Raw genomic sequence first — 57,671 nt, 5'->3', positions numbered from 1 at the left:
GGACATCCGGCCGGCCTCGGCGTCGTCGAGGGCATCAAGCGGCTCGCCGCCTCGGGCGCGGTGTTCGTCAAGCTCGACGACGTGCAGACCCAGGCGAGCAACTGAGGCTAATCTAGGGGGCCCTCACCCCTACCCTCTCCCGCAGGCAGGAGAGGAAGCGCGCCGTCCAATCCCCGCGATCGATATGACGCCCCGCTATCGGCATGACGCCGGCCCGAAGCCCTCGCCCGCTTGCGGGAGAGGGTTGGGTGAGGGTCTTGCTTTCAGCTGAAGGCGGTATGGCTAAGCCATCCTGTACCAGCGCCGGGCTGTCCCGGCGAAGAGCGCTGCCTGTTCGTCGGCCGAGAAACCGCGCGTCGCGTCCTTGAAGACGTCGATCCATTCGGCGAAGCCGATATGCAGGCCCGCCACCGGGTAGTCAGTGGCGAACATCGCCCGCTCCGGCCCGAAGGCATCGATGCAGGCATGAATCACTTCGGTCAGGCTCTCGCGGCTCCATTGCGGATCATAGGCGACGGGATCGGAGATCTTGATCGCGACGTTCGGCGCCTCGGCCAGTTGAACGAGCCCTTCGCGCCAGCGCCGCATGCCTTCGGCATCGCGGTCGATCGGGCTGGCACAGTGGTTCAAGATGAAGGCGATGTCGGGAAAATCCGCCACCAGTCGCATCGTGCTCTCGAACTGATGCGGCGTGATCAACAGGTCGAAGCTGAAGCCGAGATCGCGGAAGCGGGCGAGACTGGCGCGCCAGCGCGGATCGTCCATGCGGTCATTGTCGGGCATCCGGCGCTTGGCCGGGTCGGGGTGCCAGCTCAGGATCTCGCGGATGCCGACGACGCGCGCGCTTTCCGCATGCTGCTCCAGCACGGCGGCTGCGCCGGGATCGAGCAGCGCCGCATGGGCGACATAGCGCGACGCGATGCCGGGCGATCGCTCCAGCGTGTCGAGCCAGCGGTTTTCGCCGGCCGGGTCGGCCGGATCCCAGTTGGCCTCGACATGCACGCTGGCGACGATGCCTTCCGGCAATGCCAGTGCCTCGTAGTCCCTGGCGAGATGGTTGCGGCGGAGCGGCGCCAGTTCGTCGTCGGGCTGGCCGCCCTCCAGCCAGCCATGCTTGCCGAGGCTCAAATCCCAGAAATGATGATGGGCGTCGATGATCGCCCCGCTGTAGCGCTGCCCCGTCATGTTCCTGTTCCCACGGGAAATGACTCGCGGCGCGACGTCAATTTCCACATATGATAATTGTTTTTGAAATAGGATAGCGCTCGGCAGATGCTGTCAAGGGCGCGATGATGTATCGGTGAGGAAACAAGCAGGCACGCACGGGGCTCGGAAATGGCGAAGAAGGCAGTGGCGGTGGACGTCGAACAGCAGGCCACGGCGGCGGTCGCCTACAAGGCCCCGGCGCTGGAAAAGGGGCTCGACATCCTCGAGCTGCTGGCCGGCCAGTCGGGCGGGCTGATCCTGTCGCAGATCGCCCATTCGCTCGGCCGGTCCGTGCAGGAAGTCTACCGCGTCGTCGTCTCGCTCGAGCGGCGCGGCTATGTCGAGCGCAAGCCGCCCGGCGAGGCGTTCCAGATTTCGATGAAGCTGTTCGATCTCGCCTGCGGTCACCCGCCGATCCGGCGGCTGCGCGAGGCGGCGCAGCCGATCCTGCAGAGCCTGGCGGCCGAGGTCGAGGAGGCGATCATCCTGTCGATCATCGACGGGCTCTCGGTCCGAGTCATCGCCGTTGCCGACAATCCCGCCCCGGTCGGTTTTCGCGTGCGTCTCGGCACCCAGACCAGGATGCTGTCGACGGCGTCCGGGCGCACGCTGATCGCCTTCCAGAACGAGCCGACCCGCGCCATGCTGATCGAGCGCGCCTCCGAGGAGCTGCTGTCGCGTGAGAAGGATCCGGAGCCGCTGATCCGCCGTGTCGAACAGATCCAGAAGCGCGGCTACGAGATGGTCGCGGACGAGACGCTGCGCGGCATCACCGACGTATCCTTCCCGATCTTCGACGCCAGCGGCATCGCCCAGGCGGCGATCACCATGCCGTTCCTGCTCTGGGTCACCAACCAGGTGCAGCTGGCGGACGCGTCGAAGCATCTCTACGAGGCTGCGGCCGAACTCTGCCGCCAGATCGGCGGCCACCTGCCGGAGCCGAAATTCCCGATCAAGGGCTGAACCGCCTCAGATCGTCGTCCGCACATGGGCGTCGCGGCCATAGAACGACACCAGCACGACGATGACGACGCCGAGGACCGCCTGCACCAGCGACGGCTGCAGGCCGATGCCGATCAAGAGCGTGTTGATCTCGGTCAGCACCAGCGCGCCGGCGACCGTGCCGAGATAGGAGCCGCGCCCGCCGACCAGCGCCGTGCCGCCGATGACGACGGCGGCGATGGTCTGGAACAGATAGGGCTGGCCGACCTCGCCATAGGCCGAGCCGGTGAAACCGAGCAGCAGGATGCCGGTGACGGCGGCGAAGGCGGCCGAGAGCGCGAACGTCGCCGTCCACATCGCCACCGGATTGATGAGCGCGAGCGGCGCGGCGCGCGGATTGCTGCCGAGGGCGAACAGGCGGCGACCATAGGCGGTGCGGGCGAGCGCCACGGTGACGATGGCCGCGAGCGCGACGAAGCACGGCACCAGCCAGGGTACGGGCAGGAAGCCGACCGAGCCGCCGATCGAGACGAATTCGGTGATCGATTCTGGCGCCGAGCCGGACGGAAAGCCGCCAGTCCAGAGCAGCACCGAGCCCTGCACGATCGTGCCGATGCCGAGCGTGACGATGAGGGGATGCAGCTTGAGGCTCGACGAGATCAGGCCGTTCAGCGCGCCGATCGCGCAGGCGAGGCCGACGACGATCGCGCACACCAGCGCGAAGTTCATGCCGCCGCCATAGAGCTGCGCCGTGACGACATTGGCGAAGCCGATGACGAAGGGAATCGAGAGGTCGATGCCGCCGATGATCACCACCAGCGTCTGGCCGATCGAGGCGATGGCGAGCAGCGAGCCGAGCACCAGCATCGCCCGCATGGAGAATTCGCTGCTGTAGCCCTCGATCAGCGCCGTGCCGGTCAGATGCAGGGCGACGGCGACGATGAGCGCGCCGAGGACGCGAGCCTGGTCACTGGTCAACCGCGCCATCTAGCTCACTCCCCGCATGCGTCCGAGCCAGCGGTCCTGCAAGGCCGTCAGCACGATGGCGATGACAAGGATCGCGCCATAGGCGATCTGCAGAACGAAGGTCGAGAAGTTGAAATAGGTCAGCGCGCTCTGCAGCAGGAAAATGTCGATCGCGCCGATGGCGGCGCCGAGCAGGCCGCCTCGCCCGCCGGCAAGGCTGACGCCACCAAGCGCCACGGCCGAGATGGCGATCAGCGTGTAGGTCGGGCCGATCGACGGGTCGGCCGAGCCGATCAGCGCCGTCATCATCAGCCCCGCGACGCCGGCGAAGACGCCGGTGATGACATAGGAGAGGAAGCGCACCAGCGTCACCGGGATGCCGGCCGTATAGGCGGCGCGGTCGTCGCTGCCGACCGCCATCAGGTGGTCGTAGTAAGGCAGGCGGCGGATGCCGATCCAGATCAGGAAGACGGCGCCGAGCGGCAGGATCGACAGCGGCCCGCCGAGCGATTTCAGCCAGGCCGGAACCGTGCCGGTCGGCGCCGGCAGGATGGTGAGCGTCGTGCCGACCAGCAGCAGATAGGTGCCGAGCGTCGCGACGATCGGCTGGATGCGCAGGATCGTCGCCAGGAAGCCGTTCAGCGCGCCAATGGCGGCGCCGATCAGGACGGCCGCCCCGACGACGATGAGGGGCGAGGTCAAGCCCAGCTTCTGCGCCAGCACCAGCACGACGATGGCGTTGACGAAGCCCATGATCGGGCCGACCGAGATGTCGATGCCGCCGCGGCCGCCGAGGATCGCCGGCGCCGAGGCGATCGCCGCGCCGACCAGCGGCGCCGCGAGGCCGATCAGCGTGCCCCAGGCGCCCGGCGCGAAGCGGGCCGGATTGATTACGATGTTGATCGCGAGCAGGATGACGAACAGGATCGGCGCGAAGCCGGTCTGCCGCCAGATCGCCTTCAGGGCCGAGGCCCGGCGGGTGGGTTGCGAGGTTGCGATCGCCGTCATGCTGCGCGCCCGAACATGGTGGAAATGATCCGCTCGGACGAGCGCCCTGCCCCTTCCAGCGAGGCGGCGAGCTCCTGCTCGCGGAAGACGAGGATGCGGTCGCAGAGCACCAGCGCCTCCTCGATCTCGGTCGAGAGGATCACCAGCGCCATGCCCTCCGCCGCCAGTTCGCGGAAGACGGCGTAGAGCACGCGCCGGGTGGCGATGTCGACGCCGCGCGTCGGGTCGTTCAGGAGCAGCACGTCCGGCTTGTGCGCCAGGGCGCGGGCGAGCAGCACTTTCTGCTGGTTACCGCCGGAAAGCGTGGTGATCAGGTGGCCGGGCTCGGGCGCGACGATCGACAGCCGGTCGCGATAATAGTCGTAGCGCTTGCGCCGCTCGACCGCGCTGATCAGGCCGAGCCGGCGATCGCGGCCGACAGTCGCGATGGCGAAATTGTCGAGGATCGACATCGACGGGAAAATGCCGGTGGCGCGACGGTCGCGCGGCAGATAGGCGATGCCGCTTCGAACCGCTTGGCGGAAGCTCCGTATCTCGCGCCCGCCGGCCAGGACCTCGCCGGCGGGCGGGCGCAGGCCGGCCAGCGTCTCGATGAAGGCATCCTGGCCATGGCCGTCGAGGCCGGCAAGGCCGACGATCTCGCCGCGCCGGATCGTCTGCTCGAACAGAACCGCGCCCGGCTTCAGCGACAGGCCGCGTACGGAAAGCGCGACGGCGGCGTCAGCCATGGTGCAACTCCCGCGCGGTATCCGGCGCCATCAGCGCGAGCAGCTCATCCGGCACGAGTTCGCCCTTCTCCAGAGTCTTCACCACCTGACCGCTGCGCAAGACCGTGACGCGGTCGGAAAGGCCGGTGACCTCGTCCATCCGGTGGGTGATGAACAGGATCAGGCAGCCATCCGCCGCCAGCCGCCGCATCAGCGCGAACACCGCCTCGCGATCAGCGAAATCGAGCGCGGCGGTGACCTCGTCGAGGATCAGCACGCGGGGTTTGCGAGTCAGCGCCCGGGCGAGCACGATCAGCTGTTGCGCCGCCAGCGGCACCTCGCCGGCCGGCTCGTCGAGCGGCACCCGGGTCACCGCGAATTCGGACAGGACGCTGCCGGCGAAGGCGCGACGCTCGCCGCGCGGCACGCGGCGGCGAAGAAGGCCGTCATAGCCGAGCAATATGTTGTCGGCGACGCTGCGGTCCGGCGCGATCAGCACTTCCTGGAAGACGGTAGCGAAGCCGGCGGCGCGGAAATCGGCGGGATCGCGACCGGCGATCCTGCGGCCCTCGAAGGTGATGCTGCCGCGATCCGGCGTGACGATGCCGGAGAGCAGCTTGACCAGCGTGCTCTTGCCCGAGCCGTTCTCGCCGAGAATGGTGTGAATGGTGCCGGGCGCAAAATCGATGGTGGCGCCGTCCAGCGCCACCGTCTCGCCATAGCGCTTGGAGAGATCGCGGATCTCCAGCATAGACCGTCATTCCCCCGATGCGCATTCAGGCGGGCGCCGGCCGTGGCCGCCCGCTCGTCAGAGAACCACGCCGATAGCCGGGTTTGAAGCGGCCACCGGCGTGTGTCGCCTGTCCGTGATCCTACTTGGAGCAGGGATCCGGCGTCTGGGCGTAATCGAACAGCTGCGTATGCGCCGGCTTGGCGAAATAGGCGTCCATCAGCTCTTCCGGCATCGGGTCCTGAGGCGCGACGGGGAAGATCGAGACGGCGTCCTTGGTCATGCACTCGCGATGCCATTTGCCGAGCTCGTCCGGCTTCACGGCCGGCACCGGGATCATCAGGATGTTCAGCTTCGGCTGCTGGCCTTCGAGCACGCGGACGCCGACGCGGAACAGGGTCTGCGCCGTCCAGGACGGCATCAGCGCGCCGCCGGTGAAGCGGAACGTGTCCTGGTTATCCTTCCAGAAGCCGAGCGCGTCGCCCGAGATCGAGCCGGAGACGACCGGGATCGGCCGGCCAGCCTGCTTGAACGCCTCGGCGACGATGCGCGACTCCGAACCCGAGGTCCAGACGCCCGCGATCGGCTGCGGCGTGGTGGCGAGCACCTGCAGCGTCACCGTCTTGGTGACGTTGGGCGACCAGTTACCGTTGACGTCGCGGATCACCTTGACGTCGGGCGCCTCGGCAAAGGCCTTGTCGGCGCCGGCGCGCTGCTGGGCGACCAGCGGGCTGCCGGCGATGCCCTCGATGCGCAGTACGTTGCCCTTGCCGCCAATGCCCTCGACGACGCCCTTGGCGACGTCATAGCCGAACTTCACATAGTTGGAATCGACGTTGATGGCATAGGGGCTGGTGACGGCGCCCGCGCCGGTGACGAAGGGAATGCCGGCCTTGAAGGCGGCCTCGATCACTTCGTTCAGCGCCGTCGAAGAGCCGGCGAAGGAGGTGATGATGCTGCACTTCTTGTCGATGAAGGCGCGGATCTGGGCGATCTGCTGGCCGGTGTCGCCGTTCGAATCCGACATCTCGAAATCGGAGACCCAGCCCTTCGCCTTGTAGAGATCGACCAGGCGCTCGAGCTCCTTGGTGACGGAGACCCGCCAGGGATTGCCCTGGTAGGATTCCGAGTGGCACCACTTCCACGGCTGCTTGACCGGGCCGAAATTGTCATAGGCCGACGGCTGGATCGTCTCCTCGACGCCGACATAGAGCGCCTGGATATCCGGCGGCAGCGTCGCGAAGGCCGGCGGCAGTTCGGCGGCCTTCGCCACGCCGGCCACGCTCATCAAGGCAGCGGCGCAGACCGCCACGCCGAGTTTCGTCCTAGCCCGTGTCATGATCCTGTCTCCCTCCCTCTTGGCCGGGGCGGATATCCGCTCACCGCGCCCTGTTCAGGCCCCGCCGCGCGGCGCGCGACGTCCCTCTGGCCCAAGCTTTCTCGTCGCACGTTCCGCACGCGAACTCTTATTCTCAAGAACACCCGGCTGGCGGCTCCCACGCCAACCTCCGCCCTCCAGCTTATTTTTCGCAGGTGAGAGCTTTCGTTCATATCAGATAGCAAGCCGCATTCCTGTCAACTGGTATTTGACCACGAATAACAGGTGAGCGCCTGGGACCGGACGAAGGTCTGGGAAAAGCCTGCTCCTCCAAAGCTCGACACCCGCCGGCGGGATCCACGCGAGCGGGCGTCGAGCCCAACTGGGCATTGAAGCCGGCCACGCGAAAGCGCGGCCGGCAGGAGACGCTACCAGCGGACCTGGAAGCCGGCATTGCCGCCATAGGTCTGGACGTTGTCGGCGAACTTGCCGTCAAAAGTGGCGAAGAACGAGGTGTCCGGGCCCCAGTTCATCCTGAAGCCGGCATTGACCGCCAGCGCATCCTCGGCCGCGGCCGCGCCCTGCACGACGAAGGGATAGCCCGGCGCCGCGAGGAAGCTCGGATTGACCGAGCGATCCGGATTGAACTCGTGCTGCCAGGCCGCCCGCGCCCAGGGCTGGATGGTCGTGTTCTCGCCGAGCCCCATCGTCGTGTCGAACTGCAGGCCGAGCATGGAAGGAAGCGACGTGATGGTGCGGCGGTCATAGTCGAGGCCGAGGACGTCGCCGTTCGGGGAGGTCTCCTGGAAGCCCTGCATGGTCAGCGAGGCAAACTGCAGGCCGGCGAAGCCGGTGACCGCGCCGAGGCCGGCGACGGGCTGGCGCCATCCGGTTTCGGCGCGGGCGCTGAAGCCGCCGCTCAGGAAATCGCCCTCCCAGCGTTCCGAGAAGCCAGGCACGGGATTGAGCGGTGCGTCGGAGCCAGGCACGGTCGCCTGGCGGCGGGTGCTGTTGTCGTAGATGTCCAACGCGAGCGCGCCATTGGCATAGAACTGGCCCCACTTCTTGGCGCCATAGGCGCCGAGATGGCCGCCGACCATGTTGCCGCTGGTCTCGCGATCCGGCACCGAGAACGAGCCGGCGGCGCCGCCGACGGCAAGACCCATCAGCGTGTCGGGATCGACCTGGTAATCGACGCCGGCCGCCAGGCTGCCGGCCTTGTAGGTCAGGTCGGCGCTGCCGACGATGGTCGGGTCGCCATTGACGTTGCCGGAATTGCCACCGACCGTCGCCCAGATCTTCCAGCGACGCTCCTCGGCCTGGTCGAGCGCGGCGAAGGCCGGGCTCTTTTCGGGCTCGTCCGCGTAGCCGAGCGCCTTCGGCGTATAGCTCTGGCTCGAGGGATCGAGGCCCATGCCGATGCGCCAGCTGTCCGCCTGGCCGGTCATCGCCGCCAGGAAAGTGCTGTTCATGTCGAACTCGGGCTGCTGGAAGCCGCTGACGCCCTCGCCCGAGATCGAATCGTAGATCGCGCCGAGGGCATCGATCGTCGGCACGTAGAACAGCGCCGCCGCGATCGGAGCGAAATCCGGCGAGGCAAGGTCCGTCTGGATCGCGTTGATCGCCGAACCGACCGCCGTCTGGTTCTCCGTCATGCCCCCACGGGCATAGTTGATATCGACATTGAGGACGACATCCTGGGGATCGACCGGATAGAGCAGTTTGTACTGCGCCACCGCGCTCTGCGCGGCGTCGAGCTCCAGGCCCTCGTCGGTGACGCCCTCTTCGGTGTGGATGATGACGTAGTCCGTGCTGCCGGTGCGCGCCGACGCGGGGTGCATGACGTTGATGGCGACGATGCCGTCCACCACCGCCGTGCCGCTGACATCGATGCGGTCGGTCGTGCCGGCGAGATCGAGGTCGAGCAGATAGGCGCCTTCCTCGGTCTGCTCGAGATTGCCGGTCAACGTCGTCCGCATCACCCGGTCCCAGTCGCCGGGCGACATGTACCCTTCGTTCAGATACTTGCCCGTCGCGCCGAGATCGACGGTGTCGCCAATGTAGTGGATGGCGTCGAAGCGGTTGTTGAAGGCGTTCTGTCCTTCGCCGAGCGCGACCGAGCCGATGGTCACATATTCGTTCTCGAAGGTGTCGTCGCCGCCGGTGGCGCGCATGGCGTAGCCGTCGATCAGGTCGACCGAGGTGACGATGCCCTTGTTGGTGAGCTTGTTGGTCTTGCCGTCCTTGAAGCCGACGCCGGCGCCCATTTCGGAACCGCCGATCACCTTCACCTTGTCCTCGATGGTGACGTCGATGTCGCCATTGCCGTCGCCGCCGACGCTCTGCGCCAGGATGGCGAAGGAGTTCTTGCCGGTGACCGCGACATCGACCTTCTGCGTCAGGCTGACCACGTCGCCATAGCCGTCGCCGCCGACAGAGCCCATGAAGCCGGCCGGCGTCGGTTCCGAGAACAGGCTGAAGGTCTGGGCGCTGGCGCCGGAGAAGCCGTCCAGGCCGAGATAGTTCCCGTCGAAGCCGCCGACGCCGCCGCCGCCACCCACCGACTGGGCGAAGACGCCGACCGAATTGTCGCCGGTGATGAGGATCCTGGTGTTGCCGGTGATCTTGACGATGCCGCCATTGCCGGTGCCGCCATTTGCGGTGGCCTCGACGATGCCATCGGTTCCCGCGGTGACGACACCGCCGCCGCCGCCGACCGACTGCGCGAAGATGCCGACGGAGCCGTTGCCCTTCAGCTCGATGACGCCGGTGCTGTCGACGATGACGTCGCCCCCCTTGCCGGTGACGCCGGCGCCGCCGATCACTGCCGTACCGCCGAGCGCCACAGCGGTCGCCGCGCCGCCGGCGCCGCCACCGCCGCCCACCGATTGGGCGAAGATCGCGACGGAGTTGTCGCCCTCGATCAGCATGTTGCCGTCATTGATGACCTTGACGATGCCGCCATCACCGCCGGCGCCGCCCGAGCCGCCGATCGCCAGCGCAATCGACGGCGTGTCGCCGGGACTGGTCACATAGGTGATGCCGCCCGTGCCGCCACCGCCGCCGACCGACTGCGCCAGGATACCGGTCGAGCCATATCCGGTCGTGTGGATCAGGCCGGTCACCTCATTGGTGACGGTGACGTCGCCGCCCTTGCCGCTTGCGCCGCCAGCGCCGCCGATGACGAAGTCGAAGGTAGAGCCGTCGGCCAGCGCCGTGCCGCCGGTCATGGCGCCATTGCCGCCACCGCCGCCGATCGACTGCGCGAAGATCGCGACCGCCGCGTCGCCCGTCGTGGTGATGGTGCCTTCATTGGTGACCTTGACGACGCCGCCGCCCCCGCCTCCGGCGCCGCCGACGCCGAGCGAGCCCGAGGTCAGGCTGGCCGCGAAGCCGCCACCGGCATTGCCGCCGCCACCGCCGACCGACTGCGCGAAGATGCCATGCGAGCCATAGCCTTCGACCAGGATGTTGCCCTGGCGCAGCAGCGTCCCACTCTCGTCCCCGGACAGGATTCGCTGGTTCTCGACCGTGACGTCGCCGCCATTGCCGGTCGAAGCGACATCGCCGCCGACCATGAGCAGGCCATAGGTCCTGCCGCCCGAGCCGCCGCCGCCGCCGATCGACTGCGCATTGATGCCGTCGGCGCCGTCGCCCAGCGTGTGCAGGCTGTTGGAGTTGGTGACCGTGACCGCGCCGCCATTGCCGGAGGAACCGCCGGCGCCGCCGATCAGCACCAGCGCCGGAACGCTGTCGGTGAACTTGCCGGAATTCTTGCCGCCACCGGAGCCGCCGCCGCCGCCGACCGACTGGGCGAAGATGGCATGCGAATCGAGACCATGGGTCTCGATCATCGCCGCGTTGGTGACGCCGACCGCTCCGCCGACGCCGGCGGAGCCGCCGGAACCGCCGACGCCGAGGATCGCCAAGCCGATCGAACCGCCGGCACCGCCGCCGCCACCGATCGACTGGGCGAAGATGCCCGCGGAATCATCAGCATGGGTGAGGATGCCGCCATAATTGTCGACGGTGACCGTGCCGCCATAGCCCGCCGCCTCGCCGGTGCCGCCAATGGCCAGCAGAGCGCCGGCGCCGCCGCCGGAACCGCCGCCGCCGCCGACCGACTGCGCGAAGATGCCGTTGGAGCGGCCGGTATCCGCATCCGGATTCGTTCGCTCGCCGTCCTCGTCGAGGACGATGCCGCCGAAGGTCTCGATCAGGGCGACATTCGCCTGCGAGAAGTCGTCCTTGCCATTGGTGACGGTGACCGCGCCGCCATTGCCGCTTGCGCCGCCGCTGCCGCCGAGGGCGATGGTGCCCAGCATGCCGGCATTGCCATCACCGCCATCGCCGCCGCCGCCGCCGACCGACTGCGCATGAATGCCGTCCGAGGTCTGGCCTTCGGTGGTGATGTGGCCGGTATTGGTGACAGTGACCGTGCCGCCATTGCCGCCGGTGCCGCCCGTGCCGCCGATGCCGACCGCCGCCGAGCGCTTGAAGCTGCCTGTGCTGACCGGCTTCAGGAAGGTGAGCGGATCGACCGGCACGCCCGGGATCGACACCAGGCCGCCGAGACCGACATAGGCGTCGCCGCCCGTACCGCCGCCGCCGCCGATCGACTGCGCCAGGATGCCGGCCGACTTGTCGCCATGGGTGGTTATGAAATCGAGATTGGTGACCTCGACGAGGCCGCCGATATTGCCGACGCCGCCCTCTCCGCCGACCGTCGCCTGCAGGTTCCAGTTCGGCGACTTCTTGACCTCGTCGCAATCCGCAGGCGGCTTGCAGGAGGGACCAAGCTGCAGCGAGATCGAGTTCGACCGCCCGCCGGTGCCGCCACCGCCGCCGATCGACTGGGCGAAAATGCCGGTCGCGCCGACGCCCGATGTCTCGATGCCGCCATCCTGGGTGACATGGACGTCGCCGCCGGTATTGCCGTCGCCACCGAGGCCACCGACGGCGACGCTGATATTGACCTGCGTGCCCTCGGTGTTGCCGCCGAGGCCGAGCACGCCGGTGACGGCGTTGCCGCCGGAACCGCCGCCACCACCGATCGACTGCGCGAAGATGCCATAGGCGCCGTCACCGGTCGTCGTCAGCAGGCCATCATTGTCGACCTTGACCAGGCCGCCAAGGCCGCCATCGCCACCGAAGCCGCCGACCGCGACACTGGCATTGACGTTGGTGCCCTCGTCGCCGAGCACGCCGATCGTGCCCGCGATCGCCATGCCGCCATTGCCGCCGCCGCCGCCGATCGACTGCGCCTGGATGGCGTGCGCCTCGACACCTCCGGTGGTGATCGAACCGGTATTGTCGACCGTGACCGTACCGCCATAGCTGCCTTCACCGCCGAAGCCGCCGAGCGAGGCCGACAGGCTCTTGGCGTTCTTGCCGGAGATCACGCCGGCGACAGACAGGCCGCCATTGCCGCCGCCGCCGCCGACCGACTGCGCGAAGATGCCGACCGACTGGTCCTTCTCGGTGATGATCGAGCCGTTGCGGGTCACGGTGACGGTGCCGCCATAGCCGCCATCCGCGCCGAAGCCGCCGACCGAGGCGCTGACCTGACGACCTTCCTCACCACCCGAGAGGCTCGCCGAAACGCTGAGGCCGCCATTGCCGCCGCCGCCGCCGATCGACTGCGCCAGCACGCCATAGGCCTTCTTGCCCTTGGTCTGGATGAGGCCGGTCGAATCCACCGTCACCGCGTCACCATTGCCGCCTGCCGCGCCAAAGCCGCCGAGCGAGGCGGAGATGGCCGTCTTGGTGCCGTCCTCGGCCTTGCCAAGCGAGCCCTGGATCGCCGCGACGAAGGAGAAGCCGCCATTGCCGCCGCCGCCACCGACCGATTGCGCGAAGATGCCGTTCGAGCCGTTGCCCTCTGTCAGGATGTTGTCGACCGAGTTGACGTTGACGGTCGAGCCGTTGCCGCCGCCGTCGCCGAAACCACCGATCGAGACGGCGACCGCCGTCTTGGCATTCTCGCCCGTGACCGAGATCGCGCCGGAGAAGCCGCCATTGCCGCCACCGCCGCCGACCGACTGCGCGAAGATGCCGTTGGAATCGCCGCCCTCGGTGTGGATCGTTGCCGCATTGCCGGAGAGTGTCGCACCGACATTGCTGTTGACGATGACCGCACCCGCGTTCTGTCCCTCGCCACCGCCACCACCAATGCTGACGCTGGCGCCGCCCATGCCGTCGACGGTCAGATTGCCCGCGACCGAGAAGCCGCCATTGCCGCCGCCGCCGGCAACCGATTGCGCCAGGATGCCGTTGGAGATGTCGCCCTTGGTCCAGATCGTGCCGGTATTGTTGACGGTGACGAGCTTCGAGATGCCGCCATCGCCGCCGCCACCGCCAAGCGAAACCGAGACGCTGCCCTTCTTGCCGGAGCCGCTCGCCGCGATGCTGGCGCCGCCATTGCCGCCGCCGCCGCCCACCGATTGCGCCAGGATGCCATCCGAGCCGTTGCCGAGCGTCCGGATGTTGCCGTTGCTGGTGACCGTGACGGCCTCGCCGATGCCGCCCGTGCCACCCGAGCCGCCGAGGCTGACGCCCGCCGCCCCGCCATCGGTCGAAATGGCGAGCACGCCAGAGAAGCCGCCATTGCCGCCGCCACCGCCAACCGACTGGGCCAGGATGCCGGCCGAATTGTCATAGCCAGTGGTGATGTTGCCTTCGCTGGAGACGGTGACGATATCGGCCTGGCCGCCGCCCTTGCCGCTGCCGCCGAGCGAGACGCTGACGCCGAGCGTCTTGCCGCCGCTGACCGCAGCCGAGAAGCCGCCATTGCCGCCGCCGCCGCCGACCGACTGCGCCAGAATGCCGGCAGCCCCCGAGCCTCCACCCTGGAACATTACGCCATGCTCGAAATCATAGCCGGTGGTGATGTTGCCCGTGGAGGTGACGGTCACGACGCCGCCGGCGCCGCCGATATCGCCATCGCCGCCGAGGCCGACCGCGATGCCGGCGTCCTGGCCGAGCGCCAGCGTGACGTTGGAGCCGCCATTGCCGCCGCCACCGCCGACGGACTGCGCGAGGATGCCGATCGACTGGTCGCCGCCCGTCGTCACGTTACCCGTCGAGGTAACCGCGACCTTGACGCCGGCGCCGCCGCCTTCGCCCGAGCCGCCGAGACCGACGCCGACGCTGCCGCCCTGCAGTGCAATGGAGCCTGCACCCGCGAAACCGCCATTGCCGCCACCGCCGCCGACCGACTGCGCGAAGATGCCGATCGACTGGTCGCCGCGGGTTTCGATGTTGCCGGTCGATCCGACCGTGACTTCGCCACCATTCTGGCCCGCGCCGCCACTGCCGCCGATGGCGACCGAGGCAGCGAGCGCGCCGGAGGTGAAGGTGCCGGCGATCGAGAAGCCGCCATTGCCGCCGCCGCCACCGATCGACTGCGCCAGGATGCCGTGCGCCTGCTGCCCGCCGGTGGCGATGTTGCCATAATTGGTGACGAAGACTTCCTTGCCGACGCCGCCGGTGGCGCCGCTGCCGCCGAGCGACACCGCCGCCGCACCGCCCGCGCCGCCATAGGAGCCGGATGCGCTCAGCGTCACGGCGAAGCCGCCATTGCCGCCACCGCCGCCGATCGACTGCGCCACGATGCCGGAGGAACCGTCGCCCATCGTCAGGATGTTGTTCTGGGTAACGACCGAGCCGACCTTCTTGCCGTTGTTGACGGTGACCTTGGCGGCGTCGCCGCCACCGCCGCCGGAGCCGCCCAGGCTGACGCCGATGCCGACCACGCCACCCGCCGCCAGGCTGCCGGCAAAGCCGCCATTGCCGCCGCCGCCGCCGACCGACTGGGCGAGGATGCCGACGGCATTGTCACCCTCGGTGACCATGTTCCAGGTGCGCCCATCCGTCGTGCTGATGGTGTGGCCGGCGCCATCGGCGTTGACGGTGACCTCGCCGGCCGAGCTGCCGGAACCGCCTTCGCCGCCAAGACCGACGCTGACCGCGCCACCGCCGATGGCGCCGGCGACCACGAAGCCGCCATTGCCGCCACCGCCGCCGACCGACTGGGCCAGAATACCGGTCGAATTGTTGCCCTTGGTCCAGATCGAGCCGGAACTGTCGACGTCGACATCCAGGCCGGCGCCGCCGCTGCTGCCGGCGCCACCAATGCCAACCGCTACGCCGAGACCGCCGATCGCGCCGCTGATCGCATAACCACCATTGCCGCCGCCGCCACCGACCGACTGCGCGACGATGCCCTGGGCGTTATCGCTCTTTGTCTTGATATCGCTCCAGCTCGAGACGTTGACCGCCTTGGCGTCACCGCCCTCGCCGCCGGTGCCGCCGATGCTGACGCCGGCTGCCACCGTTCCGCCGACCGCTACCGCAATCGCGCCGCCACCATTGCCGCCGCCGCCGCCGATCGACTGCGCGAAGATACCACGCGATCCCGCCCCCTCGGTCGTAATGGTGCCGGCCGTCTCGACGGTCACCTCGCCGCCATCGCCGCCCTTGCCGCCGTCGCCGCCAAAGGCAAGCGCCAGGTCGCCGACCGCGGCCGACACGGCAAAGCCGCCATTGCCGCCGCCGCCACCGATCGACTGAGCAAAGACGCCGTCCGACTGGTCGCCATGAGTGATGATCGAATAACGCGCATTGTCCTCGTCGCGCAGGACCTCGACCGTCTTGCCCTCGCCTCCGTCGCCGCCGGTGCCGCCGAGCGCGACGCTGACGCCGGCGCTGCCGGAGAAGGCGCCGCCGCCATTGCCGCCGCCGCCGCCGACCGACTGCGCGAAGATGCCGGCCGAATTGATGGAATCGGCGCCATAGATGCCGGTTTCGATATCGCCAGCATTGATGACGGTGACGCGGGAGCCATCGCCGCCCTTGCCGCCCGTTCCGCCTGCCGTGAACAGGCCGGCGCTGACGCCGCCATTACCGCCGCCGCCGCCGATCGACTGCGCCAGGATGCCGGCCGAATAGGCGTCATGCGTCTTGATCGAGCCGGCGCTGGTATTGGTGACCTCGACGATGCCGCCATCGCTGGTCGCACTGCCGTTGCCGCCCAGCGCGACGAGGCCGCCGGCCCGGCCGCCATTGCCGCCGCCGCCGCCGATCGACTGCGCCAGGATGCCGTTGGAGGAGACGCCATAGGTCTCGATCGCGCCGGAATTGGTGACGCCGACCGTCACCACATCGGCCGGTCCGCCATTGCCGCCCGGCGCGCCGGAACCGCTGCCGGCGAACAGGCCGAAATTCGAGCCGCCGTCGCCACCGCCACCACCGATGGTCTGGGCCAGGATACCCTGCGAGTAATCACCGGTGGTGGTGATCGAGCCGCCGTTCACGACGTGGACGATGCCGCCATTGCCGCCATTGCCGCCGCTGCCGCCCGAGGCCGAGAACAGGCCGAAGCCGCCGGCGCTGCCGCCACCCCCGCCGCCGATCGACTGCGCCACGATGCCGTGAGAATAGATTCCGGACGTGCTGATCGACGTGCCGGCGCTGGTCGTGACATTGGCGTTGCCGCCGCTGCCGGCCGCATTGCCGCCGCCCGGGTTGAAGACAAGGCCACCGCCGCCGCCGCCATTGCCGCCGCCGCCGCCCTGGCTGACAGCGGCGATACCGACCGAGTAGTCCCCCGTCGTGATGACGTGACCGCCGGTGAAATTGACGGTTGCCGTTCCGCCGCTGCCGCCGAGGCCACCATCGCCGGCGCTGCCGGAAATGCCATAGGCGCCACCACCATTGCCGCCATTGCCGGCCATGCTTGTCGCGACGATGCCGGCGGCGTGATCCGCGCTGGTCGTGACGTTGCCGTTCGCGTTCACCGTGGCGTTGCCGCCATCCGCGCCGTTGCCGCCATCGCCGCCATTCGAGAAGACGTAGCCATTGCTGCCATTGCCGCCACGGCTGCCATTCGACTGGGCGATGACGCCCGGCACGCCATCCGTATTGCCACCGACGACGCCGTTAGCGGCATTGGCGCCCGGCGTGTAGTTCACGATGAGGGTCGGGCCGGCATTTCCGGTCGGGCCGCTGGCCGCCTTCGCGGGCGGCGCGATGCAGTTGGCGCCGGCGCAGGTTTCGGGCTTGGCCGGCTCGTCGTCGGTGGCCGGCACGGCTGGCGTGATGGTGCAGTTGGCGGGCTGTCCCTGCGCCGGGGGCGCGCAGGTGTAATGCTCGACGGCCGCCGGATCGATCGGCGACGAACCCGTGCCGGTCAGCGACACCTGCGACAGGTCCGAGGTCAGCGAATTCACGTTGAGCGTCGTGACGCTGGGCGCCGTGTAGACGGCCGAGCCACCATTGGCGTCGCCCGTGCAGTTCATCACATTGCCGGTCGGGCCGACGCAGGCAGCCGCGGCCGGATCGCTGGCACCCAGGAGCGCCAACAGACCGAGAAATCCAGAGAGGAGCGCCGCCGCGGCAGCCCCGCGAAGCGTCGAGACGCCTATCGGGCGATAGCGCCCGAGCGCCCGCAGCGCCGCAACCCGCGTCCAGATCCCCGCCATGTCCCGCCCCCCGCCCCTTCGCGCCGAAGGGCACGAGTTCGCGTAGCTGCAACCTATATGGTTTACCACCGCGTAATGTGACCCAAGGTCAGCGGGGGCGCGATTCTCCGGACCTGTGGCGAAAGGGCTGCAAATCCGCAATCCAAAATATATCTATGGTTGCACAGATATGGCCGACCTATCTATTGCGAGTGGCGCACCTCCCGTTCAACGGCTAACCGGATGCCTTGGGGCTGCGCGAGGACGCACCGCCCGCACGTTACGAAGGAGCGATTTCGTGGAGATTTCGAGACTGGAGCCGGCGGCGCGCTGGTGCGAGACCGCTACCCATGACGGCGTCGTGCATGTCGCCGGCCAGGTCGGGCAGCCGGGCGCCGACATCATCACCCAGACGCGCGGCGCGCTGGCCGAGATGGACCGCGTGCTCGCGCTCTCCGGCACCGACAAATCGCGCCTGCTCTCGGTCACGATCTGGCTGGCCGACATCGCCGATTTTGCCGCCATGAACAGCGTCTGGGACGCCTGGATCGACCCGGCCAACCCGCCGGCCCGCGCCACCGGCGGCATTCCGCTCGCCGATCCCGACTACAAGATCGAGATCACGGCGGTCGCCGCCCTGCCCTGAGGCTGGACGCGGGCGCCGGCGGCCGAGGCAGCCGGCGCTATCCCTTCAGGACGGCGCTGCGGAAGCGGGCGAGCGACACGAAGAAATAGGCGCCGCCAAAGGCCAGGAATATCAACAGGTACTGCCAGACGAGAGGGAAACCGCCGCCCCGGAACAGCACCGCCTGGGTGAACGACACGAAATGCGGCGTCGTCGTCAGCGCCTGCATCGTGTAGCGCAGCCATACCGGCATGCTCTCCAGCGGCGTCGCGCTGCCGGACAGCAGGTTCAGCACGATCAGGACGGGGATCGCCAGCAGGCCGAACTGCGCCATCGAGGTCGAGAAGGTAGCGACCAGGATTCCCATCGAGGCGATCGAGAGCGTGTAGATCGTCGTCCCGAGCAGGAACAGGCCGATCGAGCCCTGGATCGGCACGCCGAGCAGCATCTGCACGACGAAGATCAGCGACAGGGTCGCCGCGGCGACGATGATCAGGCCATTCGCCAGGATCTTGGCGAGCACGATCTGGCCGGCCCCGACCGGCATGACGAGCAGATGCTCGACCGTGCCGCGCTCGCGCTCACGGATCAGCGCCGCGCCGGACAGGATCAGCGTCAGCATCGTGACATTGTTCATCACCTGCATCAGCGCGCCGAACCAGACCGAGTTCAGGTTCGGATTGAAGGCATTGCGCATCACCAGCCTGACCGGCGCCGTCGCCTCGATGCCGCCGCCATAGCGGAATTCCGAGATCTCGTTGGCGATGACGTTCTGCAACGCCACCACGCCATTGCCGGCAAAGGCCATGGCGGTGGCGTCGATCTCGACCTGGAGCTCGGCGGCGCGGTTCGACCGCACGTCGCGCTCGAAATTCGGCGGGATGTCGAGCACGAAGACGAAGCGGCCCTCGTTCAGGGCCGTATCGACGTCACGCGGCGAAATCTTCACCGCCTCCTGGAAGATCGGCGGCTGCAGCGCCCCCAGGATCCGGCGCGACAACTGCGAATCATCCTCGTCGACGACGGCCACGGCGAGGTTCTTCAACTCGGTCGAGGCGCTGCTCGAAACCGAATAGACGGCCAGCGTGAAGGTGTAGAGCACCAGAACCAGCATGATCGGATCCGCCTTGATGCTGCGGAGTTCCTTGATGAAGAGCTGGAAGAGGCCGGAACACCAGCGGAAGAACTTCTTCATCATCAGGTGTCCTGTTTGCGCAGCAGGAGCAGGGAAGCAACGAAGAACAGGACGCCGAAACCGGCGAGGACCAGCACGTTGAGCCAGAGATCGGCCCAGCCGAGCCCCTTGGTGAAGGTGCCGACGCTGATCGGCTGATACCAGGCCGGGGGGAAGGAAAGGCCGAAGGCGCGGCCGCCGCCCGTCAACGACGAGACCGGGATGATCAGGCCCGAGAAATTGACCGCCGGGATGATCGAGATGATCGCGGTCGCCACCACCGCCGCCACCTGCGAACGGGTGAAGGTGGAGACGAGCTGGCCGAAGCCCGTCGTCGCCGTGACATAGAGCAGCGTCGCTACCGCGAACAGGCTGAGCGAGCCCTTCAACGGCAGCTGGAACAGGAACAGCGTCAGCAGGAAGAGCACCACCGCGCTCACCAGCGCGACGCCGATATAGGGCAATTGCTTGCCGAGCAGAAATTCGGCCTTGCTGATCGGCGTCGAGTAGAAGTTGGCGATCGAGCCGGTCTCCTTCTCGCGCACGATGCCGATCGCCGACATGATCGCCGGGATCAGCACCAGCATCAGCATGATCACGCTCGGCACCATGGCGTTGACGCTCTTGAAGGCCTGATTGTAGCGGAACCGCGTCTCGACCGAGACGTCCGGCACCGACTGGCCCGTCTGCGCGGCGACCTCGGCGGCATATTCGGCGGCGAGGCCGGTGACGTAGCCGCGCGCGGTCTCGGCGCGGAAGGGCATGCTGCCATCGACCGTCACCGCCACCTCGGGCTGGCGGCTGCCCCGGAGGTCGCGCCCGAAGCCGGATGGAATCTCGATCGCGATATTGACCTCGCCACTCTTCAGCCGGTCCTGCAGGTCGCTCTCGGAGGTGATTTCCGGCTGTTCGCTGAAATAGCGCGATGCGGAGAAGTTCTCCATCAACTGACGGCTCTCCGGGGTCCTGTCCTGATCGTAGACGGCGAAGCTCAGATTCTCGACGTCGAAGGAGATGCCATAGCCGAAGGTGATCATCAGCAGGACAGGGCCCAACAGCGCGAAGCCGAGACGGATCTTGTCGCGCAGCAGTTCCATCGTCTCGCGGCGCGCATAGGCCCAGAGGCGGCCGGGATCGAAGCGACGCGGCCGGGTCGCGGCGGCGTGCGGGGAAGTCGTCGCCGCCTCGAGCGCGGCGGTCTCCGCCTCGGTCGCGACCGGCGCCTCCTCGGGAATGCCGGACGCCTCCTTCAGATAGGAGACGAATGCCTCCTCCAGCGTCGCCTTGCCGCGCTGCTCGGCGAGTTCCTGCGGCGCGCCGACGGCGAACACCTTGCCGGCATGCATGAGCGAGATGCGATCGCAGCGCGCCGCCTCGTTCATGAAATGGGTGGAGATGAAGATCGTGACGCCATGCTCGCGCGCGAGCGTCACCAGCGTGCGCCAGAAGGAATCGCGCGCCACCGGATCGACGCCGGAGGTCGGCTCGTCGAGGATCAGGATCGACGGCCGATGGATGACCGCGACGGCAAGCTGCAGGCGCTGCCGCATGCCGAGCGGCAGATTGTCGGGCAGCTGATCGGCGACATCGCGAAGATCATAGGTGTCGAGCATCTCGCCGATGCGCGGCCCGATCTCGGCGGCCGGGATATGGAACAGATTCGCGTGCAGCTCGAGGTTCTGCCGCACCGTCAGCTCGGTATAGAGCGAGAAGGACTGCGACATGTAGCCGACATGCTGCTTGATCTCCATGTCGTTGCCAGCGAGCGACTGGCCGAACAGCTTGGTCCAGCCCTCGGTCGGGGTGATCAGGCCGGTCAGCATCTTCATCGTCGTCGACTTGCCGCAGCCATTCGAGCCGAGGAAGCCGAAGATCTCGCCCTTGGAGATGCGGAAGGAGACATTGTCGACAGCCGTGAAATCGCCGAAGCGGCAGGTCAGGCCCTCCGCCTCGATCGCCGGGACCTCGTCGGGCTCCATCACGCGCGGCGGCACGACCACGCTCTGGTAGCCGAGGCGCTTCTCTTCCGGCAGCAGCGCGATGAAGGCCTCCTCCAGCGTGTCCTTGCCGGCCTTCGCCCGGACCTCGTCCGGCGTCCCCTCGGCGATGACCTTGCCGTCGTCCATCGCCGCCAGCCAGTCGAAGCGCTCGGCCTCCTCCATATAGGCGGTGGCGACGATGACGCTCATCTGCGGCCGGCGGGCACGGATCGAGTCGATCAGGTCCCAGAACTGCTGGCGAGACAGTGGGTCGACGCCGGTGGTCGGCTCGTCGAGGATGAGGAAATCGGGATCGTGGATCAGCGCGCAGCAGAGGCTCAGCTTCTGCTTCATGCCGCCAGAGAGCTTGCCGGCCGGACGATCCGGGAACGGGTCGAGCCCGGTGGCGGTCAGGAGATCGTGGATGCGCTCCTGCCGCTCGGCAGCGCCCTGGCCGAACAGCCGGGCGAAGAAGTCTAGATTCTCGAAGACGGTGAGCGTCGGGTAGAGATTCCGCCCGAGCCCCTGCGGCATGTAGGCGATGCGCGGCGAGGCGACGTCGCGCACGCGCTTTTCCGCCATGTCACCGCCGAGCGTCTCGACACGGCCGGCCTGCAGCTTGCGCACGCCGGCGAGCAGGCCGAGCACGGTCGACTTGCCGACACCGTCGGGGCCGATCAGCCCGGCCATGCAGCCGGCGGGAATGGCGAGCGTCAGATCATCGACGGCCAGCCGCTTGCCATAGCGATGGCTGACGCCCTCGAGACGCGCGACGGGTTCCGTCATTGCGGGACATTGACCTTGAGACTATCCGGCCAGTCGGCATCCACCGAGGTGCGCACGAAGCCGACGCCACGCACGCCAACCTTGACCTGGCTCTCATATTTCTGGACCAGGGCGCGCGGGATCTGCAGCTTGACGCGGAACATCAGCTTCTCGCGCTCGTCCTTGGTCTCGACCGTCTTCGGCGTGAACTGCGCCTCGCCGGAGACGAAGGTGACGGTGGCGGGAATGACGTAGTCCGGGATCGGATCGAGAATGATGCGCGCCTCGTCGCCGATGGCGATGCCGGCGACGTCCTTGGCCGGCAGGTAGATCGACATCGAGATGTCGGAGAGATCGAGCAGCGTCAGCACGCGCGTGCCGGCGCCCACCACCTCGCCGGCGCGGGCGAGTTCGTACTGCACGCGGCCGCGCCGCGGCGCCACCAGCACCATGTCCTCGATAATGGCGTTGAGGCGCGAAACATCCGCCTCGGCCGCCTTGATCGAGCTTTCGGCCTGGGCGCGCGCGGCCACCATCGCCTGGTAGGCGGCATTGGCGACGTTCAGCTTGTTCTGCGCCTCGTCGCGCATCTGCGCCGTCGCGTGGCCCTTCTTGAACAGCGCATCGATGCGGTCGAAGCTCGCCTGCGCAAGCTGGCGATCGCTGTCGCGCTGCGCGATCTGGGCGTCCGCCTCGCTCAGCGCGCTCTCGGCCCGCAGCACCTGCGCCTGGGCGCCGAGCAGCTGGGCTCGGTATTCGCGGTCATCGACGCGGGCGAGAACCTGGCCCGCCTCGACGGTGTCCCCCTCCTTCACGTCGACCGAGGCGAGACGGCCCGGATACTTGCTGGAGACGTCGATCTCCTGGCCCTCGATGCGGCCGTTCGACTGGGCGATGCCCTTCGGCAGCGTGTTGCCGCGCAACCGCTCGATCAGGCTCTGCAGCTTGCTCTGCGCCTCGGCCTGCGGGATCAGCCAGCCCCCCGTCCCTGCCGTCCCCGCCAGGGTGCCGGCGGCCAGAATTGCCGCCAGGGCGACGAGCCCCGTTCTCGGCCAGGAGTGACGCATCGAAGGTACCTCGCATTCCGCACAACGCTTCGTTGCACAGTATCGGGCACGCGGCGAATTTGGGGAAGCCTCGATCGGTACGCCCGGACAAGACGCCTCATCTCCCGACGGAAGCCCCAGAAAGCGGAAGCCCGGGAAAACGGAAGCGCCGACAAGAAGCTGCGCCTTGTCGATCACCTTTACGTTACGGAAACGATACTCGACTCGCGCGCAAAGCTGCGAGATGCTGCGCAAAACGGGAGGCGATCGAAATGCGCATGGCAATTCTGGCGTTGCTCGGTTTTGTCGCGGGTTGCAGCACAACCCATACCGCGACCGGCCCCGCAACCGGGCCGAGCTCGGGACTGCAGCAGGCCTACCAGGCCTGCCAGACCAGCTATGACAACCACACCCTCAAGACACGAGCCGAGCGGGCGCGCTGCATCAACGCCGCGGAAAACCAGTTCGCGTCCGAGTTCCCCGACCGGGAGCTGCTGCGGCGACAGCAGGGCCTGCGGCTGTCGCTGGCGATGCAGGTTGACCAGGGCAAGATCAGCCAGGCGACCGCGGACGCCGCCTACAAGCGCGAGTTGACCCGGCTTCAGGCGGCTTCGGCGGCGCATGGCTGAGAGGCCGCGCGTAGCATCGGGGTCGCTCCGGGACCTGGCCGGCGCAGCCCCAGTCGCTTTGACAAGGCGCGCCGCCCGGCCCGCGTGAAACGACACCGCCCCCGCGCCGGCGGGCGGCGGCCTCGACTTGCCTGTCGCGACGCCTCCGCTACGGCGCGCCGCCCAGCGCCGCCAGACGCTGCTTGACCCAATCGGGCGCGCCGGGATTGGCCAGCGCGAGCTTGTAGTAGCGCGCGGCCTCTTTCTTGTTCCAGCGCTTCAAGCCCTTGCCGGTCTCCAGGGCCAGGCCATAGCTCGCCTGCGCCAGATGGTTCCCCTGCTCGGCCGAAAGCTTGTAGTATTTCGCAGCCGTCGCATCGCTCTGCACGACGCCGACACCCTTCGCATAGTATTCGCCGAGCTTGAACTGGCTCCAGGCATTGCCCTGGTCCGCCGATTTCTTGTACCAGCCGATCGCCATCGGATAGCTGGGCGCCACGCCAGCGCCGGTCGCGTATTTCTCGGCCAGCGCATACTGCGCCCAGGAATTGCCGAGCTCGGCCGCCTTGCGATAATTCTTCAGCGAATCCGAGGCATTGGCCGCCATGCCGATACCCTCGGCCTGGCAGCGCGCCAGATTGTATAGCGCCCAGTTATTACCCTTCGCGGCCGACTTCCTGTAGAGCGCCACCGCCTTTGCGACGTCCTTCGGCACGCCGGTCCCGTTCTCGTAGAGCGAGCCGAGGCTGTTCTGCGCCCAGTCATTGCCGCGATCGGCCGCTTTGGCGTACCAACTCGCCGCCAGTTTCTGGTTCTGCGGAACGCCGGAGCCGTTCTCGTACATCTTGCCGAGATTGACCTGGCCCCACACGTCACCCTTGTCGGCCGCCTGCCGATAGAGCGCCATGGCACGTTCATAATTCTGCGCCGCCAGCGCCTTGTCGCCTTCCTCGATGAGGCCGGCCCTGGCACCGACGATCGAGGCCGCGATGACCAGACCGCCGGCGAAAGCGCGCAGCGCCGCGCGATATCCGAGCTTGTTGAAACGCATTCCGTGAACCGAGCCCCCTGGTATCGATCCGCCGCGCCGGAGCCTGCCTTGGCCGGAACGAGATCGTTTCTTTCAACCGCGATGGCGCGAATTCATCCTGCCCCCTGCGGATCGCGACATTGGTAGCCTCCGTTCCGTCATGCTGACAAGCGCTCGTCGCTGGGGAAAATCAACCAAATTTCGTGGCAATTTCATCACAGCCGCCTGCAACCGCAGGGAGGTCCGTTGCGTAATGTGGAACGGGCGTGTACGCAGTCTTCGGTCAGTAGATTCTTATTAAGTTATTGAACCATCTAAGCCATCGTACTGTTTTGCTATGGCTAATTAAGAGTCTGAAATATTGGCACGCCGGGGGGCGCCAAGTTGCAGGACGGGTGTAGCGAAATAGCCGCGCGCAAAGCGGCGGACTTGCTGGCGGAGTCATTGTCTGGCCGCCTTAGCATCACCGATTACCTCACCTCGCCCGAATTCGACTATTCCGCATTACCGAACAGCAAGGACATGCGACGGAGGATCGCCGCCGCATCGCGGCCGCGCCCGCCCGACACCGCGCGCGTGCTGCGCGGGCACCCGCCTTCGGGGTCCAGCCCGTATCGACCCGCCTCGACCGCCTGAGCTGCTCCGCGCCTCGGTGCGTCGTCGCCAGCCCGACACCCTGCTTCTCGAGACTTGCCGAAACCGCCGCAATGCCGATGCCGCGCCTGCCCGCTTCCTGGTCGACGACCGCAGCCCGTGCCGGGGCGCTCGAGCCGTTCTTCGTGCTCGTCGTCATGGCATGCTCGCTCGGCGCCGTCGGCGGGCTGACGATTTTTCTGTACGTCATCGACGACATGCACTGGGTCGACCGGACGCTCTATTGCGGCCTGCTGCTCGGACTCTTCTATTGCAGCCTGTCCTACCAGCTGAGCCGGTATGGTGCGGCCAGGCGAGCGCAGCGCCACCGCGCCTTCGCCGAGAGCGAGGTCGCCTATCTACTCCGGCCCGACGCACCGAGCGTCGCCGTGCTGATCCCGAGCTATCGCGAGGAACGGCGCGTCATCATCATGACGATGCTGTCGGCGGCGCTGGCGCGCTATTCGAACCGCAGGCTCGTCCTGCTCGTCGACGATCCGCCGGGCGACGACGCCTCGGTGGAGGCGACGCTGTCGGCGGTCGACGAGGTGCATGCCCTGCTCGACGCACCGATGGGCGCGCTGCGCAACGAGGCGAAGGCCTGGCATCGACGCCAGGCCGCTGGCGGCGTCAATCTCGCGACCGAAACCTGGCGGCTGAAGCGCAGCTATGACTATGTCGCGGGATGGCTGGAGCGGCTTGCGCGCTCGTTCGAGGCCGAGATCAGCCCCGCCTTCCGGCATGTCGACCGCTTCTTTATCGACCGCATCGTTCTGGATCTCGCCCGCCACTACCGGGCGCGGGCCGCCGAACTGTCGGACGCGCTGCTGCCGGTCGAGATGATCGACCGCGAATACGATATCCTCGCCGACCTGTTCTGCACCGACATCAGCAGCTTCCAGCGCAAGACCTTCGCCAATCTCTCGCACGCGCCGAACAAGGCGATGAACCTCAACGCCTATATCGGCATGATGGGCGGACGCTATGCGATGCGCCGCGCCGGCGGCGGCGTGGCGCTGGAGCCGGCAGCGGCCGGCTCGCGCGATCCGATCGAGATCCCGGGCGCCGACTTCGTGCTGACGCTCGACGCCGACAGCGTCATCCTCGGCGACTACATGCTGCAGCTCGTCCACCTTCTGAACCAGAATCAGAAGGCCGGCGTCGCGCAGACCCCCTACCTGACCTTCCCGAAGGGCCTGACGCCGGTCGAGCGCATCGCCGGCGCCACCACCGACATCCAGTACCTCATCCACCAGGGCGCGACCTTCTTCAACGCGTCCTACTGGGTCGGCGCCAATGCGCTAATCCGCACCACGGCGCTGCAGCAGATCGCCCGCGAGCAGCAGGAGGCCGGCAAGACCTGCAAGGTCTTCATCCAGGACGAGACGGTGATCGAGGACACCGGCTCGACCATCGACCTGCTCGAGGCAGGCTGGACGGTGCACAACTACTTCGCCCCGCTCGCCTACAGCGCCACCCCGGCCGATTTCGGCGCCCTCGCGATCCAGCGCAAGCGCTGGAGCAATGGCGGACTGATCATCTTCCCGATGCTGCTGCGGCAATATCTCGGCAATCGCGGCCGGATGCGCCGAATTCCCGAGCTGGTGCTGCGCACCAACTACCTGCTGTCGCCGCTGATCGGCAATGCAGCGGTGTTCGCGCTGATGATCTGGGCCAGCGCGGACGGACGGGCGCTGGTCTGGACGCCGCTGGTGATGCTGCCCTATTTCCTGCTCTACGGCAGCGACCTGCGCCGGCTCGGCTATCGCTTCCGGGACCTGTTCGCCGTCTGCGCGCTCAATCTGATGCTGCTGCCGGTCACCTTCGCCGGCATCCTCGCCTCGATCCGCCAGATGATCACCGGGCGGAAGGGCAGCTTCTCGCGCACGCCAAAGGTCGCCGACCGCACCTTCATCCCGCCCTACTGCTTCCTGTTCAACAGCTTCATGCTGGCGCTGATGCTGCGCTACGTCGCCGATGGCCTGATCGCCGGAGACTATCTCGGCGCCATCGTGCCGGCCGTCAACGTCACGCTCTATGGCTACGGCCTGCATCGCCTGATCGGCTTCCGCAACGGCCTCGCAGACCTGGCGCTGGCGATCAGGACGCGCCTTGCGGCCGCATCGAACGCGGCTGCCGGCAGCATGGCGCGCGCGGTGCACGGCCTCGGCTGGCTTGGCCTGCGCCCGGCGCGCATCTTCGCGGCGCCCGCCCTGTTCGCGCTGATCATGCTGGCGCCGATGAACGTGGCGCCGAAGCTGTCGCAGGACGATTTCATCGGCGGCGCCATCGCCAGCCAGAGCAACAGCACGGCGACGGCCGAGACGCGCCCGCGCGCGATCGCCCAACCCCGCACGGCGCGCGCGACCGCCGCCGAAAGGGACGCGGCGCTGGGCCTGCTCGTCGAGCAATTGCGGGGAGCGCGCCCATGACCGCGATCCCGCAGGGCAGGATTTCGAGACGGACTGGAGGCGGAAGCCTCGCCGCTTCGCGCGGCACGACTGAGCCGGAGGGGCGCGGCGCGCCCTACGCCGGTGCCATCCAATTTCCAGAGATTATGAAAAGCCGGGGGACGACGTGTCAGATTTTGCAGAAGTAGGAGGAAGCGGCCGATTGGCAGCTCCGTTCCGTTCGACGGGACCGGGCTTGCCGCAACGCGCCGCCACGCAACGCTCGACGGCGGCATGGCGCCGGGCGCTGCTCGGCGGTTCGGCCGCGGGTGCGATCCTTCTCGCCATGGGCGCGCCGGCCTTCGCCGCATGCACGACCGACGACGGGACGATGACCTGCAGCGGCGCCCTGCCGGACCCGATCAGCATCGACGAGACGAGCGAAGTCCACACGCTCAACCTGACGGAACCCGACGCCGACATCACCTGGGACGACGGCAATTCGGGCATCCGCTTCATCTCGAACGGCGCGGTGACGATCAACAGCAACACCGGGACGCACGAGATCGTCGTCAGCGGCGAAGGCGCGGACGGCATCAAGGCGCAGAGCTACGAAGACGTGGACGTCGGCGCGATCGCGATCGACCACTCCGGCAATGTCAGCTCGACCGACGGCTTCGGCGTCTGGGCCGAGACGGACGGCGCCATCACGCTGACGGCGCATGGCAACATTTCGGGCGGCCTCGACGCCGTCAAGCTGCACAGCACGACGGACGGCGCGATCTCGATCGACGTCACCGGCGACGTCACCTCCACCGGCGGCGACGGCATCACCGCCTCGACCAATGGCGGGATCACGTCGATCACGAATGGCGACATCCTGGCGGCCGGCGGCGGCATCGTCCTGCAGAGCTATGAGAGCGGCGACGTCGAGCTCACCCATACCGGCGACGTCGAGGGCGACGGCCAGCACGGCATCTACGCAACGGCCAATGGCGAGGTCACCGCGACCGTCACCGGCGACGTGCGCGGCAAGGTCGACGCCATCCATCTCGAGGGCCATGCCTCCGGTTACGGGCTTACGCTCGACCAGACCGGCAGCGTGACCGCGGACGAGGGCTATGGCGTCTATGCCGACGCGCTCGGCACGGTCGACGTCTCGGTGAACGGCGCCGTCGATGCCGGCGGCACCGGCATCTACGCCAACAGCAGCGAATCCAACGTCATCGTCGAGCACTTCGGCGGCACGCTCACCGCCCGCGACGGCGACGGCATCGTCGCCAAGGCGCCGAACAGCACGGTCTCGGTCACCAACACCGGCACGCTGGAAGCGCAGGGCTTCGGCATCTATGCCGAAAGCGGCAGCGCATCCGTCACCGTCAGCCAGACGGGCGCGCTGACGTCCTATGAAGGCAAGGGCATCTACGCCGCCTCCGGCAATGGCAGCGTCCAGATCACCAAGACCGGCACGGTCACGGCCGAGCTGGATGCCGTCACCGCCAAGTCGGGCGGCAGCTCCGTCAGTATCACGCAGACGGGCGACGTGACCGCCTATAACGGCAAGGGCATCCTCGCCACGTCGGGCGCCAGCACGGCAACCCTGACCGGCGCCGGCAGCATCACGTCGAAGGGCGACGCGATCTCGATGACGGCCAGCGGCGGCGTCACCATCGACCGCACGTCGGGCGCGATCGAATCGTGGAGCGGCTCGGGCATCGTGGTCGACGCCACGGGCAGCAGCGCCTCGATCACCAATTCCGGCACGATCACCGCCTACCAGGACGGCATCAAGTCGACCTCGAGCTATGGCAACACGATCGACCAGACCGGGGCGATCACCGCCTCCAATGGCGCCGGCATCTGGGCGAGCTCCGGCTCCGGCAACGTCTCGATCACCTCGTCCGGCGCGATCGAAAGCAAGACCACCGGCATCCATGCCAAGACCGGCTCGGGCGACGTCACCGTCGACCAGACCGGCACCGTCCTCTCCAACGCCGGCAAGGGCATCGACGCCTACACGCCTACCGGCGCCGTCACGGTTTCGACGGGAGCCGTCACCGCCAAGCTCGACGGCATCACCGCCACGAACCTGAGCGGCCAGAAGGTCGAGATCACCAGCGCCGGCGTCACCTCCTATGACGGCGCCGGCATCCTGGCCTCGTCGGCGACCGGCATCGTCAAGGTGACCAACAACGGCGCCGTGACCAGCCAGCTGGAAGGCATCAAGGCCAGCAGCCTCGGCAACAGCGCGGTTTCGGTCGAGCAGAACGGCGCCCTGACCTCCTATTCGAAGTCGGGCATCAGCGCCTGGTCCGCCACCGGCGCGGTGAACGTCACCGGCGAAGGCGACATCACCGCCGAGCTGAACGGCATCGTCACGGGCAATGAGGGCTACGGCAAGATCACCATCGAGCGCAGCGGCAACATCACCGCCTACAAGGGCACGGGCATCATCGCCTCGTCGACCGACGGCGAGATCGCCGTGACGAGCGAGGGCGTTCTCACTGCCGATGTCGACGGCATCGTCGCGACCAACGAGGGCAACGCCAAGATCTCGGTCACGCAGGTCGGCAACCTCACGGCCTACAAGGGTACCGGCATCGTCGTGAGCTCCGCAAATGGCGAGCTGTCGGTGTCGAACACGGGAACCCTGACCGCCGAACTCGACGGCATCGACGCCACCAATATCGGCTCGGGCAAGGTCACGGTCTACCAGGACGGCAGCCTCACCTCCAACACGGGCACCGGCATCGTCGCCTCCTCCTCCACGGGCGAGGTGAAGGTGACCACGATCGGTTCGCTGATCGCCGAACTCGACGGCATCGTCGCGACCAACGAAGGCGACGCCTCGGTGAGCGTGACCGCCGGCGCCATCACCTCCAACACGGGCACCGGCATCGTCGCCTCGTCGACGACCGGCGCCGTGACGGTCATCGGCAATGGCGCGATCCTCGCCGATCTGGACGGCATCGTCGCCAAGAACGAGGGCCTCACCGCGGTCCAGGTCACCCAGACGGGCAATGTCACCGCCAACAAGGGCAGCGGCATCATCGCCACCTCGGCCCTCGGCGCCATCACCATCACCAGCACCGGCGACATCCTCGCCGACGGGTATGGCATCAACGCCGTCAACAGCAGCGATGACGGCGCGATCACGATCGAGCATACCGGCGATATCACGGCGGCCAACTATGACGGCATTTACGCGGAAACCGCCAATGCCGACATCGATGTCACCGTCGACGGCGACATCTCCGCCCACCAGGACGCCATCCACCTCGTCAGCTATGGCGACCAGTCGGTGACGGTCGACGGCGGCCGGGTGACCGGCGGCGCCGGCTTCGCGGCCGTGCATTTCGACGGCGGCTACGAAAACAGCCTCGTCAACGCCGGCACGATCGACAGCGCCGACGGCATCAACGGCCTCGCCATCCTAGCGAACGACAACAATACGTCGATCGTCAACAATGGCACGATCACCGGCAATGTCGTGCTCAGCGACTGGTCGAACAGCTTCCTCAACGGCGAGGACGGCGTCTTCAACATGGGCGATACCGTCCATCTTGGCGCCGGCAACACGCTGACGAACGATGGCAGCGTCTCGGTCGGCCAAGTGGGCCAGGTCGCAACGACCGCGCTCACCGGCTCATTCGTCAACGGCTCCACCGGCACGCTGCTGCTCGACATCGACCTCGCCGGCTCGACGGCCGACCGGCTGGACGTCTCGGGCACCGCGAGCCTTTCAGGCACGCTCGGCCTGCACTTCACCTCGCTCGGCCAGTTCGACCAGACCTTCACGGTGCTGACGGCCGACACGGTGACCACCAGCGCGCTGCTGGTCTCCAACCCGCTGGTCCAGTACGCCATCGACAACGTCAATGAAGACCACCTCGACCTGACGGTTGCGGGCTACGAGTATCTCGTCGACGGACTGAACGAGAACGGGCGCGCCTTCGGCAGCTACCTGAACCAGGTGATCGGCAATGTCGGCGCGCTCGATCCGATCGCGTTGTCGCTGCTGAACCTCACCTCGATCGAGGCGGTCAACGAAGCCTACAACCAGCTGACGCCGGCCGATCATCTGAACGAACAGCTGATGGCCACCTACAACTCGCTCGGCTTCGCCAACAGCCTGATGAGCTGTAAGGTCCGGGACGGCGCCTATGTGTTCAATGCCGAAGGCGAATGCGCCTGGGGCCGCATCGGCTACCGCACCTTCGACCGCGACAGCACCTTCGACACGTCCGGCTTCACCCGCGACACCTGGGAACTCGCCGGCGGCGCGCAATATGCCGTCAAGGACAACTACCGCCTGGGCTTCGCCTTCGCGGCCAGCACGTCCAAGTCCAACGGTGCCGACGGCTCGACCAGCGACGGCAAGCAGGTCGAAGGCGGCGTGGTGCTGAAGTACGTGCCGGGTCCGCTGACGCTCGCCGCCTCGGCGTCCGGCAGCTATGGCTGGTACGATTCCGAGCGCTTCGTCGCCTTCGGCGACTTCTACAACGACCTGACCAGCAAGCCGGAAGCCGGCTCGCTGAACGGCCGCCTGCGCGCCGCCTACGACTTCGGCAACGACAAGGTCTATGTCCGTCCGCAGATCGAAGGCAACGCCACCTATCTCTACCAGTCGGCGTTCACCGAGACGGGCGGCGTCGCGGCTATGTCGGTCGACAGCGTCTCGCGCACCGTCTTCAGCGCGGCGCCGTCCATCGAGGTCGGCGGGCAGGTGGTGACGACCGGCGGCACGATGATCCGCCCCTATGTCCGGGGTGGCGTCACCGTGTTCTCCAACGACAGCTACGACCTGACGGCACGTTTCGCGACCGTCACGCCCGATGCCGGCGACTTCACGATCACCAGCAGCAGCGACCGGCTGCTGTGGAACACCTCGGCCGGCGTCGACGTCCTGTTCGAGAACGGCAACACCGTCCGCGCCTTCTACGACGGCAATTTCGGTCAGACCTCGACCGAGAACGCCTTCGGCCTGAAGGCCAGCCATAACTTCTAGGGCGCTCGCCGCCTCTGAAACCTGGATGTGAAACGCCCCGGAGCCGCAAGCTCCGGGGCGTTTTCCTTGGAGCCGCCTTGCGTGACCTGCCCGAGTGGAAACCCCGACATCGCAAACATTGCCGTTTCAAGAAATATTGATCGGCGCAACCCTGCCTGCGAATACGACAGACCGGAAAGCCGATATTCCGGTAGCCCAAGCAATCCATCCCGGCAAACAATCCGCTCACGACAGGACTGCCGATCAATTCAGACGGTTACGAAACGGAATTGACTCGAAAGCAGTAAGCGGACAGATTTGCCTCCGGACTGACCTAGCGTCCACTCCAGAATTCTACCTCTCCCCGACCTTCGGCCGGGGCCTTGCTTTTCGTTGCCGCAGATCACACCCGCTCCGCCATCCGCCGGAGAATTCGTGATGACGAAGCAGCCTGCATCGTACTCTTCCCCGGCCGCCGCCCCTCGCGGCCGGCATGCGTTACGCCCTGGCGCGCCCTGCGACAGCCTCATCCCATCCCGAACGCCCCCGCCCGATTCCTGACCGAGCGATATCCTTCGAAGGACCCGCCAAGCGGCCCGCGAGGAGACCCGCACAGGGAGATGTCCTCTTTCCTCAGCCACACCGGGAGAATGACATGACCGATCGACCGATTGCCCCCGACCAGACCGACCACGGCGTCAGCAGGCGGTCGCTATTGACCGGAACGACGGCGCTGATCGCAACCTCGGCGCTCGCCGCCGGCGCCGCGGCGACCGCCATGCCGGCCGCGGCGCGCGCGCAGGACGCGCCGGCCCCGTCCGGCAAGATGCCGAACATCCTCGTCATCTTTGGCGATGACATCGGCATTCCGCAAATCAGCGCCTACACGATGGGCCTGATGGGCTACCGCACGCCGAACATCGACCGGATCGCCAGCGAAGGCGCGATCTTCACCGATTCCTACGGCCAGCAGAGCTGCACCGCCGGCCGCGCCTCCTTCATCCTCGGCCAGGAGCCGTTCCGCACCGGCCTGCTCACCATCGGCATGCCGGGCGATCCGCACGGCATCCAGGACTGGATGCCGACGATCGCCGACGTGCTGAAGACCAAGGGCTATGCCACCGGCCAGTTTGGCAAGAACCATCTCGGCGACCAGGACCAGCACCTGCCGACCAATCACGGCTTCGACGAGTTCTTCGGCAACCTCTACCACCTCAACGCCGAGGAGGAGCCGGAGGGCTACTTCTACCCGAAGGATCCGGAATTCCGGAAGAAGTTCGGTCCGCGCGGCGTCATCCATTCCTTCGCCGATGGCAAGATCGAGGACACGGGCCCGCTCAACACCAAGCGCATGGAGACCGTCGACGAGGAGTTCCTGACCGCTGCGAAGGACTTCATCGACCGCCAGCACAAGGCCGACAAGCCGTTCTTCGTCTGGTTCAACGCCACCCGCATGCACGTCTTCACGCATCTGAAGAAGGAATCGCTCGGCAAGACCGGCAAGGGCATCCATGCCGACGGCATGGTCGAGCATGACGGCATGGTCGGCGAACTGCTGAAGCAGCTCGACGATCTCGGCATCACCGAGGACACCATCGTCGTCTACACGACCGACAACGGCGCCGAGATCGCGCTGTGGCCCGATGGCGCCATGACGATGTTCCACGGCGAGAAGGGCACGACATGGGAAGGCGGTTTCCGCATCCCGATGATGGTGCGCTGGCCGGGCGTCGTGAAGCCCGGCACGCAGATCAACGACCCCGTGGCGCTGATCGACTGGATGCCGACGTTTGCTGCCGCCGCCGGCATTCCCGACATCAAGGAGCAGATGAAGAAGGGCTTCCAGGCCGGTTCGAAGACGTTCAAGGTCCATCTCGACGGCTACGACCTGACCGAACTGCTGAAGGGCGAAGCGAAGGAGCCGCCGCGCGATACGATGTTCTACTTCGACCAGGGTGGCAATCTGAACGCGCTGCGCTGGAACGACTGGAAGCTCTCCTTCGCGGTCTCGAGCGAAGGCAACATCGCCACCGCGACGCGCGAGGTCCCGGCCTGGGCAAATATCGCCAATCTCCGCATGGATCCCTATGAACGGGGCATGAAGGAAGGCGGCGGCGCCACCGAATTCCTGGCGCGCAACATGTGGCTGCTGGTGCCGGTGCAGGGGAAGATCAAGGAGTTCTTCGCCGACTTCACGGAGTTCCCCTACCAGGAAGGCAGCTCGCTGAACGCGAGCGGCATCAATTACGGGCTGTTGCGGCAGGAAGCGGCGCTCAATCGCCTGAAACAGCTGGAATCACTGGCGCCGCAGTAGGGCGCGGCGGGAGCCGGCGGTATCCGAAAAGATCCATGGCGCCGCGCTGCGCCGCCATGGACGCCCACCGGCGGCAATACCATGCCTGCCTTCTTCCAAGCCTGCCCGGCTAACGCGGGACCGCCGTGCTGGCCCCACGCAGCCCTGTCGCGTCATCCCCTTCCCGGGTGGCTACATGCTCAGCCGGGCGGGTCATCATCACAAGCACGTCCCTCACGGTTCGCGCTCACCCTTCTCGACGGTGATGAACGAGCGATTGGCATCGAGATGCGGTGAGGCGGCGCCCGCCGCATCGTGGGGAAGGATGATCATCGGACGCTGCCCCTGAGTTCAAAATTGCAATCCAGCCTTGCTCAGGGACGTCAAGAAACGATTGCGATCCACTTCCGGAACGTTGCGCAGCCCCACCCAGGTCCGGACATTCGTTACGAACTCTGGCGCATGGGCCATCAGCCATTTCCGTTCGGCTTCGGCATCGACCGGATAGGCGGCCTCGGCAAAGACCGCCGCTGCGATGAGATGATAGGCAGGATTGTCCACGACGGCCGCCCGCCGGATCCACATCGTCGCGGCGGCGTAGTCCCGCTCGATGTAGGAGCAGATGGACAGGATCACTTCATAATAGCCAAGCGGCCCTGGATTGCGCTCGCGTGCCTGCGCCACGAGGGCGCAGCCACGCGACCACTGGCCGGAATCCGCCACCCGAAGTCCGTATTCCCCCATTAGTTCGGTGTCGTTCGGGTTGGTGGCCATCGCCTGTTCGCCAATGGCCAGCGCCGATTCTACCTGCCCGTCGAAATAAAGAGCCAGCATCTTGGCTTGCAGGGCGCGGACGTTTCGAGGGTCAAGCTCGACGGCGCGCTTGGCGGCGGCGGTAGCCTTTTCGAGAGAAGCTGGTGCCGTCGCGGCCTCGACCGGAAACCGAAAACGGAGCTCATCGAGATAGGTCTGGGCGAGAAGAGCCCAGGCGGTGGCATAGTCCGGGAAGCGTGCCACCGTCTTCTCCAGACACTGGCGGACGCGCGGGTGGGAGCGAGCGTCGAGATTGGCACGGTAGATAAAGTAGGAAAGCGTGCAGGAATAGGATTCCCAGTCCCCGCTCGTGTCCGACCCGCTGCGTCCCGCATCGGCCTTGTATATCACCCCGTAGGGCTGGCCGAGTTCGGTGGCAATTTCCCGTGCCAACTGCTCTTCGAGTGCAATCCGCTGCCTAGGGTCGTAGTTCACATCGTAGGTGTGTGCCCAGAGGACGCTGGCATCTTCTGCATCGAGCAGCCGGGCCTGGAGACGTAGTCTGCTTCCTGCCAGACTGACGCCGCCCAGCAGGACATAGCGCGCGCCGTGCGCATTGGGATTGTCGCGCTCGCCTTCCACGGTAACGATGTCGCGGAATTTCGCCATCTGGCCGAGGATTTCCGGGGTCAGTCCGTTGGCAAGGGCGGACGCGGCCGGCGAGGAGGACACGTCGTCGATCGGTCGAACCAGCAGGCGCGGCACGGCTGGCGTCGAGATCGCCCTTGGCCATGGCGACCAGCCAGCGGCCTCGAGCAGGAGCGCCAGCGACACAGTCAGCCCTACGCAGACCACAGCTACCAGGCCAGCAATCCATCGCGGCCGCCGGTCGGTCTCAAGAGCTTCGACCGGAGGGACGAGCACTTGCCAGGCAAACGCAGGAACATACCCGCCCTTGGGGATCGAGATCACGACCGGGTCGTTGGTCCCGGCCCTCTCGTAATACTGCTCCATCGCGCGACGCAGGCGGACGGCCTCCAGCCGCACGATCGGATCGGCGTGCGAGTCGAAATCCGCGCCCCGGCCGAACACGTCCGTAGCGATGGAGAAGGCCTTGATCCGGTCGGCCCGCCCGGCCAGCGTCTCTTCGACGACATAGCTGAGAAAGCGACGGGACCGGGAGGGCGCGTCGAATGTCTCGCCTTTGAGAATTCGGGCAAGCGCATCCCGAATTGCCTCCGGTGGTATCTCGACATCGGTCGGAGCGTGGGGCCCGAGATCAGCTGATGCGTCAGCCAGCCCTTTGTCCGACGAAGCAAACCAACTCCGCATCGCGATCGCTGTTCTCCAGGCGGTGCAGCACGCAACCCATAGTTACATCATCGCGGGCCGAGCGGGAATGAAGCGGCCCCGCCAAATCTACAATTTGGCGGGTTTAAATTGCGCCGGCCGGGAAGGCGCCAAAAAGAGAGCAGTCTGTAGGTGCGCCAAGCGTGCTGCTATATTGCATTGGGAAACGTGGCCATTGTCTCACCGCTCTGGATGCGGGTGCATTCACGCTATTGCGCGGCGGCAAGGGCCGAGGGGTGAGGTGCTCCGTCCCAATCGCAGCTGCGTTCGCGCCCTCGCCGCAGCCGAAATGCACGCTGATCAAGCCGGATCCCGAAGTCGCATGCCAGGCAAGTGGCCTGCGCGATGTCGAGCTACCCGGCCCCTTGCTCAGTCGATGCAGACCACGACATGGCGCCCCTGATAGGGCTGGTGGCAGACGCCGCCGCGGCTCCAGATCACGGTGCCGTTGACGCTCGTCTTGGCACACCCGGCTGATTGCGACGGCAAGGCGCCGATCACGGCAGGTGGTCGATGTCGTTCAGGCCGATCGAGATTTCACGGGCGAGGAAGAGCAAGGCGCCAACGAACAGGGCCATGGCAACGATGAAGAACAGGGCCGCGCCGACCTGGTGATCCTGGTCGAGAAACGCGGCCGCGAAGCTCCAGACGATCAGCAGCGTGGTGCAGAGCGAACTGGCGATCGCCAGCGAGATCGCCCGATGCAGCAGCCGGACGCGAGACCGTAACCTCGGAATGTCCGATTTGAGCACCTTGCGAAGCTCGTCGTCGTCGGAAATGCCGTGGATCGACCGGCTGCGGTCGATGAGAACGTTGAACCGTCCGACCAGCAGGCCCACGAACGACGCCGTCGCGCCGAGCAGGAAGGCGGGCGCCGTGGCGTGCAGCATGACCTGCGACAGATGGGACAGAGTGGGGGAGTCCATGGCTTTTCCAGCAGAAGGAGGGTCGGCGGGCGCCCGCGACATTTCGGGGGCGCCCGCCGGTAGAGTCAGTTCATGTCGATGCCGAGCTTGGCGCGCTCATCCTTGAAGACGACGGCGATCGCGTCGATGATCTTCTTGTCGAGATGCGCCTTGCAGTAGACGATGACCTCATGCTCGGCCTCCTTGCTCTTCTTGACATCGTAGAAGTGCTTCTTGGCGAGGCCGTTGTACCAGCCGCTATACCAGGCGGTCAGCGCATCGGCGTCCTGCTGGTAGGTCCCGGCAAGCTGGGCACAGGTCAGCGCCTGCACATCCAGAAAGCCGTTCTCGTCGGCATAGGCGAGCAACGGCGTCGCCGTCTGGGCCATGGCCGCTGGAGCGCCGAGCGCCAGCATGACACCGGCCATGAGAAGGGATCGGATCATTTCCTGCTCTCCGATGGTTTGCCGACGTCAGCTCTTCACGACCGGCGGAATGATCCAGCTGCCGTTCAGGATCGACGGATCGTTCTCGTCCGGCCAGTAGAGGCGCATCATCAGGTAGAACTTGTCCTTAGGGGCCGGCAGCCAGTTGGCCTCCTTGTCCTTGCCCGGCGACTTGTGCTGGATAAGGATATCGACGGAGCCATCGGCATTGGCCTTGAGATCCTGTCGCGCGCTGATCGAATAGCGGTTGATCGGATTTTCGACGAAGAAGTACTTCTCATTGTACATCGTAATGGACCAGAAGCCCTTCACGGGCGGCAGCTGGCCCTTCTTGAACTTCACGACATAGTCCTCGCTGCCATTGTAGCTGCGCGAGATCATGCCGCCGCCGCCCTTGAGCGAGGTCGGATAGACCGCGTCCTGCGGGCGGTTGGCGCCGAGGCCGATCGCCGTGACCAGGGCACGCTGGATGTAGTTGGTGCCGTAGAGCCCGGTCTTGGTGGTGAAGCCCCAGCCATTGACGCTCTGCACGTCGCCGTCGCTGAACTTGAAGTGCAGCATCACCCGGTCAAAAGCGAGATCCGGCAGCCGCTTCTCGAAGAGCGGGTCGAACTTCGACTTGTCGAAATCCTGCCCCGGCACGATGCCGATGGAGGCGAACTTCTCGACTGCGGGCGCATCGGCGGCAGAAGGCGGGTTGGTCTTCATGAGCTCGCACAGGAGCGTGAAATACTCCGTGGCGGACATGCTGTTGACCTGCTCGCGCACCGCCGTCTTCATGTCGATCGACGGATCCACCTTTCCGGCCGGCGGCGTGTACGGCTTGCCCCAGGTCGAAAGCGGCTGCAGCTTGCAGGCGTCCTGGATCTTGTGGACGGCGGCATAGTCCTCCGGCGTCCCCTCGCAATAGATGCGGCCGAGCAGCCAGACGATGTTGGTCGGTGACTTGTACTCGACCACGCCGTCCGGCAGCGTGCCGGACCAGCCGGGGCCGGTGATGGCGAAGGTCAGCCCCTTCTCGCCGGTCGTGCGCGAGCCCGGTACCTGGAAGACGTTGGTCCAGCCGTCGAGCATCGGAAACAGGAAGTACCGATCGCCCATATCCGGGAATTCGAACACCCAGGGCTCCGCGCCGACGTCGACGAACGCCGTCGTGTAGAGCGTGTCCGCATTTGGCGCCGTCACGTCGGTGAACGAGGCATCCGGATATTGCCGGAGCTTGATGAGATGGCCCATCGGGGCGCGCGTACCCTTGGCCTCCACCACGTTCGTGACGACGCGACGCGTCATCTCCATCGTCACCAGCGGATAACCATAGATGTAGGCGTCGACGCCCGTCCAGAAGTCCTCACGGCCGGCGATGACGTCGGAGAGCGGGCCGTCCAGTGCGAAGGCGGGCGAGATCGCCGCGGATCCGAGCAGACCGGCGCCCAGCAGGGTCGCGGTGCGGCGTGTGATATCCATGATCGTGGCTCCTTCAATCAGTAGGGACGATAGGGCGGGTAATAGGGATAGGGCGGATAGACTGGGTACGGCGCGTATGCCGGCGGATAGCGGTAGGCGGCGCCTGCCGCGGCGCCGGCGTAGAACGCGCCGCGATAGGCCGTCCGCCGCGCTACGCCAGCAAAGGACAGCGGCGTCAGCGGCATACCGATGATGTCGATGAACACCGAGGCCGGACCGGCCGCGTTGCCGAGGTCCCCTTCCAGCACGGCAACGTCGAAGACGATGTTGGCGCCATCGGCCTTCGGGGAGAGGAGCGTCACCACGGCGTCCTTGACCTTGGAGCCGTCCTCGTCGAATACCGAGACGGTGGCGTTCGGCGGATCCTTGGCGAAGCTGTCCGATCCGGTGGCCCATTCCTCGAGCAGGTGGGCGGTCAGCGCATGGCCGGCGGCGCGCACCGGGCGGTCGGCGAAGATGATCGCGTTGGGCGCTGCGCCGATCAAGGTCAGCTTGCTGCCCTCCAGCTTGGCTCCGGCGGCGTTCATGACGATCAGCGACGGCTCGATCTGCGTCTTGGCGCTGCCGCCGATCGGCTTCTGCGCCGGCGCCTGGATCGCGTCCTGCGCCAGAGCCTCCGGTGCGGCTGCCAGTGCGCAAAGCAGCGCCGCAACCGATAGTAGGTCTCGCTTCATGCTCGTTCTCCTTGCTTGCCGTTGGTGCGGCGCAGCCGCTTCAGCAGTCGGACCGGTTGGTCCGACTGAAAGACGCGATCCGCGCGTGGCGCAGTTCGCTATCGATCTCTTTCAAGGCCCAGCGAACAAAGCCAAGCCACTCGAGCCGGCGTTCGGCGCGCAGCGCGACATCGAGGCGATCCACTGTCCATAGCGCGACCTCGGCTTCGGCCAGTTCGTCACAAATGTCCCTGAAGAGCTCGCTTTCGCGCGCCAGCGCCTTGATGTCGTCTGCCTGCGTCGGGAAGTGGCGGATGGCGGCCTCTATGCCGTCCGGCCCCGCGCCTGCCTCCTCCTCGGTTGCCATGTTGAACTCCAGCTCACCTGTCGTTCACCTCGGGATCGCAGCGCATTTGCGGCTTCGTCGGCCTCCTGCGGGTGGCGCCCCTCCCATGCTGCCACCGGAAACAGGCCGAAGCAGGCGTCAGGGACAGATCACGTCCGTTGTGCCGCCAGCACCGGTCGAGACGCACTTCGAGAGTCCGCCACCGCCGGAGGAGGATTGGTTGCTCTGGCAGGCCGCAAGCGCCAGCGTGCAGAGTACGAGAACCAATGCAGTCTTCATGTAGATCTCCTTGCCGGAAGATAAACCCAGGCGGTCGCGGCTCCCCAACCCCGCTCCGCCCCTATTCCAGCGACCCGGAGCGGTCGTCGGGAGGTTTCAAGCGTCCGGGCGTCATGGAGATGCTCGCCACCTGAGGCAGATATAGAGCGAAACCCAGCGCTCGATGCGTAAGCTTACGCAGTGTTCGTGGTAACAAACGCAATAGTGCGGTGGTTTGCGCCCTCCGGGTGCAGCGCAGCAGAACTGCCGCCAGCCTTGCCGAGCCGCCGCCAAGGGCAGCGGGTGTGGGACCTGGACAGAACCGGCGCCAGTCGTCCAGCACGGATGGAGCCGCTACCGAACTGGCTAAAGCGCCTGCGCGATGTGGGCTGCCAGCTTGTCCATGCCACTCCCACATTGGCGAGGAAGCGGTGCGACGAGGCCGGGCTTGAGGATTGCCGTGCCCATGGACTTCGAAAGGCGGCCACCGCGCGTCTTGCAGAAATCGACTGCCCCGATGCCGACATCATGTCGATCGCCGGCCAAACCACATACAAGGAGATCGACCGCTACACGAAGGGCGTGCGCCAGCGCCGCCTCGCCGAAAACGCCGTGGTGGGGATGAACAAGACGTCGGAATAGCTGGAAATTCCAGCTCGGGAAATTCCGATCCAACCCATCGATTTCAAAGGGAAATGGTGCCCGGAGGCGGATTCGAACCACCGACACGCGGATTTTCAATCCGCTGCTCTACCAACTGAGCTATCCGGGCGCCGGCGACCGGCGCCGCAAGGGCGTCTCAATCGCGAAGACAGGTGCCTTATAGGCGACGGCCCCTAGCCTGTCCAGAGGCCGACGCAGGAAGAATGCAGCCTGTGAACAACCCGCATTGCGGATCGAAAACCGGGCTGACGCGGGCCGCCGGAAGCATGGCGCCGGCTTACTCGTCCTCGTCGTCGCCGGCATCGCGCTCGACCACCGGAATCGCGTAGGCGCCAGACAGCCAGCGATGCAGGTCGATGTCCTTGCAGCGTTTCGAGCAGAAGGGATAGAAGGCGCGCACCGTCTCCTTGCCGCAATTGGCGCAGCGCCGCGGCGCGCGCAACGGCAGGATCTCCGCGCTCTGCGGCGCGGCCGGCGTCCCGGTTGCCGGCTTCTTGGACTCAGTCATCGGTCTGTCCTTCCTCAGGCTGGCCCGAGCCAACCCTTGCGGACGGGAAAGCCTTCCCCGTCGAGCATCGCGATCGTCTCGTAGAGCGGCAAGCCGACCACGGAGGAATAGGAGCCGACCAGCTTGACGACGAAGGTTCCGGCAAGGCCCTGGATCGCGTAGCCGCCCGCCTTGTCGCGCCATTCTCCGGATCCGAGATAGGTGTCGATCTCCTGCCGGCCAAGACGCTTGAAGCGTACCTTGCTCTCGACCAGGCGCTGGCGGACGGAGCCCTTTGGCGTCAGCAAGCAGACCGCCGTGTAGACGCGGTGGGAGCGGCCGGAGAGCAGACGGATGCATTCGGCTGCCTGGTCGTGGAACTCGGCCTTCGGCAGGATGCGGCGGCCGACCGCCACCACCGTATCGGCGGCGAGAATGTAGCTGTCGGCGAACTCCGGCGTGCGCACCGCCATGGCGCGCGCCGCGTCGGCCTTGCTGCGGGCGAGCCGCTTGGCAAGGCTGCGCGGCAGCTCGTTCTTCAGCGGGCTCTCATCGACGGAAGTGGGCAGAAGGCTGTCCGGCTCCAATCCTGCCTGGGCGAGGAGTTGCAGCCGTCGCGGGCTGCCCGATGCAAGCAGGAGTTTGGCGGTGCCTGTCATTCTTCCGTCCGGTCGATGTTGCTGATGGCGCCGCGCGAGGGCGCGGCTTTCGGCAGAGCGGCGGGACCCTAGCCGAATTGCCGGGGCAAGGAAACAGATCGCCGGAACCCGGCCCTACCCGCTCGGCAGCGGCGCCCAGCCGAAGCGATCCTTGATGCGCCGGCGCAACTGGTCGCGCACGTCACGATAGGCGTCGAGCCGCTGCTCGCGGGTACCGTCGACCAGCGTCGGATCCGGCATCGGCCAGTACTCCACCGTCACCGCCATGGTGCGCGTCAGCTCCAGCGCGCGGTGGTGCGCCTGCGGCGATAGCGTCACGACGAGATCGAAATTGGTGTCCTCGAGCTCCTCGATGGTATGCGGCCGGTGCCTTGTGAGGTCGAGGCCGCTCTCCTCCATCACCACGGCGACGAACGGATCCACCTCGCCCTTGCGGACGCCGGCGGAGGCGACATAGAGGCGCGGAAAGAGCTGGGCGGCGATCGCCGCCGCCATCGGCGAGCGGATCGCGTTCATGCCGCACATGAAAAGAACCGAGGTCGGGGGCCGCGCATCGCGGGGCTCGAACACACCCGGAGCGTCGGCGGCGGCCAAGCTCAGCCTTTCCAGTGCAGGGCGCAGACCAGCGTGAACAGCCGCCGCGCCGTCTCGAAATCGACCAGGATCTTGCCAGCGAGCCGCTGCATCAGCAGGCGCGAGCCGTCGTCGTGCACGCCGCGCCGGCCCATGTCGATCGTCTCGATCTGGCTCGGCGTCGCCGTGCGGATGGCAGCGTAATAGCTGTCGCAGATCAGGAAATAGTCGCGGACGATCTTGCGGAGCGGCGTCAGCGACAGGGCATGCAGGATCAGTGGCGCGTCGTTCTCGTCGCGAACGTCGAAGACGAGCCGGTTCTCGCGAATGGCGAGATGGAGCCGATAGCCGCCGGCCGGGTAGTCCGGCAGGGTGAAGCGATTATCTTCGACCAGATCATAGATGGCGATCTTACGCTCATGGTCGACATCGGCCGAGACGCGCCCGAGCGTCGCGCCGTCGAGATCGACGGCAACCAGCTTGCCAGCGATCTCGGGCTCGGAGGCATTGGCCATGTCGGGTTCCGCGTTCATCGATCGGCGATCGATCCTGCTACAGATTGAGCCGGATCGCCACCGAGCGCGCATGCGCGCCGAGGCCTTCGGCTTCGGCGAGCGCGATCGCCGCCGGGCCGAGGACGCGAAGCTGCTCGGCGCCGGTGCGCAGGATCGAGGTGCGCTTCATGAAATCGAGCACGGAAAGCCCGGAAGAGAAGCGCGCCGAGCGCGCCGTCGGCAGGACGTGGTTGGAACCGCCGACATAATCGCCGATCACTTCCGGCGTGGTGCGGCCGACGAAGATGGCGCCGGCATTGCGCACCTTCCGTACCAGCGGCTCGGGATCGGCGACGGCGATCTCCAAATGCTCGGGCGCCATGCGATCGGAAAGCGGCACGGCGTCGTCGAGCGAGGCGACGACGATGACGGCGCCGAAATCGCGCCAGCTCGCCGATGCGGTCTCGCCGCGCGGCAGCGTCTTCAGCTGACGCTCGACGGCGGCCTCGACCGCATCGGCGAGCTTCGGATCGTCGGTCATCAGGATCGACTGCGCCGCCGTGTCGTGCTCGGCCTGGGCGAGCAGGTCGGCGGCGATCCAGTCCGGATCATTGTCGCCATCGGCAATGACCAGCACCTCCGACGGGCCGGCGATCATGTCGATGCCGACGGTGCCGAACACCTGGCGCTTCGCCGCCGCGACATAGGCATTGCCGGGGCCAACGATCTTGTAGACGGGCTTGATAGTGTCCGTGCCAAAGGCCAGCGCCGCCACCGCCTGCGCGCCGCCGATGCGATAGAGCTCGTCGACGCCGGCAAGGCGCGCCGCCACCAGAACCAGCGGATTGATGACGCCATCCGGGGTCGGCACCACCATGACGAGGCGATCGACGCCCGCGACCTTGGCCGGCACCGCGTTCATCAGCACCGAGCTCGGGTAAGAGGCAGTACCGCCCGGGACATAGAGCCCGACCGCCTCGATCGCCGTCCAGCGCGAGCCGAGCTCGACGCCGAGCGCATCGGTATAGCGGTCGTCGACCGGCTTCTGGCGGGCATGGTGCGACTGGATGCGGTCGCGCGCCAGCACGAGGGCGGCGCGGGTCTTCTCGTCGACGAGCTTCTCGGCCGCCTCGAACTCGGCCTCCGAGACGCGCAGCGCGCCGGCCGCCAGCTGCAGCCGGTCGAAGCGCGCCGTGTAGTCGAGCACGGCGGCGTCGCCGCGCGCCCGCACGTCGGCGAGGATGCCGCGCACCGTGGCGTCGACGTCTTCCGACACTTCGCGCTTGGCGGCGAGTAGCGCGCGGAAGCGCGTTTCGAAATCGGGATCGGTGTGGGACAGGCGAATGGCCAAGACGTCGGCTCCTCAGATCAGAGCGACGTCTCTAGCGCGGTTCGGGCGGAGGGGAAAGGCCGCAGGCGCGTTCCGGCGCATCGGGGCGAACCGGGACGCGCGATCCGCTCAGGCGGACTGTTCGTCGAGGCTGTGCTCGGGGCAGCACTGGGTCGACCAGGCCGGACCGAGATCGCGCACCGCCGCCTCGATGCATTCAACATCGAGCGCGATGGCGCCGCCGCCAGCGAAGATGAGCGTGATGGTGCCGGCCGGTTCTTCGCGCGGCTCGAAAGCGATGGCGAGAAGATCGAGAACCGCGTCGGGGCGGCTGCGGTCTATGCCGACAGAGCGGACCGCAAGGACACGGTCAAAATGGAAGCCGGAACGACGACGCTCCCAGCTCTTCTTGTGCGCACCGGCTTCGGGCTGCTTTTCCCAGACGAAGCGGTTGATGACGCCGGCAAAACGCTTCTCCTTCGGAATGAAGGCGATGTCGCCAACCTTCAGCACCGCGTCCTGTACATGCGCGGATACGACGGCGAGGTCTTCAGCGTCGAACGCGGCGAGTTTAAGCTGATCCATGAGGACACCTGTCGGCCTGTTTACTTAAAACGACAGGTAGGAACTGTGTGGCGCGATCGCAACAGGTGAATCGCGCCACGACGCTCCCGAACGTCATTTCGCGCCGGATATCAGCCGGAAATCCGCTCGATCGTCGCGCCGCAGCGCGACAGCTTGTCCTCGAGGCGCTCGAAACCGCGGTCGAGATGATAGACGCGGTTGACGATCGTCTCGCCTTCCGCGGCAAGTCCGGCGATGACGAGCGACACCGAGGCGCGCAGATCCGTCGCCATCACCGGCGCGCCCTTCAGGCGCGGCACGCCGACGACGGTCGCCTTCTGGCCGTCGAGATGGATCTCGGCGCCGAAGCGGGCGAGCTCCTGCACATGCATGAAGCGATTCTCGAAGATCGTCTCGCGGATCACCGAGGTGCCGTCCGCCCGCGTCACCAGCGCCATCAGCTGTGCCTGCAGGTCGGTCGGAAAGCCCGGGAACGGCTCGGTCGAGATGTTGACCGGACGCAGGTCGGCGCCGTTGCGGTAGACGCGCAGGCCTTCATTGGTCTCGGTGATCTCGGCGCCGACCTCGCGCAGGATCTCGATCGGCCGCGTCAGCGTGTCGGCGCGCGCGCCTTCGAGCAGCACGTCGCCGCCGGTCATCGTTACAGCCATGGCGTAGGTGCCCGCCTCGATGCGGTCCGGCATGACCGAATGGCGGGCGCCGTTCAGACGGCTGACGCCCTCGACGCGGATCGTCGACGTGCCGGCGCCCGTAATCCTGGCGCCCATCTTGATCAGGCACTCCACGAGATCGACGACTTCCGGCTCGCGCGCGGCGTTCTCGATGATCGTCTCGCCCTTGGCGAGCGTCGCCGCCATCAGCGTGACATGGGTCGCGCCGACCGTCACCTTCGGGAAGACGATGCGGGCGCCCTGCAGGCCGTTCGGAGCGCGGGCGATGACATAGCCGCCCTCGATGTCGATCTCGGCGCCCATGGCCTGCAGCGCCTCGAGAAAGAGGTCGACGGGGCGCGTGCCAATGGCGCAGCCGCCGGGCAGCGAGACCTTGGCGAAACCTTCGCGCGCCAGGAGCGGGCCGATGACCCAGAAGCTCGCGCGCATGGCCGAGACCAACTCATAGGGCGCCGTGGTGTCGACGATGGTGCGGGCGGTCAGGTGCACGGTCTCGCCGGAAAGCTCGGCCTCGCCGAGTTGCTTGCCGGCGACCGTCATGTCGACGCCGTGATTGCCGAGGATGCGCTTCAGCTGCGCGACGTCGGCGAGACGCGGCAGATTGGCGAGCGTCAGCGTCTCGTCGGTCAGGAGGCTCGCGATCATCAGCGGCAGCGCGGCGTTCTTGGCGCCGGAGATCGGGATCGAACCGTTCAGACGCGCGCCACCGACAATGCGGATTCTGTCCATGACCTGCCAAGCCTTTCCGAAACGATGGAACGAGCGGTGGCGCCCCGTGAAGTGCCCCCGAATGAATGGACTGTCGCTCTAATCCAGGAATGAGGCCGATACAAGGAAAAGCCGGCGTCGCAACCCCTTCATTCCGATGGATCGTCCCCGTCGCCCGCCATGGCGGCGCGCGCCGCGGCCTTGCGGCGGGCGAGATTGGTTCGCAGCGCCGCCGCCAGGCGATCCTCACGCTCCCTGGCGGCGCGGGCGGCCGGGCTCGGCCGCCCGGAGGCGGGCGCGGCGGCATCAGCCGGATCGGCGGAAGGAATCTTCGCGGAAGCGGTCGGTTCGGTGTCGGGCTTGCGTGTCATGGCCGTTTCGGATCATCAGCAGGAAAGAGGGAATCATATACGGCGCAAGAGCGTCGCGGTCCAAGGCCGACGGACCGCATCGCCGAAACCCCGCCCCGGCATCGGAAGCGGACCTGTCGGCGGCAGCCGGGCCACCGTTCCCGCAGCACGACCCTGCCCGGCCAACCCCGCGCCGAAGCTCTGACGGATGCCAATCTGCGGCAACGCTCGAACAGAGGAGCGCCCCCGGGAATGCTGACCCGCCATCCACAGATGCAGGCCCGATCCCGGCGCTTTGCCACCTCTATCCACATTTCCACCGCGAAAGGCTGGAGAGTTGTCGACAGGCGCTTGATCCCGCCGCCCCGCTGTGGCAATAGACCGCCGTCCGGGCGACACGCCCGCCGGCGCTGCAGTAGCTCAGTGGTAGAGCACACCATTGGTAATGGTGAGGTCGAGAGTTCAATCCTCTCTTGCAGCACCACTCATCCACCTGAAATCAAACGTCGTTCCGTAAGATCTGCAGTCAGCGGACGGGTTTTGGCTCGTCATTCTGCAGGTGATTGGCCGCGAAGGATGACCGCGCCGAGGTCGACGTTGCGCAACTCCGGTTGATCATGACCCATCGTTGCATCCAGCATGAATGCTCCCGCGACGAGGTGTCGATGGCCGCCTCCAATGTCGACATGGACAAGGTCCCGACCTTCGCCGATTCGCGAGGGTTCCATAATTCGTTGCGCCAGAACCATGCTTCCGAGACGGAGGTGTGAATCAAGCTGCACAAGAAGGCCTTCGATGCTCGAGCGCGGCGAAACCATCCATCCGCAGAAGAAATAGGCGGACGGCCGGGTGAAGCCTGGTGCGATATTTGGGCTTGACCTTCCCATCATGGGAACCCGCAGGCTCCCGACCTGCAATTGCGGGAGACCGACATGACTGTCACGACCACGACCGCGCCTGACAAGATCTCGACTGCCGAGACGGGGCCTGCGAACACCGGACCTGCCGGGGCCGATGCCGAAACGCGCGCGCATGGCGGCGCGGGTCCTTCCGGGCACTCGCACCCTTCCACGCCCGGACATCCGCATGGCCACGGCAGCGCGGAGGCGACAGGCGGCGAGGCGAAACGCGTGAAGGATCCCGTCTGCGGCATGGACGTCGATCCGGAGGCGACGGCGTTTCGCGCCCGCTTCGAAGGCGCCGACTATTTCTTCTGCTCGAGCGGCTGCCGGTCGAAATTCATGGCGGAGCCGGGCCGCTATGCCCTCGGCGGCCATCACAGTGGTCACAACCACGATCACGATCACGGCCACATGCTGGCCAGTGCAGCGGCCCAGCCGGCCGGAGAAGCGGCCGAAGGCGCAATCTACACCTGCCCGATGCACCCCGAAATCCGACAGATCGGCCCGGGGAACTGCCCGATTTGCGGCATGGCGCTGGAGCCGGTTCTCGTCACGGCCGACGAGGGACCGAGCGAGGAACTGCGCGACATGACGCGGCGGTTCTGGGTCGGCCTCACGCTGGCGCTGCCGGTATTCCTGCTCGAGATGGGCGGTCATATCTTCAACATCGGCCATCTGATCGGCGGCACGGCGTCGAACTGGATCCAGCTGCTCCTCGCCACGCCGGTGGTGCTCTGGGCCGGATGGCCGTTTTTCGTGCGTGGCTGGCACTCGCTCGTCAACCGCTCGCTGAACATGTTCACGCTGATCGCGATGGGGACCGGCATCGCCTGGGTCTACAGCATCGTCGCGACGCTGGCGCCCGGCCTGTTCCCGCCCGCCTTCCAGGGCCATGACGGCTCCGTCGCCGTCTATTTCGAGGCGGCCGCCGTCATCACCGTGCTGGTGCTGCTCGGCCAGGTGCTGGAACTGCGCGCCCGCGAGCAGACCTCCGGCGCGATCAAGGCGCTGCTCGACCTCGCCCCGGCGACGGCGCGACGGATCGGCGCCGACGGCAACGAGGAAGAGATCGAGCTCGGCCATGTCGAGGTCGGCGACCAGCTGCGCGTGCGCCCCGGCGACAAGGTGCCGCTCGATGGCGAGGTGCTGGAGGGACGCTCCAATGTCGATGAATCGATGGTGACGGGCGAGCCGCTCGCGGTCGCCAAGTCGACCGGCGCCAAGGTCATCGGCGGCACGCTGAACGGCCAGGGCTCGTTCATCATGCGGGCCGAGAAGGTCGGCGCCGATACCATGCTGGCGCAGATCGTCCAGATGGTGGCGAAGGCGCAGCGCTCGCGCGCGCCGATCCAGCGGCTGGCCGACACGGTGTCGTCCTGGTTCGTGCCGATCGTCGTGCTGGTGGCGCTCGCCGCCTTCGCCGCCTGGGCGATCTGGGGACCCTCTCCCGCCATGGCCTATGGCCTGATCGCGGCGGTCAGCGTGCTCATTATCGCCTGCCCCTGCGCGCTCGGCCTCGCCACGCCGATGTCGATCATGGTCGGCGTCGGACGCGGCGCCCAGGCCGGCGTGCTGATCAAGAACGCCGAGGCGCTGGAGCGGATGGAGAAGGTCGATGTTCTCGTCGTCGACAAGACCGGCACGCTGACCGAAGGCCGGCCACGCGTTGTGGCGATCCGGCCGGCGGCGAGCCTTTCGGAAGCAGAACTGCTGCGGCTCGCGGCCAGCGTCGAACAGGCGAGCGAACATCCGCTGGCGGCCGCGATCGTCGCCGCCGCGAAAGAGCGGGGGCAGCCGCTCGATCCGGTCGAGGACTTCGATTCGCCGACCGGCAAGGGCGTCGTCGGCAAGGTCGGCGGCCGTACCGTCGCGCTCGGCAATGCGGCCTATCTCGCCGAACTCGGCGTCGACGTCGCGGCGATCGAGGCCGAGGCGGACCGGCTGCGCGGCGACGGCGCCACGGCCCTTCTCGCCGCCGTCGACGGCCAACCGGCCGGCGTGCTCGCCATCGCCGATCCCGTCAAGGAAACGACGCCGGCAGCGATCCGCGCGCTGCACGAGGCAGGCATCCGCATCGTCATGCTGACCGGCGACAACCGCACCACGGCCGAAGCGGTGGCGCGACGGCTGGGCATAGACGAGGTGAAGGCGGAAGTGCTGCCGGAGGACAAGGGCAACATCGTCGCCGCCTTCCGGGCCGAGGGCAAGGTCGTGGCGATGGCGGGCGACGGCGTCAACGACGCGCCGGCGCTGGCAGCGGCCGATGTCGGCATCGCCATGGGCACGGGAACGGACGTGGCAATGGAGAGCGCCGGGGTGACGCTCCTGCGCGGCGACCTGATGGGCATCGTGCAGGCCCGAAAGCTCAGCCAGGCGACGATGGGCAACATCCGCCAGAACCTGTTCTTCGCCTTTATCTACAACGCCGCCGGCATACCGGTGGCGGCCGGCCTGCTCTATCCGATCCTGGGGGTGCTTCTGTCGCCGGTGATCGCGGCGGTGGCGATGGCGCTGTCGTCCTTCAGCGTCATCGTCAACGCGCTGCGACTGCGTGTGACAAAGATCTGAGGCCCGATGACAGGACATCCCGGGCGAGGCCCGGGATGTCCATTTCGGCCGGAGCGCGCGCAGCCGGTCGATGGGGTTCGTCCGACCGGCCAGGCAGCGTCTCAGAGGCCGCCCCGTGCGGTTTCGGGACCGATGCGCGTCTTCACCTCGGTCACCTTGTCGGCGGGAAAGCCGCCTTCGCGGGCGTGGCGATGGATGACGTCGGCGCTCTCCGCCTCGTGGACGCAATAGATGGTGTCGCCGGCGACATAGCTGGTCACCCAGTTATAGGGTTCGCCCAGCGCCGCCACCGTGGCGTTCGACTTGCAGGCGATCGCGCGAAGCTCGGCTTCGGAAAGCTGGCTCGCGCCGGGAACATTCCGCTCGATAATGAACTGCTTCATTCTTTCTCCTCTCCGGATCACTGGAAACCGGCGGGGCGGCGCCGGCCGACTATGCGGGCCGGCGGCGGCCGGTCAGTTCGCCATCTCGTGCGCATGCTCGCAGGAGACGTTGGGATTCATGTCGGCGAAGGCGCCCTTCGGGTTCGGCTTCCAGGCCCAGACGTGCAGCTCGTAGAAGGCGGGAAGGCCGTAGCGATTGGGCGAATTGGTGAAGCTGAACAGCTGGCCGCCAAGATTGGCGGGGCCCTTGGTGGTGATGTATTCGACCGCGACCAGCCTCATCTTGCCGTCGGCGCCGGGCTCGTACATGACGGCCTCGGGCTTGGCGATGTCGATCGTCTCGTCGCCGATCAGCGTCGGGTTGACGTAGTGCACGCCCATCGCGCCGCCCTCGATCCCCGAAGTGCAGGGGATCGGCGAATAGCCTTCCTTGATGGCTGTCTCGACATTCCGGAAGCGGTCATTGGCCGCCCGCACCTTGTCAGGCAGGGACGCGTTCGCGGACGCTGCCCAGGCCGGCAGCGCCGATGTCAGACTTGCGGCCAGCGCCGCCAGAACAACGATGTGTTTCAATCTCGTCTCCACGATCAGGCGCCGGTTGCCCCTCGGAGCGAGCCTTGGTGATCGTTCCGTGCAGCCGGCGGCTGGCTTTATCCGGGGGACCGAGGGGTGGCGTCATCGCCCGTGCGGGGGATGGAACTGGCGCCGATCGGCCGGATAGTGTCGGCATTCCCCGGATGTCGCGGTTGTGAGATAAGCGTGCGAGGGCCCGTCGGCAGGACGGACCCAGCAAGCCCTGCCGGCATGTCTGCGATGTCGAGGGGGCGGCCGTCGCGGATCCCGGTCTCGGGACGCGAGCGCCGAGTGCAGTTTCTTCTGGAAGGCTAAACCGCGCCTCGACGTCTGGTGACGCCGGCCGCAGCACCCACGGCAGAGGCATGGATCCAACTTTTTCCGAAGTGATCGGCGCAATCTATGACTGCGTGGCGGAGGAGAACCTCTGGCCCATCGCGCTCCGCCTCATCGGCGCGCAGGTCAACGGCTTCCTGACGACGATCGCCGTCTTCGACACGACCACGAACACCGCCCGCCTCGCCCAGCTTGCCTGCGACGACGAGGACGCGATCGCGGCCCTGCTCAGGCATGCGCGCGACGTCCCGTTCTATCATCTGCTGCACAGGATGGAGATCGACGAGCCCGGAACGCTGGAGCGGATGTTCGCGCTCTATGGCCCGGACGGCGAGGACGTCTGGCGCAACGGCGCGCTCTACCAGAACTTCCATCGGAAGTTCGGCGTCGCCAACTCGATCGACATGGCGATCCTGAAGCGTCCGACCCGCATCGGCACCATCAACATATCCGTGCAGTATCCGGAGATCGGCAAGGCGCAGTTCGATCTGGTCGGCCAGCTCGGCCCGCACATCCGCCGCGCCGTGACCATTCACGACATGCTGCAGATGGAACGGGGCCAGGCGGCCATCTTCCGGGAAGTGATCGACCGGATCGAGCACGGCGTGGTGATCGTGGCGGACACGATGGAGATCCTCTACGCCAATCCGGCGGGGGAGCTCTTCCTGCGCGAGGAAGCGCTGCTGGCGAGCCAGGGCGGCCGGCTCACCATCCGCTTTCCGCTCGCCGACGCCGCCGTGGCGCGGGCGGTGACGCTGGGCGTCCGCGACGAGGTCGAGCTCGCGGGCGTCGGCATCGACGTGCCGCTCGGGGCGACGAGCCGGCCGGCGGTGGCGCACGTGCTGCCGCTGACGCGCCGTTCGCTCGGGCAGCCCATCGAAACGCGCGCCGCCGCCGCCATCTTCATCGCCGCGGCCGGCACGGTGATCCAGACCGCCATCGAGGCGGTCGCCGCCCTGTTCGGCCTGACGCCCGCCGAAAAGCGCGTCGCCGGCTATGTCGCCGGTGGCATGACGCGGCAGGACATCGCCACGGCCCAGGGCGTCACCCAGGACACGGTCAAGTCGCAGCTCTCGGCGATCTATGACAAGACCGGCACGGGCGACCAGCGCAGCCTGCAGAGCCTGATGCGCGAGCTGTCGCCGCCGGTGCGCCGAGGCTGACGCAAAGGGGCTGCATCCGCCGGTTTGCGATAGGCATGGACCCATGGCCCGTCAGCCCCTACATTGCGTGCATCGGACGCTCCGTCCAACCCTTGAGAGATCGCGCCAACCCATGTCCCGCTTGCCGGATTCCGTCAGCTGATGCCATCCGACGACCCTGATAGTACCACCGCCCCCTCCCCGCTCCGGGCCAGGGGGCCCGCCCGATCCAAGCCAAGCCTCTTCCGGTGCCGCCTGCGCGGCAGAGACCGATTCAGCCGGTTCCACCGCGCCGGAGCGTCCCTGCCTGCCTCGGACCGGCCCGGCAGGCGCATCGGCGCCGCGCTGAAGCTCGCACGCCCATCTTCGCCTCGCAGGGCCGGCGCTGTCGCACCGACGTCGTGGCCGCGCGCCAGACTGATCCGCGCCGCCGCTTCGCCTTCTCAACAGGATGACCGGTCCAGCCGGCCGGTCACGGGAACCCCTCAATGATTTTCGAATGGATGGCCGACCCGGCCGCCTGGGCCGGACTCGCGACCCTGATCGTGCTCGAGATCGTGCTCGGCATCGACAATCTCGTCTTCATCGCGATCCTCGCCGACAAGCTGCCACCCAGCCAGCGCAACCGCGCCCGCATCATCGGCCTGTCTCTCGCTTTGGTGATGCGGCTTGCGCTGCTCGCCTCGATCTCCTGGATCGTCAAGCTCACCTATCCGCTCTTCACGGTGCTGGGTTCCGAAATCTCCTGGCGCGACGTGATCCTGATCGTCGGCGGCCTGTTCCTGCTGTTCAAGGGCACGATGGAACTGCACGAGCGACTCGAGGGCGACCACGGCGCCAAGTCGAGCAACGGCGCGCATGCCGTGTTCTGGCATGTGATCGTGCAGATCGTCGTGCTCGACGCGGTGTTCTCGCTCGACAGCGTGATCACGGCCGTCGGCATGGCCTCGCATTTGTCGGTCATGATGATCGCCGTCATCGTCGCGATCGGCGTCATGATGCTGGCGAGCCGGCCGCTGATGGCCTTCGTCTCGCGCCATCCGACCGTAGTCATCCTCTGCCTCGGCTTCCTGCTGATGATCGGCTTCAGCCTGATCGTCGAGGGCCTCGGCTTCCACATTCCGAAGGGCTATCTCTACGCCGCGATCGGCTTCTCGATCCTGATCGAGGCGGCGAACCAGGTCGGCCGCCGCAACGTCGTCAAGCGCGTCACCACGGCGGACCTGCGCGACCGCACCTCGATGGCCGTGCTGCGCATCCTGCGCGGCGGCCAGTCGGCGCCACAGGCATCGGAGGAGGTCGCGGCGATCGTCTCGACCGGCGGCGGCCAGAGCGCGTTCACCGCCGAGGAAAGCCTGATGATCGAGCAGGTGCTGTCGCTGGCCGGCCGGCCGGTGCGCTCGATCATGGTGCCGCGCGTCGACGCCATCTGGCTCGATGTCGAGGACGATCCGAGGACAATCCTGGCCGAAATCCGCGAGAGCGGCCGCTCGCGCTTCCCGGTCTGTCGCGGCGATGTAGACCAGATCCTCGGCATCGTCCACGCCAAGGACCTGGTCGGGCGCGACGAGGAGGACCTGGCGATCGAGACCGCCATCCGCGAGCCGCTCTACGTCACCGAGACGATGCCCGTCCTGACGCTGCTCGAGCGCTTCAAGGCCTCGACGGTGCACATGGCAATCGTGGTCGACGAGCACGGCACCTTCGAGGGCATCGTAACGCTGACCGACATCCTGGTCGCGATCGCCGGCGACATGCCGGAACTCGCCGGCGAGGAAGAGCCCTACGCCACCCGACGCGAGGATGGCGGCTGGCTGCTCGACGGGCGGATGCCGATCGACGACGCGGAACGGACGCTGCAGACCGGCGACATGCAGGGTGACGGCGACCACACGACGCTGGCGGGCTTCGCGCTCGAGCATCTCGGCCACCTGCCGGAAGTCGGCGAGAGCTTCACCTGGGAAGGGTGGCGCTTCGAGGTGGCGGTGCTGGAAGGCCGCCGCATCCACCGGCTGCTGGCGACGCCGGCCTGAGCCAGGCGCTGGCCTACGAAAAAGGCCGGCCGGCGGATGCTCCGCCGGCCGGCCCGATCGGGCTTCGCCGTTTCGCTGGAACGACGATCAGTCGCGCAGCAGGCTGTAGAGCAGCTCGAAGAAGCGGTCGGAATCCACTTCCTTGCAGACCTCGGCGTTCGGCGGCAGGCCACGCTCGTTCCAGTAGTCCGCCACCGTCGCACCGAAGGTGTAGGTGCCGGTCAGGTCGACGCCGATATGGGCCGGACGGGTCTTGACCAGCGTCGGATCGATGATCAGCGCCAGCGCCAGCGGGTCGTGCAGCGCGCCGCCGACGCCCATCGAGTTGCGATGCAGCTTCTCGTAGAACTTCAGCCAGTCGAGCACGACGCGGCCGAGCTCGGTGTCGATCTTCTCGAACTCGCGGTACTGCGGTTCCTCGACCAGCACCTGCATGGTGACGTCGAGGCCGACCATGGTGATCGGCACGCCGCTGTCGAGCACGATCTTCAGCGCTTCCGGATCGCAGAAGGCGTTGAACTCTGTCGGCGTGATGTACTCGCTCTTGCGCCAGAAGACGCCACCCATCCAGGTGATGTCCTTGATCTTCGAAAGAAGCTCCGGGTACTTCAGCACGAACAGGCCGATATTGCAGAGCGGGCCGGTCGCGACGATGCGGAGCGGCTCATCCTGTTCGCGCAGCGTCTTGGCGATGAAGTCGACCGCGTGCATCGGCTCGACCTTCTTGGTCGCCTGCGGCAGGTAGGGCGAGCCCTCCAGGCCGCTCGGGCCGTCGGCGGTGCCGAGCACCAGCGGGCGGGCGAGCGGACGCACGCAGCCGGCGGCGACCGGCACGTCATGCGCGCCGATGAACTCCAGGATGCGCAGCGTGTTCGAGACGGTCTTCTCCGGCTCGGCATTGCCGCAGGTGACGGTGACGCCGAGCAGGTCGATCGCCTTGGAGCGATGCGCCATCACCAGCGCGATGGCGTCGTCATGGCCGGGATCGCAATCGAGCAGGATCGGCGTCGGGCGGGTGGTGTTCAATTCGGTCGTGGTCATTCTGGTGCCCTCACGCCGCTTCCGTCTGGTAGCGGACGATCGTTTCCTTGAAGAGCTTCATGAAGCGGCGGCCGTCGATGTCGGTGCAGATCCGCGTCGTCTTCGGACCGCCGCCGGGCAGCAGCTGGCGGCCGCGATAGGCGACGGTCTGGCCGCGCGCCAGACGCCCGTCCAGCACGATGTCGCAGAAGAGCGGCTCGGTCATGGTGCAGAGCGTCGGATCGAAGGCGAGCGCGACGGTGATGATGTCATCCATCGGGAAGCCGACGAGATCGAAGAACTCGCGCCAGATGTCGATGTAGATCGGGAACGAGTCCTGCAGCATCTGCAGCACCGGATGATCGCCGGCGTCCTTGAGGTCGGCCAGGTCGTCGCGGGTCAGCATCGAGGCGGCGGCGCGGTTGTCCTCGCAGACGTCGAGCGGCACCAGGATCGTGTCGACGCCCTGGTTGAGCACGACGCGCGCGGCTTCCGGGTCGGCCCAGATGTTGTATTCCGACAGCGGCGTGATGTTGCCGGGCGTGACGAAATTGCCGCCGAGCAGGACCATGCGCTTCAGCGCCTTGGCGAGCGCCGGCTCCTGCAGGAAGGCCATGGCGGCGTTGGTCATCGGGCCGGTGACGACGAGCGTGATCTCGCCCGGGTTGGCGAGCGCGGTGTCGATGATGAAGTCGACGGCGTGCTTGTCGATCACCTTCAGCGTCGGCGTCGGCGCCGGCGGATTGAACTTCTTCAGCCGGTCGCCGAAGCGCGCGACGAGGCGCTTCTCGAAATGCACCGGCGCCTGCATGTCTTCCTTGGAATTGCCGACGATCGGGCGCCAGGCGCCCTTGGCGACCGGCACGTCGCCCTTGCCGGCCAGCGCCAGCGTGTTCAGGACGACATTGGTGACCTGCTCGATCGGCCCGGCCGCACCGGTGCAGGTGGTGACGCCTTCGAGCTTGATCGACGGCGAGATCGCCGCGAAGAGCACCGCAAGAATGTCGTCGCCCGCGGAGTCGACGTCGAGAATGATGCGTTCCATTTTATCCCCTGTCACGGCTTGGAAGCGTCCGTGGCGGCAGTTGGTTGGATGGTGTTGGACTTGACGGAAAGCGCGCGTCCCATGCTGGCGAGCGTCTCCTGGATCAC

Annotated in this window: 41 protein-coding genes and 2 tRNA genes (2 of these 43 cut by a window edge); 12 read left to right on the top strand and 31 right to left on the bottom strand. The window is 67.0% G+C overall.

The features are described 5' to 3' along the window. Positions 1-105, top strand: partial view of a polysaccharide deacetylase family protein gene (locus WFK98_RS00445; protein ID WP_336798915.1) — the end only. It extends 636 nt beyond the left edge of the window; the window shows 105 of its 741 coding nt (coding positions 637-741); the start codon falls outside the window, past its left edge; the stop codon is at positions 103-105. A gap of 177 nt (positions 106-282) precedes the next feature. Here the strand turns inward: WFK98_RS00445 and WFK98_RS00440 are convergent, their stop codons facing one another. Continuing rightward, complete coding sequence (locus WFK98_RS00440; RefSeq protein ID WP_336798914.1) at positions 283-1,185, bottom strand: amidohydrolase family protein; 903 nt, start codon at positions 1,183-1,185, stop codon at positions 283-285. A gap of 150 nt (positions 1,186-1,335) precedes the next feature. Here WFK98_RS00440 and WFK98_RS00435 point away from each other — a divergent pair, with 150 nt between their 5' ends. Further along, on the top strand, positions 1,336-2,169 hold the full coding sequence (locus tag WFK98_RS00435) for an IclR family transcriptional regulator (RefSeq protein ID WP_336798913.1): 834 nt from the start codon (positions 1,336-1,338) through the stop codon (positions 2,167-2,169). 6 nt (positions 2,170-2,175) lie between these two features. On the opposite strand, the gene WFK98_RS00430 is transcribed toward WFK98_RS00435, so the two are convergent. The 6 genes from WFK98_RS00430 to WFK98_RS00405 form a co-directional block, all read right to left on the bottom strand. Beyond that, positions 2,176-3,135, bottom strand: coding sequence for an ABC transporter permease (locus WFK98_RS00430; protein ID WP_266340664.1), 960 nt, complete (start codon positions 3,133-3,135; stop codon positions 2,176-2,178). Next, a complete protein-coding gene (locus WFK98_RS00425; RefSeq protein WP_336798912.1) occupies positions 3,136-4,122 on the bottom strand; it encodes an ABC transporter permease in 987 nt (328 codons plus the stop codon). After that, complete coding sequence (locus tag WFK98_RS00420; RefSeq protein ID WP_336798911.1) at positions 4,119-4,850, bottom strand: ATP-binding cassette domain-containing protein; 732 nt, start codon at positions 4,848-4,850, stop codon at positions 4,119-4,121. Before WFK98_RS00420 ends, WFK98_RS00425 begins: the two co-directional genes overlap by 4 nt. Beyond that, positions 4,843-5,580 (bottom strand): ATP-binding cassette domain-containing protein, encoded by a 738-nt coding sequence (locus tag WFK98_RS00415; RefSeq protein WP_266340667.1) that lies wholly within the window; start codon positions 5,578-5,580, stop codon positions 4,843-4,845. Before WFK98_RS00415 ends, WFK98_RS00420 begins: the two co-directional genes overlap by 8 nt. Before the next feature lie 121 nt (positions 5,581-5,701). Continuing rightward, the gene (locus WFK98_RS00410) at positions 5,702-6,898 is read right to left on the bottom strand and encodes a substrate-binding domain-containing protein (RefSeq protein WP_266340668.1); all 1,197 of its coding nucleotides are present in this window, start codon (positions 6,896-6,898) and stop codon (positions 5,702-5,704) included. A gap of 407 nt (positions 6,899-7,305) precedes the next feature. Then, positions 7,306-17,358: a hypothetical protein gene (locus WFK98_RS00405; RefSeq protein WP_336798910.1), complete on the bottom strand. Its 10,053-nt coding sequence runs from the start codon at positions 17,356-17,358 to the stop codon at positions 7,306-7,308. 277 nt (positions 17,359-17,635) lie between these two features. Here WFK98_RS00405 and WFK98_RS00400 point away from each other — a divergent pair, with 277 nt between their 5' ends. Next, entirely contained in the window at positions 17,636-17,983 is a 348-nt protein-coding gene (locus WFK98_RS00400) for a RidA family protein (protein WP_442907352.1), read from the top strand. A gap of 37 nt (positions 17,984-18,020) precedes the next feature. On the opposite strand, the gene WFK98_RS00395 is transcribed toward WFK98_RS00400, so the two are convergent. Genes WFK98_RS00395 through WFK98_RS00385 form a run of 3 tightly spaced genes read right to left on the bottom strand, consistent with a single transcriptional unit; the run spans position 18,021 to position 22,947 of the window. Next, the gene (locus tag WFK98_RS00395; RefSeq protein WP_336798909.1) at positions 18,021-19,160 is read right to left on the bottom strand and encodes an ABC transporter permease; all 1,140 of its coding nucleotides are present in this window, start codon (positions 19,158-19,160) and stop codon (positions 18,021-18,023) included. Continuing rightward, entirely contained in the window at positions 19,160-21,901 is a 2,742-nt protein-coding gene (rbbA, locus tag WFK98_RS00390) for a ribosome-associated ATPase/putative transporter RbbA (RefSeq protein WP_266340670.1), read from the bottom strand. The genes WFK98_RS00395 and rbbA overlap by 1 nt, the downstream gene beginning before the upstream one ends. Beyond that, positions 21,898-22,947 (bottom strand): HlyD family secretion protein, encoded by a 1,050-nt coding sequence (locus WFK98_RS00385; RefSeq protein WP_266340671.1) that lies wholly within the window; start codon positions 22,945-22,947, stop codon positions 21,898-21,900. Before WFK98_RS00385 ends, rbbA begins: the two co-directional genes overlap by 4 nt. Positions 22,948-23,198: 251 nt before the next feature. Here WFK98_RS00385 and WFK98_RS00380 point away from each other — a divergent pair, with 251 nt between their 5' ends. Next, a complete protein-coding gene (locus tag WFK98_RS00380) occupies positions 23,199-23,555 on the top strand; it encodes a hypothetical protein (RefSeq protein ID WP_336798908.1) in 357 nt (118 codons plus the stop codon). 148 nt (positions 23,556-23,703) lie between these two features. On the opposite strand, the gene WFK98_RS00375 is transcribed toward WFK98_RS00380, so the two are convergent. Continuing rightward, on the bottom strand, positions 23,704-24,585 hold the full coding sequence (locus WFK98_RS00375; RefSeq protein ID WP_336798907.1) for a tetratricopeptide repeat protein: 882 nt from the start codon (positions 24,583-24,585) through the stop codon (positions 23,704-23,706). 686 nt (positions 24,586-25,271) lie between these two features. Between WFK98_RS00375 and WFK98_RS00370 the strand changes: the two genes are divergently transcribed. From WFK98_RS00370 to WFK98_RS00360, 3 genes are all read left to right on the top strand, one after another. After that, positions 25,272-27,629 (top strand): glycosyltransferase family 2 protein, encoded by a 2,358-nt coding sequence (locus WFK98_RS00370; RefSeq protein ID WP_336798906.1) that lies wholly within the window; start codon positions 25,272-25,274, stop codon positions 27,627-27,629. Between the two features lie 181 nt (positions 27,630-27,810). Next, the gene (locus WFK98_RS00365; protein ID WP_336798905.1) at positions 27,811-32,595 is read left to right on the top strand and encodes an autotransporter domain-containing protein; all 4,785 of its coding nucleotides are present in this window, start codon (positions 27,811-27,813) and stop codon (positions 32,593-32,595) included. 634 nt (positions 32,596-33,229) lie between these two features. After that, positions 33,230-34,888, top strand: coding sequence for an arylsulfatase (locus WFK98_RS00360; protein ID WP_336798904.1), 1,659 nt, complete (start codon positions 33,230-33,232; stop codon positions 34,886-34,888). Between the two features lie 330 nt (positions 34,889-35,218). Here WFK98_RS00360 and WFK98_RS00355 read toward each other — a convergent pair whose 3' ends face one another. The 6 genes from WFK98_RS00355 to WFK98_RS00330 all read right to left on the bottom strand — a co-directional run bounded on the left by WFK98_RS00355 (position 35,219) and on the right by WFK98_RS00330 (position 40,805). After that, positions 35,219-36,952 (bottom strand): hypothetical protein, encoded by a 1,734-nt coding sequence (locus tag WFK98_RS00355; protein ID WP_336798903.1) that lies wholly within the window; start codon positions 36,950-36,952, stop codon positions 35,219-35,221. Between the two features lie 515 nt (positions 36,953-37,467). Then, positions 37,468-37,896, bottom strand: a complete 429-nt coding sequence (locus tag WFK98_RS00350) for a DUF2721 domain-containing protein (protein ID WP_266340678.1) — start codon at positions 37,894-37,896, stop codon at positions 37,468-37,470. A gap of 65 nt (positions 37,897-37,961) precedes the next feature. Beyond that, on the bottom strand, positions 37,962-38,321 hold the full coding sequence (locus tag WFK98_RS00345; protein ID WP_336798902.1) for an HdeA/HdeB family chaperone: 360 nt from the start codon (positions 38,319-38,321) through the stop codon (positions 37,962-37,964). A gap of 27 nt (positions 38,322-38,348) precedes the next feature. Continuing rightward, positions 38,349-39,785, bottom strand: coding sequence for a DUF1254 domain-containing protein (locus tag WFK98_RS00340; protein WP_336798901.1), 1,437 nt, complete (start codon positions 39,783-39,785; stop codon positions 38,349-38,351). A 17-nt stretch (positions 39,786-39,802) separates the two neighbouring features. Next, a complete protein-coding gene (locus WFK98_RS00335; protein WP_266340681.1) occupies positions 39,803-40,459 on the bottom strand; it encodes a hypothetical protein in 657 nt (218 codons plus the stop codon). Positions 40,460-40,499: 40 nt separating this feature from the next. Further along, complete coding sequence (locus WFK98_RS00330) at positions 40,500-40,805, bottom strand: hypothetical protein (protein WP_266340682.1); 306 nt, start codon at positions 40,803-40,805, stop codon at positions 40,500-40,502. Positions 40,806-41,345: 540 nt separating this feature from the next. On the opposite strand from WFK98_RS00330, the gene WFK98_RS00325 reads away from it, so the two are divergent. Further along, the gene (locus WFK98_RS00325; RefSeq protein ID WP_336798900.1) at positions 41,346-41,684 is read left to right on the top strand and encodes a hypothetical protein; all 339 of its coding nucleotides are present in this window, start codon (positions 41,346-41,348) and stop codon (positions 41,682-41,684) included. Between the two features lie 54 nt (positions 41,685-41,738). Here the strand turns inward: WFK98_RS00325 and WFK98_RS00320 are convergent. From WFK98_RS00320 to WFK98_RS00280, 9 genes are all read right to left on the bottom strand, one after another. Next, a tRNA-Phe gene (locus WFK98_RS00320) sits at positions 41,739-41,814 on the bottom strand. A 168-nt stretch (positions 41,815-41,982) separates the two neighbouring features. Continuing rightward, on the bottom strand, positions 41,983-42,213 hold the full coding sequence (gene yacG / locus WFK98_RS00315; RefSeq protein WP_266340685.1) for a DNA gyrase inhibitor YacG: 231 nt from the start codon (positions 42,211-42,213) through the stop codon (positions 41,983-41,985). A 14-nt stretch (positions 42,214-42,227) separates the two neighbouring features. Further along, positions 42,228-42,851, bottom strand: a complete 624-nt coding sequence (locus tag WFK98_RS00310) for a Maf-like protein (RefSeq protein WP_336798899.1) — start codon at positions 42,849-42,851, stop codon at positions 42,228-42,230. A gap of 114 nt (positions 42,852-42,965) precedes the next feature. Beyond that, on the bottom strand, positions 42,966-43,445 hold the full coding sequence (locus WFK98_RS00305) for an arsenate-mycothiol transferase ArsC (RefSeq protein ID WP_266340687.1): 480 nt from the start codon (positions 43,443-43,445) through the stop codon (positions 42,966-42,968). Positions 43,446-43,447: 2 nt separating this feature from the next. After that, the gene (locus WFK98_RS00300) at positions 43,448-43,939 is read right to left on the bottom strand and encodes a UPF0262 family protein (protein WP_266340688.1); all 492 of its coding nucleotides are present in this window, start codon (positions 43,937-43,939) and stop codon (positions 43,448-43,450) included. A 37-nt stretch (positions 43,940-43,976) separates the two neighbouring features. Next, positions 43,977-45,269, bottom strand: a complete 1,293-nt coding sequence (gene hisD / locus WFK98_RS00295) for a histidinol dehydrogenase (protein WP_336798898.1) — start codon at positions 45,267-45,269, stop codon at positions 43,977-43,979. Between the two features lie 108 nt (positions 45,270-45,377). Beyond that, positions 45,378-45,833, bottom strand: a complete 456-nt coding sequence (locus WFK98_RS00290) for a DUF2948 family protein (RefSeq protein WP_336798897.1) — start codon at positions 45,831-45,833, stop codon at positions 45,378-45,380. Positions 45,834-45,943: 110 nt separating this feature from the next. Next, the gene (gene murA / locus WFK98_RS00285) at positions 45,944-47,233 is read right to left on the bottom strand and encodes a UDP-N-acetylglucosamine 1-carboxyvinyltransferase (RefSeq protein ID WP_336798896.1); all 1,290 of its coding nucleotides are present in this window, start codon (positions 47,231-47,233) and stop codon (positions 45,944-45,946) included. Between the two features lie 128 nt (positions 47,234-47,361). Next, positions 47,362-47,583, bottom strand: coding sequence for a hypothetical protein (locus WFK98_RS00280; protein WP_336798895.1), 222 nt, complete (start codon positions 47,581-47,583; stop codon positions 47,362-47,364). 388 nt (positions 47,584-47,971) lie between these two features. On the opposite strand from WFK98_RS00280, the gene WFK98_RS00275 reads away from it, so the two are divergent. Both WFK98_RS00275 and WFK98_RS00270 read left to right on the top strand, forming a co-directional pair. Beyond that, positions 47,972-48,046 (top strand) — tRNA-Thr (locus WFK98_RS00275). Positions 48,047-48,494: 448 nt separating this feature from the next. Continuing rightward, positions 48,495-51,032 carry a heavy metal translocating P-type ATPase gene (locus WFK98_RS00270; protein ID WP_336798894.1) on the top strand — a complete coding sequence of 846 codons (2,538 nt, stop codon included), beginning with the start codon at positions 48,495-48,497 and terminating at the stop codon, positions 51,030-51,032. A gap of 101 nt (positions 51,033-51,133) precedes the next feature. Here the strand turns inward: WFK98_RS00270 and WFK98_RS00265 are convergent, their stop codons facing one another. Both WFK98_RS00265 and WFK98_RS00260 read right to left on the bottom strand, forming a co-directional pair. Further along, on the bottom strand, positions 51,134-51,415 hold the full coding sequence (locus WFK98_RS00265; RefSeq protein WP_266340694.1) for a DUF4242 domain-containing protein: 282 nt from the start codon (positions 51,413-51,415) through the stop codon (positions 51,134-51,136). Between the two features lie 72 nt (positions 51,416-51,487). Beyond that, entirely contained in the window at positions 51,488-51,988 is a 501-nt protein-coding gene (locus WFK98_RS00260) for a hypothetical protein (protein ID WP_442907351.1), read from the bottom strand. A 365-nt stretch (positions 51,989-52,353) separates the two neighbouring features. On the opposite strand from WFK98_RS00260, the gene WFK98_RS00255 reads away from it, so the two are divergent. Both WFK98_RS00255 and WFK98_RS00250 read left to right on the top strand, forming a co-directional pair. Next, positions 52,354-53,487, top strand: a complete 1,134-nt coding sequence (locus tag WFK98_RS00255) for a helix-turn-helix transcriptional regulator (RefSeq protein ID WP_336798893.1) — start codon at positions 52,354-52,356, stop codon at positions 53,485-53,487. Between the two features lie 467 nt (positions 53,488-53,954). After that, the gene (locus tag WFK98_RS00250; RefSeq protein WP_336798892.1) at positions 53,955-55,499 is read left to right on the top strand and encodes a TerC family protein; all 1,545 of its coding nucleotides are present in this window, start codon (positions 53,955-53,957) and stop codon (positions 55,497-55,499) included. A gap of 87 nt (positions 55,500-55,586) precedes the next feature. On the opposite strand, the gene WFK98_RS00245 is transcribed toward WFK98_RS00250, so the two are convergent. The 3 genes in view from WFK98_RS00245 to WFK98_RS00235 are tightly spaced (at most 11 nt apart) and all read right to left on the bottom strand, a layout consistent with a single transcriptional unit that may run on beyond the window. Next, a complete protein-coding gene (locus tag WFK98_RS00245; protein WP_266337341.1) occupies positions 55,587-56,540 on the bottom strand; it encodes a nucleoside hydrolase in 954 nt (317 codons plus the stop codon). 10 nt (positions 56,541-56,550) lie between these two features. Further along, the gene (locus tag WFK98_RS00240; protein ID WP_266337340.1) at positions 56,551-57,564 is read right to left on the bottom strand and encodes a nucleoside hydrolase; all 1,014 of its coding nucleotides are present in this window, start codon (positions 57,562-57,564) and stop codon (positions 56,551-56,553) included. Positions 57,565-57,575: 11 nt separating this feature from the next. Continuing rightward, positions 57,576-57,671 carry the end of an ABC transporter permease gene (locus WFK98_RS00235; RefSeq protein ID WP_266337339.1) on the bottom strand. The gene runs 900 nt beyond the window's last position, so only the last 96 of its 996 coding nucleotides appear in the window; its start codon lies off the right edge, out of view; the stop codon is at positions 57,576-57,578.

The organism is Kaistia sp. MMO-174 (assembly GCF_037147815.1).
GTDB lineage: Bacteria > Pseudomonadota > Alphaproteobacteria > Rhizobiales > Kaistiaceae > Kaistia > Kaistia nematophila.
This window is presented reverse-complemented; position numbering and strand designations above follow the sequence as displayed.

Excerpts from the sequence above, each read along its gene's own strand:
- WFK98_RS00440 (WP_336798914.1), bottom strand. The coding sequence starts at position 1,185 with ATGACGGGGCAGCGCTACAGCGGGGCGATCATCGACGCCCATCATCAT.
- WFK98_RS00435 (WP_336798913.1), top strand. The coding sequence starts at position 1,336 with ATGGCGAAGAAGGCAGTGGCGGTGGACGTCGAACAGCAGGCCACGGCG.
- WFK98_RS00430 (WP_266340664.1), bottom strand. The coding sequence starts at position 3,135 with ATGGCGCGGTTGACCAGTGACCAGGCTCGCGTCCTCGGCGCGCTCATC.
- WFK98_RS00425 (WP_336798912.1), bottom strand. The coding sequence starts at position 4,122 with ATGACGGCGATCGCAACCTCGCAACCCACCCGCCGGGCCTCGGCCCTG.
- WFK98_RS00420 (WP_336798911.1), bottom strand. The coding sequence starts at position 4,850 with ATGGCTGACGCCGCCGTCGCGCTTTCCGTACGCGGCCTGTCGCTGAAG.
- WFK98_RS00415 (WP_266340667.1), bottom strand. The coding sequence starts at position 5,580 with ATGCTGGAGATCCGCGATCTCTCCAAGCGCTATGGCGAGACGGTGGCG.
- WFK98_RS00410 (WP_266340668.1), bottom strand. The coding sequence starts at position 6,898 with ATGACACGGGCTAGGACGAAACTCGGCGTGGCGGTCTGCGCCGCTGCC.
- WFK98_RS00405 (WP_336798910.1), bottom strand. The coding sequence starts at position 17,358 with ATGGCGGGGATCTGGACGCGGGTTGCGGCGCTGCGGGCGCTCGGGCGC.
- WFK98_RS00395 (WP_336798909.1), bottom strand. The coding sequence starts at position 19,160 with ATGATGAAGAAGTTCTTCCGCTGGTGTTCCGGCCTCTTCCAGCTCTTC.
- rbbA (WP_266340670.1), bottom strand. The coding sequence starts at position 21,901 with ATGACGGAACCCGTCGCGCGTCTCGAGGGCGTCAGCCATCGCTATGGC.
- WFK98_RS00385 (WP_266340671.1), bottom strand. The coding sequence starts at position 22,947 with ATGCGTCACTCCTGGCCGAGAACGGGGCTCGTCGCCCTGGCGGCAATT.
- WFK98_RS00380 (WP_336798908.1), top strand. The coding sequence starts at position 23,199 with ATGCGCATGGCAATTCTGGCGTTGCTCGGTTTTGTCGCGGGTTGCAGC.
- WFK98_RS00375 (WP_336798907.1), bottom strand. The coding sequence starts at position 24,585 with ATGCGTTTCAACAAGCTCGGATATCGCGCGGCGCTGCGCGCTTTCGCC.
- WFK98_RS00370 (WP_336798906.1), top strand. The coding sequence starts at position 25,272 with ATGCCGATGCCGCGCCTGCCCGCTTCCTGGTCGACGACCGCAGCCCGT.
- WFK98_RS00360 (WP_336798904.1), top strand. The coding sequence starts at position 33,230 with ATGACCGATCGACCGATTGCCCCCGACCAGACCGACCACGGCGTCAGC.
- WFK98_RS00355 (WP_336798903.1), bottom strand. The coding sequence starts at position 36,952 with ATGCGGAGTTGGTTTGCTTCGTCGGACAAAGGGCTGGCTGACGCATCA.
- WFK98_RS00350 (WP_266340678.1), bottom strand. The coding sequence starts at position 37,896 with ATGGACTCCCCCACTCTGTCCCATCTGTCGCAGGTCATGCTGCACGCC.
- WFK98_RS00345 (WP_336798902.1), bottom strand. The coding sequence starts at position 38,321 with ATGATCCGATCCCTTCTCATGGCCGGTGTCATGCTGGCGCTCGGCGCT.
- WFK98_RS00340 (WP_336798901.1), bottom strand. The coding sequence starts at position 39,785 with ATGGATATCACACGCCGCACCGCGACCCTGCTGGGCGCCGGTCTGCTC.
- WFK98_RS00335 (WP_266340681.1), bottom strand. The coding sequence starts at position 40,459 with ATGAAGCGAGACCTACTATCGGTTGCGGCGCTGCTTTGCGCACTGGCA.
- WFK98_RS00330 (WP_266340682.1), bottom strand. The coding sequence starts at position 40,805 with ATGGCAACCGAGGAGGAGGCAGGCGCGGGGCCGGACGGCATAGAGGCC.
- yacG (WP_266340685.1), bottom strand. The coding sequence starts at position 42,213 with ATGACTGAGTCCAAGAAGCCGGCAACCGGGACGCCGGCCGCGCCGCAG.
- WFK98_RS00310 (WP_336798899.1), bottom strand. The coding sequence starts at position 42,851 with ATGACAGGCACCGCCAAACTCCTGCTTGCATCGGGCAGCCCGCGACGG.
- WFK98_RS00300 (WP_266340688.1), bottom strand. The coding sequence starts at position 43,939 with ATGGCCAATGCCTCCGAGCCCGAGATCGCTGGCAAGCTGGTTGCCGTC.
- WFK98_RS00290 (WP_336798897.1), bottom strand. The coding sequence starts at position 45,833 with ATGGATCAGCTTAAACTCGCCGCGTTCGACGCTGAAGACCTCGCCGTC.
- murA (WP_336798896.1), bottom strand. The coding sequence starts at position 47,233 with ATGGACAGAATCCGCATTGTCGGTGGCGCGCGTCTGAACGGTTCGATC.
- WFK98_RS00280 (WP_336798895.1), bottom strand. The coding sequence starts at position 47,583 with ATGACACGCAAGCCCGACACCGAACCGACCGCTTCCGCGAAGATTCCT.
- WFK98_RS00270 (WP_336798894.1), top strand. The coding sequence starts at position 48,495 with ATGACTGTCACGACCACGACCGCGCCTGACAAGATCTCGACTGCCGAG.
- WFK98_RS00265 (WP_266340694.1), bottom strand. The coding sequence starts at position 51,415 with ATGAAGCAGTTCATTATCGAGCGGAATGTTCCCGGCGCGAGCCAGCTT.
- WFK98_RS00255 (WP_336798893.1), top strand. The coding sequence starts at position 52,354 with ATGGATCCAACTTTTTCCGAAGTGATCGGCGCAATCTATGACTGCGTG.
- WFK98_RS00250 (WP_336798892.1), top strand. The coding sequence starts at position 53,955 with ATGATTTTCGAATGGATGGCCGACCCGGCCGCCTGGGCCGGACTCGCG.
- WFK98_RS00245 (WP_266337341.1), bottom strand. The coding sequence starts at position 56,540 with ATGACCACGACCGAATTGAACACCACCCGCCCGACGCCGATCCTGCTC.
- WFK98_RS00240 (WP_266337340.1), bottom strand. The coding sequence starts at position 57,564 with ATGGAACGCATCATTCTCGACGTCGACTCCGCGGGCGACGACATTCTT.